The sequence below is a fragment of the Streptomyces sp. CA189 genome, from assembly GCF_056428985.1.
Window position 1 is genome coordinate 396,641 of the sequence record NZ_JBWJVM010000001.1, and the last position, 55,939, is coordinate 452,579.

Consider the following 55,939-nt stretch of genomic DNA (forward strand, 5'->3'; position numbering starts at 1 on the left):
GAGCTGTACGCCCTGTACGCACGCCCCGACGTCATCGGCACCGGGGTCGGCCGCACCCTGCTGACCGAGGTGCTGCGCCGGGCGCCCTACCCCGCGGTGCGGCTGTGGGTGCTCGAGGGCAATGCCCGGGCACGCCGTTTCTACGAGCGCGCCGGCTTCCGCCCCGACGGCGGTGTCCACGTCGACGAGGCGGACGGCTTCCCGGTGCCCGAGCTCCGCTACCGGCGGACCGCCGCCTCGCACTGAGCGGCCGCGGGGGCCGCCGCGCCGTCCGAGGGCCGCCGTACCGCCCCGGAGGCCGCCGCGCCGTCCCGGGGGTCACGGCAGCCGTTCCGCCAGCGCCCGGGCCATCGCGACGGTCGGGACCGCCTCCCGCGTCCGCCGGTACGGGGTCAGGTCGCGCAGCAGCCGGCCGAGGGCCTCGCGTACCGCGCGCGACTGCACCGCCGGGGCCGCCGTGAGGAACGCCCGCCAGTGCTCGCACGCCCGGGTGAGGTGGCCCAAGCGCAGCAGGGTCTCGGCGAGGGCGGCGTGCGTGAGCGCGGTGGCCCGGTGCTGGCCGGCCGCGCGGCCGCGCAGGGACCGCTCCAACGCGTCGGCCGCGGCCGGGAACTCGCCGAGTGCGAGGTGGGTTCGAGCCCGGGCGAAGTCGAGATCGGCCCGGGCGTACGAATCGAAGGGCCCGTCGGGCGGCTTCACCGCGTGCCGCCCGTGCAACCGGTCGGCGGCGGCCAGATCCGCGGCGGCGGCCGCCCGTTGACCGGCATGGGCGTGCGCGGCCGCGCGCTGGACCAGGAGGAACGCCAGCGTGCCGGGCTCCCCGTCGGCGGGCGCGGTCTCCACCGCCGTCCTGGCGAGCCGTACCGCGTGCGCGGGCTGCCCGAGCCGGCCGGCGTGCGCGCTCATCGCGCGCAGGGTGATGGCGTACATCCGCCGGTCCCCGGCCTGCCGGGCCAGCCCGAGGGCGATGCCGTGGTACTCCTGCGCGAGCCCGTGGTAGCCGGCGTCGGCCGTCATCTCCGCAAGCAGGTGCGCTAGTTGGGCGTACCCGCGCCATACGTCCGCCGCCCCGCACCCCGGCCCCGACACCGCCAGTCCGGGGACCCCCCGTCCGGCAGCCCGAGCCCGGCCGCGGACGGCCGGCCCCGGGCGGTCCGGGTGGCGGGCCGCGAAGGCGCCCGCGTCCTGGGCCAGCCAGGCCGCCAGGGCCGCGCGGGTGTGGACACCGCCGTGGGTGAGGTAGAGGCCCGAGAAACTCGCCGCGAGGGCCCTCAACTGCTCGGCGTGCGCAGCGAGGTGCCGCCGCGCGGCGAGCTCCGCGATGCCGGCACCCGCAGCCGTACGCGTACCCGTAGCCGTACGCGCACCCGCACCCGTAGCCGCACCCACCCCCGCACCCGTGCCCCCGGCGGCCTCGCCCGGGCTGCCCTCCGCCGGATCCGGGTCCCACACCGGGGCCGGCACCGGCACCGGCTGGTACGGGCTGCGCAGCAGCGGCGCCCTGCTGTGCGGGTCCACGTCCGCCCTGGCCTGCAGCGCCAGCCGGAGCAGCCCCTCTCCCCCGTCTTCGGCCGCCGCCGCCCCCGGACCGGGCCCGCCCCGTACGCCCGGCCCCTCCGCGCCCCCGCCGATCCCCGCCTCCGCGACCGTGACCAGCCGCCCGCACCGCTCCGTCAGCGCCGCCGCTATCAGCTCGGGCACGGGCCGGCGCGGCCTGGTGCCCGACAGCCAGTGCGCGACGGCGGTCCGGTCGTAGCGCAGGGCCAGCCCGTGCAGGGTCCCGAGCGCGTTGACCGCCCGCGCCAGTTCCGCCCCGCTCCACCCGGCCTCGGCCAGCAGGTCCCCCAGCCGGGCGTTGGCCACCCGCCGCCCGCTCACGCGGCCCGCCCCGGGCGGGATCCCGTATTCAACGCTTTCACCACTGCACCCCCCGCATTGCCTTCTCCCCGTCCGCTCCCTGGTGTTCGCTGGAGCCGTCCCCATCGGATTCCACGGACCGGAGAAGCATGTCTGCCTCGGAAACGGCCAATCCCCCCGCACCCGCCGCGTACGCGTACCCGTTCCCCTATCGGATTTCCGGCGTCGGCGCCCAGATCGGCGAGGTCATCTCCGTCGAGGAATGGGCCCGGCTCGCGCACATCCCGCACCGCAAGCGGGCCGGCGAGGAAATCAGCGGTTCCGATATCGAGCGCATACTCGGGGTCACCTCCAAGAGCTGGGACCGGGAGCGCTTCGCCTCGCTCGACACCGTCGTCGACGTCGCCCGCGCCGCCCTGCGCTCCGCCCTTGCCGAACCCGAGGACATCGACGCCGTCTTCGTCGCCACGTGCACCCCGTACGAGATCATGCTCGACCAGGACGCCTTCAACCTGCTGCGCCGCCTGCGCATCCCGGACAGCGTGCCGCCCTTCCAGCTCGGCGCCGGCTGCGGCGGGCTCTCCCGCGTCGCCGCGCACCTGGCCCGGTCGGGGGCCCGCCGCGCACTGGTGATCTCGTACAACGCCGCGAGCCCCATCGGAATCGACGAGAACGGCATCATTTCCCAGTACAGCGGCGCCGACGGAGAGCATCCCTTCGCGCACACCCTGTGGTGTTCCGGGGCGTTGTTCTCCGATGCCGCAACCGCGCTCGTATTCGAGCGGGACGAAAGCTTCGAGGGCGGCCTCGGCTTCTATTCGCGCGATTCCCACGATTTCGGGGGCGAGCCAGGATTCAGCGATCCGCTCATCCATTACCCCGGCGGCGGCGCCGCCCACCCGCCGGGCTTTCCCGGATCCGCGGAGCTCTCCGCATTCGGACTCAACGGACCGGAACTGGCCCGCTATTACTCGCGCGGCATGATGCTGAACCAGGAGACCATGGACGCCCACCGCCCCGGCTTCGTGGACGAGGTCCGGCGGATCTACACGCACCAGGCCGGCCCGGCGCTGGTCGAGAACTACCACCAGCTCGCCGGCCTGGACACCCGCAAGGCCCCCGCGCACGCCCGCGAACTCGGCAACCTGGTCACCTCCGCGACCCCGGTGCTCTTCTACACCGACGTGGTGAACAGCCTGGTCGGCGCGGGCGACACCGTCTGCTTCTCCGTCATCGGCGCAGGTCCCGAGCGCGGGGCCTTCCTCGCGCGGGTGGCGATCCCGGGCGAGGTCACCGTCACCACACCGCTGCCGCCCGTCCCGGCCGCCGCCGAGACCGCCGGGGCCACCGATCTCGCCGGGGCCACCCAGTCCGCCCGGGCCGTCCAGGCCGTCCAGCCCACCGAGCCCGCCCGAGCCGCCCGGGCCGCCCGAGCCGCCCAAGCCGCCCGAGCCGCCCAAGCCGCCCGGGCCGTCCAGGCCGTCCAGGCCGCCCCGGCACCCGGAGCCCCCGGAAGCACCGCCACCGCGTAGACGCACGCCCCACCTCCTTCGAAACGAGTCCGCCGTGCACATCGCCCTCGCCGGGGCGGCCAGCCCCACCGGCATCCGGCTCGCCGCCGAACTGCTCGGCCGCGGCCACCACCTGACCCTGCTCACCGCCACCGACGTACGGCAGAGCAGGCTCCTGCTGGCCCGTCAGCTCGCGCTGATCGGGCTGTATCCCGAGTACGTGGACCTCCTCGCGGCCCGCCTCGACGCGCGCCGGGGCGCCGAGGTCCTGGCCGGGGCGGCGCCCGCCCCGGCCGGCGCGCCCACCGGCCGCTTCGACGCCGTCTGGTGCGTGGAGCAGCCCGCCGCCACCGCGGCGGCGCTGCTGCCGCTCGCCTCCGGGGGGGAGGGGCGTACGGCATTCCACCTGGTCACCGTCGGAGATTCGGGTCCGGCCGGGCGTACGGTCGCTGCCGCGGCCGTACGGGACGGGTTCCCGGCCGGGGTGCACTGCCTGGCCCCGACCGTCAGCGACCTGGCCGACCACGCGGAGCTGCCCCGGCCGGCCTTCACCCGGCTCGCGGTGGCCGAGTCGGTCCGGCCGGTTCCGGCGGGGGCCGCGGAGCCGGGGGCCCCGGCTCCGGTCAGCCTGCTGCCCCTGGCCCCCGCCGCCCGCGCCCTGGCGGAGGCCGCCGAGGAAACGGGCTGGTCGGGGCTGCGCCGCGTCGGCTGGGTGCACGCCCACCCCACCGAGCCCTCGGAGCTGACCCGGGCGGTCGGCCCGGAGCTGGCCCCGGGCCTGCTGCGGCGCCTGTCGGGGCTCCAGCCCGCGGCCGCCACCACCGAAGTGGACGCCCCGCCGCTCGGCACCGGGTACCTCACCCGGGCTGCGGCACCCGTCCTGCCTCCCGTCCGGAGGCCCTCCCGGCAGCCGGCCCGGACACCGGAGCGGGTGTGAGCGCGGCCGGGCGCCCCTGGCGGGAGCGGCGCGTGGTGGACGGCCTGGCGGACGCCCTGCGGGAGGCGGCCTCGGAACGCTTCCTGGGCAGCGGGCGGACGCCGGCGAAGGCTGCGTCGGCATCGGCGGCGGCAGTGCCCGGGGCATCCGAGGCGGACCGGGTCGCAACGTCCGGAAGGTCCGGAAGGCTCGGGAAGTAATGGGGCGCCATGGCCAGGGCATATGCGTATGGATCATTCATGGTTCCAGGACAAGCTGCCCGGCCCACCCCCGCAACTCAAGCCGACGACGCGTCACATCGCCCCGCTTGACAGGTTTTCGCATGTGGCAGAACGTGCCGCCGATCCGACACGCCCAAGGCCCGCCCTTGACGTTCTCACCCGTTCGGGCGCACACCCCCCACGGCCGGTCCGCACCCGCGCCCACCGGCCTCCATCTGCGAAGACACGCCCGGGAGAGGACGACACGGCAGTGACTTGCCGTCAGTTCACCGTGTGAGGCGCCCCTCCGGGGAGCGTGGCGGGGTCCACTGCTCTCGGGACCGGCCGCCCGAGCCGGACCAGGAGGGATTCCCCATGCCCCGCGCCAAGTGGGTGGCCGGTGTACTGACGGTGGCTCTGCTGTGCACCGGCCTAGGGGTGTTGCACACCACCGAAGGCGGCCGGCCGGCCGCCCCGACCGCGGGCGACGCCCTTACCTCGCGGGTCCTGGGGCTGTCCGGCCCGCGCCGGCTGGCCCGGCAGTTGGAGCACTCCGGCGGACACACCACCGGCAAGGGCTCCCGGCGGCCCGGGCGGTCGGCGGCCGCGGCCCTTCCGGCCTCGCGGCCGCTGCGCCTGGTCATCCCGGGCCTCGGAACGGACGTACCGCTGACAGGCGGTACCCCGCCGGGCGGGGCGGAGGGGCGACAGGGCGCGGCGGACTCGGAGCCCGGGGCCGCCGATGCCGAACCGCCCGTCCCGGACAGTGCCGTCTGGGACTCCTCGGGCCCGGCACCGGGCTCGGCCGGCACCGCCGCGGTCTCCGCCGACCTCCCCCGGATCGGCGAACTCCGGCGCGGGCAGACGATCGAGGTACCGCGCGTCGACCGGCGTACGGCCGTGTTCACCGTGTACCGGGTCTCCCCCACCGGGATCTCCGAGCGCGGCACATCCTCCGGCCGGGCCCAACTCCGGCTGACCAGCGGCGAAACGGCCGTCCTGGCCCGCCTCACCGGCCACCATCGCACCCCCCGCTGACCGGCGGCGGCACCCGAAAGACGGACACCCCCTGCGGCCACCTGACGGCCGTGGGGGGTGTCTTCGTCCCCCGGTCGGGGGACGCTGCGGCCCCGTTGGAGAGTCCGCCCGCGTGTCGGGGCACACCCTCCGCATGAGCGGTAACCGGCGTGCGCAGACGGCATCGGACAGGGCCCTGATGACGGCCCTGACCGTGCTCTGCGCCGTGCTGCTGTGCCTGTTCGGCTTCGGCGGATCCGGTCCGTCCGGCGCGACGGCCGAAGGTGCCCGCTCCGCCCCCAGCGCCCCGGCCGAGCCCACCGAGTCACCGGCCGATCCGGCCGGCGATCCCGAAGTACGGGTGGCGGTACGGGGTCCCGCGCGCGGGGTCCCCGGCGTCCGGGGACTGCAGCGGCCCGTGTTTCACGTGAAACCTCCCCGGTCCGGCCCCACGGCGCCGGACCCGCGCCCGGCGGGGACCGGCGCACCGCCGGCATCCCTGCGGGCGGTACGGAGCGTGGTGCTGCGCTGCTGACCGGACGGAGAGGCCGAGCAGCAGCACCGCGCGCCCCGCACAGCCGGCTCACCCGGCACACCCCCGTGCCCTTGGCGCGCGTCCCCCCACACCCCCGAAACACCGTGAGGTTCCGCCATGCCCTTCGACCCGTACCTCGCCCTGAACGCCATGCTCCGCGCCGAGGCCGCCCGCTTCTCCCCGCCGGCCCCGCCCGTACGCAAGCAGGAACCCGAGTCCGCCAAGACCGCCCAGACCACCGCGGAGACCCCGGCCGGAGACGACACGGCCGCGTAGGGCGTCGCGCAGCGGCATCACGACATGAGGAGGCACCGGTTCCCGCGCCCTCGGCAACGGAGAGTGGTCACGTGAGGTTCGACCACGGAGCGCGGGAACCGGCGCCTCATTCAGTCTCATCCATCCGACACCCACGAACCTCCGCCTTATGTTCCGATATGCCCGGCCGAAAGTACTGCTCAGCCGAGTTGTCCCCCGTGACAAAACCTGCCCTGACCAGCGATCATGAGCCGCATCTCGGGGTTCCGTATGCGCTCGGCCGTTGCAGGGGGGAACGGCGGGGCAACCGCCGCTCGGCGCCGCGCTTCCCGCTCGATCCCCACCGCTCTTCGCCGAAGGATTTCGCTGGTGCGTCCTGCCCGCGCGACCGCCCTGCTCACCGCAGGCCTCGTCGCCCTTCTCGGCATACCGGCCTCCGCGGCCGCCGCCGAGCCCCCGCCCTACCTGTATGTGGACAAGCAGGACAGGTACTGCCGGGACCACCTGTCCGGCTCGAAGGACACCCCCTTCTGCACGATCGGCGCAGCGATCAAGGTGGTCCGGCCCGGGCAGACCGTGCGGATCAACGCGCACGACCAGTACGTGAGCAGCCTCACGATCGAGCGCTCCGGAGAGCCGGGCAAGCCGATCACATTCGCCTTCGTCGACGATGGCGTCGGCTGGACCGACAACGTCGGGACCCTGGCCATCAGCGGGGCCTCCCACATCGTGTTCCGAGGGGGGCGGGTCAGCGACGGCATCCACATCAGCCGTTCCCACAACGTGGTGCTGGACAGGGTCTCCCACTATCCGGAGGGACCCTCGCTCTCGGTCAGCGGGGCAAGCACGGACGTGCGGGTCAGCCGGAGCAGCATCGGCGGCACCCGGATCGAAGGCGGGTCCCAGCGCACCGTCCTCAGCCGCAATTACGTGAGGAGCGCCTCACCGCCTCTCTCTGTGGTGGACGCTCCGGGCACCGTCATCACCAACAACAGCATCTTCAGTGCGAGTCACCCCGCGAGCGGCAAGGGCAACTGCCCGACGACCCTCTCCATCAGCGGCACCTCGACAGGCTCCTCGCTGTTCAACAACCTGCTCCGCACCGACTCGGACCACGTGGACTGCACGCTCACCCAGCTCTCCGTGTCGAAGAGCGCCGCAGCCGGAACCCGCGCGGACTACAACCTGATCGCGGGCGCGGAGGGCGTGTCGACCGTCCCCTACCGCTGGGCCGGTACCGCGTACCCGAGCGCGGCGGCGTTCCTGGCCGCCACCGGGCAGGGCACCCACGACATCCTGCTCCCCACCCACGTGGGCATGACCGCCAGCTCGATCCTCGTCGACTCCGCCGACGCGACGGCACCCGGTGTACTGCCCGTCGACTTCACCGAAGAGCCGATGGCGGACGACCCCCGCGTGCCCAACACCGGCAAGAACGGGGGCTACCTGGACCGCGGGGCCCGCGAGGCCCAGGACGGCCTGAGCTCGGCATGGATGAAGATCGACCAGCCCTGGGCCACGGTGGGCACACCGGTGACGGTACGGGGCGGCTCGGACAGCATCTGGCCCACGGAGATGACGTACAAGGTGGACTTCGGTGACGGGACGGCCCCCGCCGTCGTCCGCCCCGGCGGCACGGCCGAGTTCACCGCCACCCACGCGTACAGCTCCCCGTGCCTCTGCACGGTCAAGATGACGGCGTACAACCGCGCCGGTACCAAGGTCTCCGAGGAGCAGCAGATCCGGGCGACCGTCCCCGGCCCTCTGACCACCGTCGTCACCGCCACACCGAGCCTGCCGGACCCGGATCACCCGGATCTGTATGTCCACCCGCTGGGTGTCAGGGTCGATACGACCATGACCTCCTCACAAGGTCCGATCAAGCGGGTGGACGTGCAGTTCGGTGACGGCACCGGCGATTACCGCTCGGATCTCGGCGCCTTCGGCCACTCCTACAAGCTGCCCGGCACGTACGAAGTGACGGCCACCGTAGAGGACCTGAAGGGTGTGAAGTCCACGGCCAAGTGCAGGGTGACGGTGGGCTACGCGCCGTCCGGCTACACGGCCGAAGAACCGCTCCGCGTGCTCGACACCCGTATCACCAAGCAGCCCGTCCAGGGTGGGGTCCCCAGGCTCGTGGAGTTCGGCACCGAAGAAGGGCCGAGCATCCCTCCGTGGTTCAGCATGTCGGCGGCGGTCGTGAACGTCACCGTCACGGACGCCACCGAGGACACCCACCTCACCGTCTGGCCCTCCGGCCAGCCCCGCCCCGAGACCTCGAACGTCAACGTCGTCAGAGGCAGCACCTCCTCCAACACCGTCACCGTCCCGGTCAGCTGGGGCGGCACCGTCCAGGCCCAGCTCAATTCCGGCAAGGCTTCGCTGATCGTGGACTTCGTCGGCTATTACCAGCCGAACTCCGGGCGGCGCTTCTCCCCGCTCACCCCGAGCCGGGTCATGGACACCCGTACGTCGGGTGGTGCGCTGGGCGGCGGCAAGACCCGCACGGTCAAGGTGGCCGGCGTCAACGGCGTCCCCGCCGATGCCACCGCCGTGACTCTGAACCTGACGAGCACCGGCGCCACCGAGCAGGCCCACGTGATCGCCTACCCGGACCCGGCGAAACGTCCGAAGACCTCGAACCTGAACGTGGAGCCGGGCAAGGACAAGTCCAACCAGGCGATCGTCCCGGTCGGCCCCGACGGCACGATCACCCTCTTCACCAACTCGGGCTCCACCCACCTGGTCCTCGACACCGTCGGCTACTACGGCATGAGCGGGAAGACCCTCTTCACTCCCGCCATCCCGAAGCGCCTGGCCGACACCCGCACCACCGGCAAGGTCGCCCCGGGCGCCACCACCACCGTCCCCGGCCTCCCGGCGAACGCCGTGGGCGCGGCCCTGAACGTCACCGCGACCGACTCCACCGGACCCGGCTTCCTCACCGCGTACGCCTTCGGCGCCACCCGGCCCGGCGCCAGCAGCCTCAACACGCTGCCTGGCGTCACGGTCCCGAACCACGTCATGACCCCCGTCGGAACCGGCGGCAAGGTCAGCATCTTCAACAGCTACGGCGGCTCCAACCACGTGATCACCGACCTCCTCGGCTACTTCACCACCGGCTGACCCCACCCCGAGCACGTACGCCGGAGCCCCGGCCCCCGCACGCGGCGGGTGGCCGGGGCTCCGGCGTACGCGGGCCGGGTGGACGGCCTACGAGGCGTTGCGCGTGTGATAGCGGTAGTAGGCCGCCGCGCCGACGCCCGCGCCGACGAGCAGGCCCAGGCCGGAGCTCTTCAGGATGGACTCGCCGGCCAGGCTGTACAGGTAGCCGAAGGAGATCCCCGCGAAGATCGCGTACGCCGCCGCGTGCGGCTCCTGCGCCAGCCGCGGGCCGATCCGGGCCAGGGCCACCAGGCAGGCGGCGAAGATCGCGCCGCACAGGATCCCGTAGAAGACGTTGCCCGCGTCGACGGGCCCCATCTGACGCTTCATGAAGGCGGCGTAGACGCCGTAGACCAGTCCCATGAGCAGGGGTCGCGCCAGGGCGGACCTGCTCGTGTGGGCCGCCGTACCGGACGCCGGCTGCCGGTGCCCCCGGGGGGCGGTGGGTGCCGCATGTGCCATGACGGGCTCCTCTCTCCCATCCTCCAGGGCACACCCGCAACCCGGGACCGGCAACCGGAGCAGTCGGCGACCTACGCCCGCACCGCCACCGCGTCGATCTCGAAGAGCATGTCCGGCAGGGCGAGCGCGGCCACGCCGATCAGCGTCTGGGCGGGCAGTTCGGTGCCCCAGGCGGCGTTCAGGTGCTTGAGCAGCACCTCCAGCTTCCGCTGGTCGTGCCCGACGACGTACGTCCCGATGCGGACCACGTCGCCGAGGCCCAGACCCACGGCCTCCAGGGCGGTGCGGAGGTTCGCGAAGGCCTGCCCGACCTGGTCGTCGAACACGTCGGAGACCACGTGACCGGCCGGGTCGGAGCCGTACTGGCCGGCTATGAACACCTGCTGTCCGGGCGCGGAGACGATGTGGCTGTAGCCGTAGCCGGTGGGGTCGTGGAGTTCTGCCGGGTTGGTGATGCTGCGCGTCATTCCAAGCTCCTGGGTCAGTTGTCCGAAGGGTGGCTAGCGGGCGGCGGCCAGCCAGGCGCGGAGCCGCTCGGGGGCCTCCGGGGCCTGCCGTTCGGCCTGCTGCCGGATCTCGTCGAGGGTCTGGGCGGCCAGCGCCCGGCGCCAGGCCAGCTCGGCCCGGCCCATCGCGTGGGCGATGGCGCAGTCGGCCGCGGGCGGCTCCTCGCCGCCGCCGGGGCCGCCGGGGCCCTGCTGCCGGATCTCCGCACACCGGAAGGCCTCGTCCGGCCCTTCGACGGCGGCGACCACGTCCATGAGCGAGATGGAGTCGAGCGGGCGCGCGAGGCGGAAGCCGCCCCGCGGGCCCGGGGTGGAGGTGACGATGCCCGCCCGGGCCAGGGCCTGGAGCTGCTTGTTGAGGTAGGCGGCGGGCAGCTCGTGCCACGCCGCCAGGCGGGCCGCCGAGACCGCCCGGCCTTCACCGCTCCAGGCCAGGTTGAGGCAGCTGTGCAGGGCCCATTCGACGCCCTCGCTCATCTTCATAATCTGGATATTAGATGTCCAGATTAAGGGAGGCAAGGCAGACACGCCCGGCCCGCACCACCCGGGCGCAGCAACCCGGCTCGCGCCGCGCGCCCCGCCCCCTTTCCCTGGTGACGTGCGGACCTTCCTCTCGGCGGTACTCATCGCGCTCGTGGCCCTGCTGGTGCCCGCGAGCGCCGTCGCGTACTGGGCCGATCACGAACTCGGCAGCGCCGACCGCTACACCGCGGCCATGTCCCCGCTCGCCTCGGATCCCGCCGTGCAGAACCTCGTCGTCACCCAGGCTGGCCGGGCCCTCTCCGGGCAGATCGACGCCGGCCCCTTCCAGGGCGGGGTCGACGCCCTGCTCGGCGAGGCCCTGCACTCCTTCGTCGGCACCCCGGCCTACCAAACCGCCTGGGACGCCGCGAACCGCGCCGCCCACGGCGCCTTCCTCCAGGCACTGACCACCGGCGACGGCAACGCCGTGACCATCGACCTCGCGCCCGTGATCGCCCGGGTCAAGGGCGATCTCGTTGACAACGGGGTGCCGTTCGCCGACCGCATCCCCGAGACCCACCTCTCGGTGAAGGTCATGGAGTACGACAACCTCGGTGCGCTCCGGAAGGGCTTCCGCATGCTCCAGATCGCCGGCGTCTGGCTTCCCGTGCTCACCGTGGTGCTGGCCGCGGCGGCCATCGCCGTCGCCGTCCGGCGCCGCCGGGCCGTCCTGGCCACCGGGCTGGGGCTGGCCGCCGGAGCCGTCCTGCTGTGGGCGGCGGTGGTCCTGTGCCGCCGCCTCACCCTGGACGACCTGCCGGCCGACATCGACCGGGCGGCCGCCGAAGCGGTGTACGACGCGCTCACCGCGTTCCTGCGGACCACCACCTGGGTGGTGCTGGCCGTCGGACTGACCGTCGCCCTGGCCGCCTGGCTGACGGGCCGACTGCGCCGCACCCCATAAGCTCGGAACGGCGGATTGGCACGCAAATCCGTAGAACATCCCGTAGAACAGCACAGAAGAACCGATTCACGAGCGGCGGCACGGAAGCGGGAATGAGCACCGAACGCACCGAAGACATACCGCCCGGGCGGGCCGGGCAGGCGGCCGGACGGTTCAGTCCGCTGGCCCCGCCCGCCTGGCTGCTGAAGGGGCTGCGGCCGAGTTCCGCGCCGATCCCCTGGGCCGCCACGCTGCGCGCGGCCGTCGCCCTGGCCCTGCCGCTGGCCGTCGGCTTCGCCGTCGACGAGCCCGAGTACGGCGCGCTCGTCTCGATGGGCGCCCTGTCCGGGGTCATCGGCGACACCGCAGACGCCTACCGGATGCGGATCCTGAACATCGCCGTGCCCCAGTTCTTCGGGGCCGTGGGCGTCGCCCTGGGCACCCTGGTCTTCGGGCACGGCTGGGTCGCCGTCGGCGTCCTCACCCTGATCGCCCTGGTCTCCGGGATGATCTCCTCCATCGGCACGGTGGCCTCCGTCTCCGGGCTGCTGCTCCTGCTGAACGCCGTCGTCGGCGCCGGCCTGCCGATGCCCAGTCCCTGGTGGACGGCCCCCCTGCTGCTGAGCGCCGGCGGACTGCTCGTCCTGCTGCTGACCCTGCTGGGCTGGCCGCTGCGCGGCCGGCAGCCGGAGCGGGCCGCGGTGGCCGCCGCGTACCGGGCCCTGGCCGACACCCTGGAGGCGGCGGGCGGACCGGGACCCGCGTACGAGGAGCGCCGCCAGCAGGTCACCCAGGCCCTGAACCACGCCTACGACCTGGTGCTGGGCCGCCGGGCCCGGGTGCACGGCCACAGTCCCTCGCTCGTGCGGATGCTGGCCCAGCTGAACGTGCTGATCCCGCTCGTCGAGGCCGCGCCCGCCGCGCACCTGCGCCGCAGGCCCCTCTCCCCCGCGATCCCGGCAGCCGTGCGGGACCTGGCGGCGGCCGTCGAGGAGGGCCGCACGGACACCCCCGTACTGGACCTGCCCGCGCCGGACGGCCAGTCCGAGCGGGCCATCGACGCGGCCCTGCGGCACGCCGCGACGATCGTGCCGCTGGCCGAGCCGGACATGCACAACGTCGACGACCGGCTCGGCCGCCCCGCCGCGCTCCGGGTCCGGGCCCGCCGGGCGGTGCGCGACATGATGTTCTCCGAGGCCTCCTGGCGGTACGGGCTGCGGCTCGCGCTGTGCATCGGGCTGGCGCAGTCCCTCGTATCGGTGGTGGAGATCGAGCGCTCCTACTGGGTCGCGCTGACCGTCACCTTCGTCCTCAAGCCCGACTTCGGCTCGGTGTTCTCCCGGGCCGTGCTGCGCGCGCTCGGCACCGCGGGCGGGCTCGTCGTCGCGGCCGCCGTGCTCTCGGAGGTGCCGCGGGGGTGGTGGGACGTGCCGGTGATGGTGGTCCTGGCGGCCCTCATCCCCGTCTTCTCCGTGAAGGGGTACGCCTTCCAGACCGCGGCGATCACCCCGGTCATCCTGCTCCTGTCCGACCTGCTCAACCACCAGGGCTTCGACCTGGTCCGGCCCCGGCTGCTCGACAGCCTGATCGGCTGCGCCATCACCCTGATCGCGGGGTACCTGCTCTGGCCCGAGAGCTGGCACACCCGGATCGGCGACCGGCTCGCCGACGCGGTGGACGACGCCGCCCGGTACGTGGAGCACGCCTTCGGCTCCGCCCCCGACACGGATGCCGGCCAGCGGGCGGCCCGTACCGCCCGGCTCCAGGCCCGCCGCCGCATCTACCGGGAGCTGTCGGGCGTGCGCAGCGAGTTCCAGCGGGCGCTGACCGAGCCGCCGCCGACCGGGGAACGGGCCGCCGCGTGGTGGCCGCTGGTGGTCGCCGTCGAGCGGATCGTCGATGCGACGACGGCCGCCCGCGTCCGCGTCAACCACGGCGCACACCCCCCGGGCCCGCACGAGGTCGAGGCGATCGCCGAAGACCTCCGCGCCCTGGCCCACGGCGTCCGCCGAGTCGACACCCCCACCCTGCTCCGCCCCACCCCACCCCCCGAGGTCGACGAAACCTCCGTCCTCTCCCCGGTCCGCCAGGAACTGGCAGCAGCCAGAGCCATCGCGAACCCGACCCGCGACTGAACCCAGCCCAAATCCAGCCCCGCCGGCGTTTGAGGCGCGGAGGTCCGGGGGCTGGCCCCGGCACGGCGCCGCGCGCACCCACCGGGCCGGGCCCAAATCCAGCCCCGCCGGCGTTTGAGGCGCGGAGGTCCGGGGGCTGGCCCCCGGCACGGCGCCGCACACACCCACCGGGCCGTGCCCAAATCCAGCCCCGCCGGCGTTTGAGGCGCGGGGGCCCGGGGGCGGAGCCCCAGGCAGCGGCGCCGAGCCGTCCCCCCAATGGCCCCGCCCCCGGGCCACCCCGCCCAAGGCGGGAGAGCATCAGCACATGAGGCCCTTCCTCCGGCGCAGCCGGGCCCTCCTCCTGGCGGCCGCCCTGTCGGCAGCCGCGGGCTGCGCCGACGTGGAGGGCCTCCAGAGCGACGGCGACCTCGGCACCGCCCGCGCCCCCCGCACCCTGTGGAAGGACATCCGCCCCGACCCCCCGGCCCCCGGCCAGCAGCCCGGCACGGCCACCGCCGTCCCGGGCCTCGCCAAGGTGCCCGAGCTGTCCATGCGGGGCGTGAACGCCGTGGACGTCGTACGGGCCGACGTCACCGCCGCCACCACCGCGGACGCCGGCACCGGCCGGCTCGTCGACCCCCGCGCGATCCAGCGCGTCGCGCTCTGCACACAGGCTGTGGACGGCGGCCCCGACTGCCCCGTCCGGCCCGCGGTGCTCGCCGATGTGACGGGGAACGGCAGGGCGGAGCTGATCACCGCCCTGGACATCGACGGCCGGGTCAGCGAACTGCGCGTCTACACCGTCCGGGACGACGGGACGATCGCCCGCATCCTGTCCCGGCGCGGGGTCCTGGAGGGCGTGGAGGTCGCCGCCGAGCACCTGGCGGTCCGTGAGCCGACCTCGAACCCGAAGAAGGTCTCCATCTCCGACTACGTGTGGGACCCGGAGGCCGAGATCATGAACCTCGACCAGCTCACCCTCGACGAGTGCCCGAACCAGGGCGACGCCTCCCCCTGCCCGGCCCCGGGCACGGGTGCCGGCACGGGCTGAGGGGGGCCGGGACCACGATGGGCCGGACGAGTAGCCTGCGCTGGAAGATCGCCATGACCACCACCGCGGTGTGCTGCGCCGTCGCGGCCGTGCTCGGCATCCTCGTGCACAACGTGGTCGCCCGCCAGCTCGTCGGCGAGGTCCGCAAGGACGTGGACCGCGAGCTGGACTACGCCCTGAGCCAGTACGAGTACGGCACCGCGCACGGCGACGGGAACAGCGCCCTCGACCCGCCCGGCCTCCCGGCCCCGCTGCGCGAGCTGGTCGCGCGCGGGATGACCGGCAGCATGACCGGCACCCAGGACGGCAAACCCGTCATGTGGGCGGCCGGGCCGGCCGACGGCAAGGCCCTCGCCGTCTGGGTCCCTTACGAGAGCACCCGCACCCGGCTCCGGGAGACCGACGCCGCCATCCTGGTCTCCGCCGTCCTCGCCGCCGGGCTGGTGGCCCTCGCCGGTCTCTTCCTCGCCAACCGCATCAGCCGCAGGCTCGCCACCACGGCCGCCGTGGCCCGCCGGATCAGCGCCGGGGACCTCGACGCGAGGGTCGGATTCCCGGCCGGCGCGGAGGGGACCCGACCGCGCTCCCGCGACGAGGTACGGGACGTGGCGCAGGCCCTCGACTCGATGGCAGCATCGCTCCAGGCCCGGCTGGAGGCGGAGAAGCGGTTCACGGCGGACGTCGCGCACGAGTTGCGCACCCCGCTCACGGGATCCCTGGCCGCCGCCGCGCTGCTGCCCGAGGGCCGGCCCAAGGAGATGATCAACGACCGGCTCAACGCCCTGCACCTGCTCACCGAGGACCTGCTGGAGATCTCCCGGCTGGACTCCGGCGTCGAACGGGCCGACCTGGCCCGGGTGGAGCTCGGCCGCGCGGTGGAGCGGGCGGCGGCGGGCACCCGGCTGCCCGTCGCGGTGCGGATCGAGCGGGACGCGGTGGTGCTCACCGACCGGCGCCGGCTGGACCGGATCCTGGCCAACCTGCTGGCCAACGCCCACAAGCACGGGCGGCCGCCGATCGAAGTGACCGTCACCGGCCCGCTGGTGACCGTACGGGACCACGGGCCCGGCTATCCGGCCGAGCTGATCGAGCAGGGCCCGCAGCGCTTCCGCACCGGTGATCCGGGACGCGGGCGCGGCCACGGGCTCGGCCTGACCATCGCCTCCGGACACGCGGCGGTGCTGGAGATCGAGCTGAGCTTCTCCAACGCCCCCGACGGGGGCGCGGTGACCACGCTCCTGCTGCCGGTCGGGCGCCTGCCGGAAGGCAGTTGAGGGGCGCCGGTCGATGTTTCACGTGACACATCAACAAACATCGACCGGCGCCCCTCGGGTCAACTCACCTCGGCTCAGACGTCAGACGTCAGACTCCGATGTTCTTGCCGTCCTTGCGCCACACCGAGACGACCGACGGGCGGACGAGCTTGCCGGGGCCGTCAGGCCACGCCGACTGCGGGTTCTCGACGGACGCGCCGTCGAGCTCGCCCGGGTGCTGCACGGCGACCAGGACGCGCTTGTCCTGGATGATCGGGCCACAGGTCTCGGCACCGCGCGGAACGGTCAGGAACTGCTTCAGCTCACCGCGGCGGTCACCGGCGGTCGCGACACCGAAGAGGCCGTCGTGCGAGCCGAGCTGGTTGCCGTCCGTGGAGATCCACAGGTTGCCGTGCGGGTCGAACGCCACGTTGTCCGGGCAGGAGATCGGGCTGACCTTGTCCTTCGGGAAGCCCGCGAAGTAGGTCGCCGGGTCGTTCGGGTCACCCGCGACCAGGAAGAGGCGCCAGGCGAAGCCGTCGCCGGCCGGGTCGTCGAAGTTCTCGGCGAGCTCCAGGATCTGGCCGTGCTTGTTCAGGTTGCGCGGGTTGGCCTCGTCGGCGGGGGCCTTGCCAGCGGCGCCGCGGTCCTTGTTGTTGGTCAGCGCGATGTAGACGCGGCCGGTGCGCGGGGACGGCTCGACGTCCTCGGGGCGGTCCATCTTGGTGGCGCCCACCTTGTCGGCGGCCTGGCGCGTGAAGACGTAGACCTCCTCGGCGGTCATGCCTTCGACATGCGAGACGTTGCCGGTGGCCAGCTTGATCCAGACACCGGAACCGTCGAACTCGCCGTCCGAGGGGAGCTTGCCGGAGCCGTCGATCTCGGCGGCCGGGGAGTCGCCGGTGAGCTTGGCGACGTAGAGGGTGCCCTCGTCGAGCAGCGTGAGGTTGTGCTCCTTCGCCGCGCGCGAGTCGCCCTTCTTCATCTGCTTCGACGAGACGAACTTGTAGAAGTAGTCGAAGCGCTCGTCGTCGCCCATGTAGACGACCGGGCGGCCGTCCTCGGTCAGGCGGGGCTGCGCGGCCTCGTGCTTGAAGCGGCCGAGCGCGGTGCGCTTGCGCGGGACGGAGTTCACGTCGTACGGGTCCAGCTCGACGACCCAGCCGTGGCGGTGGGACTCGTTGGGCTCCTGGGCGACGTCGAAGCGCTTGTCGAACCGCTCCCACTTGCGCTCGGTGGCGCCGGAGGTCACGCCGTAGCGCTTCAGGCGGGCGGCCTGGGTCGGGTCGGTGACCAGGCCGGCGTTGGCGAAGTACTGGTTGAAGTTCTCCTCGCCGTGGAGGGTGGTGCCCCACGGGGTGGTACCGCCGGCGCAGTTGTTGAGGGTGCCGAGCACCTTGGTGCCGGTGGCGTCGACCGAGGTCTTCACCAGGTCGGAGCCGGCGGCCGGACCGGTCAGCTTGAACTCGCTGGTGGTGGTCAGGCGGCGGTTGAGGCGGTGGCGGTTGACGGCGGTCAGCTTGCCGCTGCGGTGGTCCTCCTGGACCACGACCACGGACAGGCCGTGCGCGGCCCAGGCGATCTCGACCTGCTCGCGGGTCGGGTTGGCCGCGTCGTACGCCTTGAACATGAGCTGCTCGTCGGTGTACTCGTGGTTGGCCACGAGCAGCTGCTGGCGCTCGTAGGCGCCGCCGAGCGGGAGCAGGCTCAGGAAGTCGTTGTTGTAGCCGAACTGACCGGCCTGGGCGGCGGCGGTCTGGTTGTCCGGGTTGAAGCCCGGCGCGCCCTTGATGATCGGGTCGCCCCAGCGGATGACCACGTTCTGCTCGTGACCCTCGGGAACGGTGACCTGGTCGGCGGTGTTCGGCGCGACCGGCTTGAAGCGCAGGCCGCGGGCACCCTCGGCGTTGACCCCGCCGGCGCCGGCGCGCTGGACCTCGACCGTGGGGTCCGCGGAGGCGGAGGAACCGTTGCCGCTCAGCGTGATGGCCGTGCCGGCGGCCGAGGCGACCGTGACGACGGCGGCCGAGCGGAGCATCGCGCGGCGGGAGTAGGCGCGGGCTATGACATCGCCGGCGTACTCGTTGTCGCTGGTGTTCGGCACCTCGTGGAAGCAGGCGTCGCCGCAGCGGTAGCGGCAGGTGAGAGCGGAACGGCCGCCCCCGTGAGAAGTGCCGATGAGCGGCAGGAGCTTGCGCACGAGTGTCCTCCGTAGATGCACGGTCCCCGACAACGTGTCGGAACAATCCGTCGGTGACGCTATGGGCGGGTTGCGCCGAAGCGGCGGCCGCTGGGTGAACGCCCGGTGAATCCGGCACGTCGGGGCGGCAGTTCGGGGGCGGAACAGGTGTGTTTGACCAGCGGGCGCCACGAAAGGTGCCCCTCCCGAAGTTCCAGCCAAGGGGCCGATAACCTTACGTGTCCACTCTGGGCAGGGATCTACCGCGCAGCACGGACAAATGATGCACGCACTCATGCGAAAGGCCTGGCCCATGGGTATTCGGAGCTTGTTGCGCAAGGTGTTCGGACGGACCTCTGAATCGGTTCCGGAGACGACCGGCACCACTTCGGCGGCCCTCCCGAGCCAGACCGAACGCACCCCCCTGGACGCGGCGGCCGAGCTGGTCGCCGCCTCCTTCGACAACCCCACCGTTCCGCCGCAGTCCACCCCCCGGGACCTCGAACCGGGTACGGTCCTCACCGCCCCGGCCCCGGCCCCCAACCCGGACCCCACGGTCCCGGAGGCCCGCCGGTCCCCCACCGGGGGTTCCCCGGCGACCCCCGCGGCTCCGGCCACCACGACGGCCCCGGCCGCCGCCGAAGCGGAGCCCGTCACCGCCGAAGCGGAACCGGCCGCCGAGGCCGAGACCGTGGCCGAGGCGGCAGCCGAGGCCGAACAGACCGCCGAGGCAACGCCGGAGCCCGCCACCACCGAGCCGGAGCCCCTCGCGGCCGAGCCCGAGGCCGCAGCCGAGGCGCCGGAAGCCGAGCCTGTCGCCACCCCGGCGGCCGCAGCCGAGGCCGAACCGGTCGCCGCCGAGGCCGAGGCCGAGCCGGTTGCAGCTGAGGCAGGGGCCGAACCGGCCCTGGCCGCCGCCCCCGAGGAGGAGCCCGCCGCCGAGGCGGACGCCGAGCCGCAGGCCGGCGTAGCCGCCCCGGAAGCGGACACCGAGCCCGAGGCGGAGCCCGCCGCGGCCGAGGCCGAGGCCGTCACCGAGCCCGAGCCCGAGCCGGCGACCGCCGAGCCCGTGGCGGCCGCGCCCGAGCCCGTGGCCGCCGAGCCGCAGGCGCAGGCGCAGGACGCGGAGACTGCCGAGGCGGAGCCCGTCCCGGCCGAGGCCATCACCGAGGCGGAGCCCGTGGCGGCCTCGGCCGACGCGGAGCCCGCCCCGGCCGAGGCCGACGCCAACGCCGAGCTCCTCACCGCCGACGCCGCCGCAGACGGCGGCCCCGCGCACACCCTCGCCGCCCTCAAGCGGCAGGCGCCCGCGCTCGCGGCCGCGTACAAGGCCGCCGGACAGGCCCTGCGCACCAAGGGCAAGGCCGGCGCCCGCGCCACCGTGTTCCTCGTGCTCGACCGGTCGGGCTCGATGCGCCCGTTCTACAAGGACGGCAGCGTCCAGCACCTCGCCGACCACGCCCTCGCCCTCGCCGCGCACCTCGACGAGAGCGCCACCGTCCACACGGTCTTCTTCTCCACGGACGTGGACGGCACCGCCGACCTCACCCTCGACGGCCACGACGAGGCCTGGGTCGAGGCCCGCCACGCCGAGCTCGGCCGCATGGGCCGCACGAGCTACCACGTGGCCGTCGAGGCCGTCGTGGAGCGCTACCAGAAGGACGGCGGCGAGGGCCCGGCCCTGGTCGTGTTCCAGACGGACGGCGCGCCCGACAACGTCCGCCCCGCCCGCCAGGCGATCACCGACGCCGCCACCGCGGCCCCCGGCATCCACTGGCAGTTCGTCGCCTTCGGCGAGCACGACGCCAAGGCCTTCGACTTCCTGCGCAAGCTGGACGCCGACAACGCCGGCTTCTTCCACGCCGGCCCCGCCCCGGCCGAACTGACCTCGGCGGCCCTCCTCAAGGGCCTGCTGGAGAAGTTCTAGGAGCAACGGAAGAAGGGCCCGGGATCCGTACGGATCCCGGGCCCTTCTTCCGTACTCAGGCCTACTGGTGCGGCTTGACGGCCTTGTCGACCGGCTCGCTCGTCTTCGTCTCCACCGGCTTGCGCAGCGCGATGTTCAGCTCGCGCAGGCGGGACTCCTCCAGGATGGTGGGCGCGCCCATCATCAGGTCCTGCGCGTTGCCGTTGAGCGGGAAGGCGATGGTCTCGCGGATGTTCGGCTCGTCGGCGAGCAGCATGACGATGCGGTCCACGCCCGGGGCGATGCCACCGTGCGGCGGGGCGCCGAGGCGGAAGGCGCGCAGCATGCCCGCGAACTCGCGCTCGACGGTCTCGGCCTCGTAACCGGCGATCTCGAAGGCCTTCAGCATGACCTCGGGCTCGTGGTTGCGGATGGCGCCGGAGGACAGCTCGATGCCGTTGCAGACGATGTCGTACTGCCACGCCAGGATGTCGAGCGGGTCCTTCTCCTCCAGGTCCTTCATGCCGCCCTGCGGCATGGAGAACGGGTTGTGGGAGAAGTCGATCTTGCCGGTCTCCTCGTCCGCCTCGAACATCGGGAAGTCGACGATCCAGCAGAAGCGGAAGACGTTCTCCTCGAACTGCCCGGCCCGCTTGGAGGCCTCGACGCGGACGCCCGCCATGATCTTGGAGACCTCGTCGAACTCGCCCGCGCCGAAGAACACGGCGTGACCGGCGGCCAGACCGAGGCGCTCGGTGAGGACCTTGACGTTCTCCTCGGTGAGGAACTTGGCGATCGGGCCGGTCAGCGCGCCGTCCTCGCCCACGCGGACCCAGGCCAGGCCCTTGGCGCCCAGCGAGATCGCGTACTCGCCGAGGCCGTCGAAGAACTTGCGCGGCTGGGCGGCGGTGTCCGGGACGGCCAGGGCGCGCACGTGCTTGCCGGCGAACGCCTTGAACTCCGAGCCCTCGAACACGTCGGTGATGTCGACGAGCTCCAGCTTGGAGCGCAGGTCGGGCTTGTCGTTGCCGTACTTCAGCATCGACTCGCGGAACGGGATCCGCGGGAACGGGGAGGTGACCTCGCGGCCCTTGCCGAACTCGGTGAAGATCTCCGTCATCAGCCGCTCGATCGGCTGGAAGACGTCCTCCTGCTCGACGAAGGACATCTCGACGTCGAGCTGGTAGAACTCGCCCGGCGAGCGGTCGGCGCGGGCGTCCTCGTCGCGGAAGCAGGGCGCGATCTGGAAGTACCGGTCGAAGCCGGAGATCATCAGCAGCTGCTTGAACTGCTGCGGCGCCTGCGGGAGCGCGTAGAACTTGCCCGGGTTCAGGCGGGACGGGACGACGAAGTCACGGGCGCCCTCGGGGGAGGTCGCGGTGAGGATCGGGGTCGCCATCTCGTTGAAGCCGAGGGCCACCATCTTGGAGCGGATGGAGGCGATGACGGCCGAGCGCAGCATGATGTTGCGGTGCATGCGCTCGCGGCGCAGGTCGAGGAAGCGGTACTCCAGACGGCGCTCCTCGTTCACCCCGTCGTCGGTGTTGATGGTGAAGGGCAGCGGGGCCGAGGCGCCGAGCACCTCGACCGCGGTGACCTCGACCTCGATGTCGCCGGTGGCGAGCTCGGGGTTGACGTTGTCCGCGCCGCGGGAGACGACCTTGCCGTCGATGCGGACGACGGTCTCCTTGGTGACGCTGCTGAGCGCCTCGTTCGCGGCCGTGCCGGGACGGGCGACGAGCTGCGTGATGCCGTAGTGGTCACGCAGATCGATGAAGAGGATGCCGCCCAGGTCTCGACGATTGTGCAGCCAGCCGCTCAGCCGGACGTCGGAGGCGACGTCGGAGGCACGAAGCTCGCCGCACGTGTGGGACCTGTACCGATGCATCAGTCATCCAGTTCTACGTGATACCAGGGTGGATTCAACCGTCCCAAGGTTACCGTCCGGGACGGAAGCCCGTGCGGGCCCGCCCGCCCGGGGTGGTGAACAGGCACGTCAGGTGGATGACCTGTAAAGATGACCGGGTGCGCACAGAGGACGTCCTGGCCGCCATCGCGACCGGTTTGTGGCGATGGGACAACGCGTCCGGGACGGTCACCCTCGACAGCGAGGCCGCCCGGCTGCTCGGGCTGCCCGCCGAGCCCGTCGCGCTGCCCGAGGTCGCCGTGCGCTCGCGCTTCCACCCGGTGGACTGGAACGAGATCAACGGCATCGTGAACCTCGCGGTCGCCGAGGGCACCCTCGCCGAGGCCCGGCTGCGGATCATGGACGAGGACGGGCGCGTGCTGCGCACCGTACGCAGCCGCTCGAAGCCGCTGGAGAACCGCGCCCCGGACGGCCGCCTCGACTACGAACTGATCGGCACCATCCAGGAGATAGCCGAGGCCCAGCCCGGCACCACGGCCGTGCACACCCCCATCACCGGCGACTGGCGCCGCTCGCGCGAGGCGTTCCTGCTCGACGCCGGGCGGGCGCTGGCCGAGGCCCGCTCCACCGCCGAGGTGCTGCGGGTGGCGGCCTCACTGTCCATGCCCGGGTTCATCCCCGACGGGCTGGCCGTCTTCGGCGTGTCCGGCGACCGGCTGTCGATCATCGGGCACCACGGGCACGATCCCGGGGACGAGGGCCCCTTCGCGGACATGCCGCTGCTGACCGACTACCCGGCCGCGGAGGTCGTCCGCACCGGGCGGGCGATCTACCTCCCGAGCCCCGATGACTACAAGCGGCGCTTTCCGGCCACCTGGCCGCTCGCCCAGCGCTTCGGCCGGATCTCCTGGGCCTTCCTGCCGCTGATCGTCGCGGGACGGACCATGGGCGCCTGGATGGCCGCGTTCAAGCACCCGGTGTCCTTCTCCCCCGACGAGCGCTCCGTCCTGACGACGGTGGCCCGGATGCTCGCACAGGCGCTCCAGCGCGCCGGGGTGGCCGAATCCGAGCGGGAGCTCACCACCGGCCTCCAGCGCTCGATGATGCCCCAGCTCGGCCCCGAGATCCCCGGGATGACCCTCGCCGCGCGGTACGTGCCGACCGGCGGCGGGCTCCAGGTCGGCGGCGACTGGTACGACATGATCCCGCTGCCGTCGGGACGGTTCGCGCTGGTCATCGGCGACGTCCAGGGCCACGACGTCCGGGCGGCCGGGCTCATGGGCCAGCTCCGGATCGCGGTGCGCGCGTACGCCTCCGAGGGCCACCGGCCCGACGCGGTGCTCTCGCGCGCCTCCCGCTTCCTGGCGGGCCTGTGCTCGGAGCAGGACACGGGGTCGGCCACGGGGCCGGACACGGGCCCGGGCACCGGCAGGGGCGGCGCGGACTCCGACTTCCAGAGCCCGCGCTTCGCGACCTGCCTCTACGTGGAGTGCGATCCGCAGACCGGCCTGCTGGAGGTGGCCCGCGCCGGGCACCCCGACCCGGCGGTGCGGATGGCCGACGGCACGGTCCTGATGCGGCCCACGGCGGGCGGGCTGCCGCTCGGCATCGTGCCGGACACCGACTACCCGACGACCCGGTTCACCCTGGAACCCGGCGAGACGATGATGCTCTGCACCGACGGGCTCATCGAGACGGGCGGGCACGACCTCGACACGGGCTGGGCCCGGCTGCGGGCCATCCTGGAATCGCAGACCCCCGACCCCGAGACGCACGGTTCTCAGGACATGGAGCCCCGGCACCTGGAACGGCTGGCCGACCTGCTGGTCCAGGCGGTGCACGGCCCGTCCTCGCACCACACCACCGGCCCGCTGGCCGACCGGCGCGAGGACGACATCGCCGTCGTCCTGCTCTGCCGCGAGGGCGAGGGCTGCGGCTGCGAGACCCCGCTGCTGCACCCGTCACGGCCGGCCCGGCGCACCATGACGACCGTCGCCCAGGCGGAGCCGGAGCGGGTCGCGGGGGTCCGCCAGCAGATCCGGGAGCTGCTGCACGACTGGGCGGACCCGGAGCAGGTCGACGCGGCGGTGCTGATGGTCTCCGAGATGCTGACGAACGTACTGGTCCACACGGACGGGGACGCGCTGCTGATCGCCGAGGCGGTGGGCGAGCTCGGCTCGCGCCGGTTGCGGGTGGAGGTGGCGGACGCCTCCGACGAGCTGCCGCACAAGCGGCATCCGGGAGAGATGGCGTCGAGCGGGCGGGGCGTCCTGCTGCTGGAGATGCTGGCGGACGACTGGGGCGTCGACCCGCGCGGCGAGGGCAAGTCCACGTGGTTCGTACTGAACGAACGTTCCAAACCCGAACCCGACCCGCTGGACTGACCTTTGGGCGGCGGGCCCCGCCCGTGTTTGGATGAGCCGTGCCGACAACTCCCCTGCTGCCCGAGCCCGTACGCCGCCTCGCCGCCTGGTGCGTCGTCGTCCTCCTCGCCACCGCCGTCCTCGCCCTCGTCGTGTGGCTGTGCACCGTCTTCCGGACGGTGGTCACGCCCGTTCTGCTCGCCGTGCTCGGCACGGCCCTGCTCGGGCCGATGCACGGGCGGCTGGTCCGCATGAAGGTCAACCGCTCGCTCGCCGCGGCCCTCACCTGCCTGACCGTGGCCGCCGTGGTCGGCGGGGCCGGCTACGTCGTCGTCCTCGCGCTCATCGAGACCGGCGACCAGATCATCGACTCGCTGCGGAAGGCCGGCACGGACCTCGCGAAGCATTTCGGGGCGCTCGGCACCTCGCTGGAGGACGTGGCCAAGAACTCCAAGGACCTGCTCACCAAGTTCGGCGGAACGGCCGCCTCGGGCGTGGTCACCGGGCTCAGCGTGGTCGCGGCGATGATGGCGACGGCCCTGCTCGCCATGGTCCTGATCTTCTTCTTCCTCCGCGACTCCGACCGGGCCGTGGGCACCCTGCGCTCGATGGTGCCGACCCGCTCGGGCGACCTGATGGAGGCGATGGGGCGGCGCGCGTACGGGGCCGTCGAGGGCTTCATGCGCGGGACCACCTTCGTGGCCCTGGTCGACGCCATCCTCATCGGCGTGGGCCTGCTGATCCTCCAGGTCCCCGGCGCCGTGGGGCTGGCCGCCCTGGTGTTCGTGACCGCCTACATCCCCTACCTCGGCGCCTTCCTCTCCGGCGCGGTGGCGGTCCTCGTCGCCCTCGCCGACCGCGGCTGGGTGATCGGCCTGTGGGCCCTGGGCGTGGTGCTGGCGGTCCAGATGATCGAGGGCTACATCCTCCAGCCCATGGTGCAGAGCCGCACCGTGCAGATGCACCCGGCGGTGGTCATGCTGGCGATCACGGCCGGAGCGAGCGTCGCCGGCATCCTCGGAATGCTGCTGGCCGTACCGCTGACCGCGGCCTTCTTCGGGGTGGTCTCGGAGCTGCGGTCCCGGTACACGGCGGAGGCCGCCTGATCAGGCCGCCTGATCAGTACGCGGTCCCCATCGCGGCGCGGACCTCGGCCAGGGTGGTCTCGGCGACCGCGCCCGCGCGCTCGTTGCCGCGCCGCAGCACGTCCCGTACGTGGCCGCGGTCGGCCGCCAGCTCCGTACGGCGCGCCCGCATCGGTGCCAGGTACTCGTTGACGGCCTCGGTGACGACCTTCTTCAGCTGGGCCGCGCCGCCGTCGCCGATCTCCTCCGCGACCGACTCCGGGTCCCGGCCCTGGCACAGCGCGGCGAGCAGCACGAGGCTGGAGACCTCGGGGCGGGCGGCCGGGTCGTAGTCGATGCGGCGGACCGCGTCGGTCTTGGCGCCCTTCAGGAGGCGGGCCGTCTCGTCGGCGGTGGCCGACAGGGTGATCGCGTTGCCCCGGGACTTGCTCATCTTGGTGCCGTCCGTGCCGAGCAGCAGCGGCGCGGCGGACAGGAGGGCCTCCGGCTCGGGGAAGACCGGCCCGTCAGCCCCGTAGCGCTCGTTGAAGCGGCGGGCGATGGTGCGGGTGACCTCCAGGTGCGGGAGCTGGTCCTGGCCCACGGGCACCACTCCGGCCTTGCAGAAGAGGATGTCGGCGGCCTGGTGCACCGGATAGGTGAACATCAGCCCGCTCACCGAGGCCTGCCGGGAGTGCGCGATCTCGTCCTTGACGGTCGGGTTGCGGCCCAGTTCCGCCACCGACACCAGGGACAGGAAGGGCAGCAGCAGCTGGTTGAGGGCGGGCAGCGCGCTGTGCGCGAAGACCGTGGAGCGTTCGGGGTCGATCCCGGCGGCCAGGTAGTCGAGGACGAGCTCCTCGACGTGCTCGCCGAGGTGTTCGGCCACGTCCCGGTCGGTGAGCACCTGGTAGTCGGCCACGATCACGAAGGTGTCCACGCCCAGGTCCTGGAGCCGTACCCGGCCCTGCAGGGTCCCGAAGTAGTGCCCCAGGTGCAGCCGCCCGGTCGGCCGGTCCCCGGTGAGCACCCTGAAGCGCCCCGGATCGGCCCCGATCCGCTCCTCCAGCTCGGCACTGCGCCGACGCGCCGCCGACAGGTCGTACGTACTCACGGGGCTGCTCCTGCCCTTCTTCCGGTTACACCAGATACAGACCAGATGATTCAGGTATAGCCGACAAAAGGGGCAGTTGCTTACACAACTACCAGAAGGGGAAATTCGGCGGCCCGATTGGCGACCAAGGACCCGGCGGCGCACAGGGGCGGGGGTCCCGGCCTCAGCTGCCGAGGGTGAGCCGCACCTCGTAGCGGTCGGCCCGGTACGTCTCCCGGCTGTCGGCGCACGGCAGGCCGGCGGCGTCGAGCGACAGCCGCCGCGTGTTCAGTACGGGCGAGGGACCGCTCAGGTCCAGCAGCCGCTTCTGCTCGGCGTCGGCGAGGGCCGCGCGGGCCGTGTACCGGGCGCCCACGGGCACGTGGCCCGCGGCGGCCAGCAGGCCGAAGAGGGACGCGGTGGTGAAGTCCGCCCCGGCGACGGCCGGGGCCACGGCGAGCGGGACGAGGTCGTGCGAGACGCACACCGGCAGGCCGTCCAGGAAGCGCACCCGGCGCAGCTCGAACAGCTCGGCCCGGGTGGCGACCTGGAGCCGCTCGGCCTCCTCGGAGCCGGCCGGGCGGGTACGGGCGGCCAGGACGCGGGCGGTGACCGCCCGCCCCAGGCTCCGGTTCAGGTCCGCGAACCCGACCAGGGCCGTGGCGTCCGGGGAGTGGCTGAAGCCGACCCGCTTCACCCGCCAGCCGCGCCGCTCGGAGGATTCGACCAGCCCCTCCTCGCCGAGCTCCTTGAGGGTGCGGCGCAGGGTGGAGCGGCTGATGCCGAGCTGCTCGCACAGGTACCGCTCGGAGGGCAGCCGCTGCTCCGGGGCGAGGGCGCCGGCCGCGATGGCGTGCGCCAGGGCCTGCTTGGCCAGGACGTACGGGGGCTGCGCCCCATCGGGCGCCACGGGGCGGAACTCGGGCTCTACGGGCATGGCTGACTCCCACTCTGCCGGGCCGGGCGGGACCCGGGGAGGACACCACGCCGGGACCGGGGCCCACCGGCGCGCCGTCGCGGCCCGGCTACGCCCTGGGCCGCCGGAACCAGGCGGCGCTCTCCTTCTTCAGGCAGCAGGACAGCACCACGGCGGTGAAGACGACGCTCGGCCCGGACGTGCCGTCTCCGGAGATCAGCCCGAGCAGGGCATTCGCGCCGATGAGTGCCGCGATCACGATGGCGGCGATACGGACGCCGTTCCCACCCTTGCGGAACTTGAGGCCGATCACCAGACAGGCGACGGCCGTGAGCAGGGTGATCAGACCGACGACCAGGAGGGCCCCGGCGGTGAGCCCCGCCTCGCCGGTCTCGTCCGCGACCGTCCCGGCGAAGGTGAGCACGAGGATGGAGAGCCCGATCACGAAGTTCAGGCCCGCCCCGACGAACAGCGCGATCCGCGCAGTCTTCACCGCCTTCGGCATCGCCGGCGGGGCGTACGCGCCGCCGGCCCCCGAGGGGTACGGGCCGATGTGGTGCGCCGGAGGGTAGGGAAGGGGTTCGGTGTTCAACTCGGGCTCTTTCGGTGGGCTGATCGGCTGTGCGTGTATGCCACAGATAAGCCAACAGCCTCCAGTTCCCGCCGTGGCCCGTCAAAGGTCCCGATGATCAGTCCGATCGTCCCTGCGCGGTTCCGGTGGCGTACGAGGAGACCAGGCGCGACAGGTGGCGGCCCGCCAGGAGGAGGGGGGCGCGGTCCCGGGTGACCTGAGAGGTCATCTCGGCGCCCTCCAGGGTGTTGATCACGGTGACGGCCAGCTCGCACGCCTCCGCCTCCGGGTGGCCGCAGGCCAGGAGCTTCGCCGCGACGAGCTGCTGCCAGTTCGCGAAGGCCTGGGCGCAGGCGGCCTGGAGCTCCGGCAGGCGGCCGACCGATTCCAGCGCCGTGGGCGTCACGGGGCAGCCGTCGCGCCAGTCGGACGCTTCGAGCGCCTCGGCGAGCAGCTCCGCGACGGCCTCCACGGCCCGCGCCGCGTCCGCGTGCGCGGACAGCGCGACGCGGAGCATCTCGGCGAACTCCTCGTCGCCGAAGTGGATCGCGGCGACCGCGAGCTCCTGCTTGCCGCCGGGGAAGAAGTGGTACAGCGAGCCGAGGGTGGCCTCCGCCTCGCGGACGAGCTGCTTGACCGGCGTGTTCTCGTACCCGCCGTGCTGGAGGAGGCGCGAGGCGGTGCGGACGAGCCGCTCCCGCGTCCCGAGTCCGTCCGCCGTCGCCGTCGCCGACGCCTCTGCTGTTTCCGCTGCTGCCATGAAGGGAACCCTACCTCCGGATCTAGATAGAGCGTTCGTTCTAGTGCGTGCTACGTTCGTTCCGAGCGCTGGATAGAGCGTTCGTTCTAGCTCCGCAGCCGCATCGACCCGAGGAGAGCTCTGCCATGAACCAGGTCACGCACCAGGCCCCGCACCAGGTCACCGTCATCGGGCTCGGCCCCATGGGCCGGGCCATGGCCGCCGCCTACCTGGACGCCGGGTACGAGGTCACCATCTGGAACCGCAGCCCCGGCAAGGACACCGAGCTCGTGGCGCGCGGAGCGCGGCGGGCCGGCAGCGCCGCCGACGCCGTCGCGGCGAGCGGGCTGACCGTGCTCAGCCTCATCGACGTGGACGCCATGTACACGGCCCTCGGCGACGCCGACCTCGGCGGCCGGGTCCTGGCCAACCTGTCCTCCGACGTGCCCGAAAAGGCCCGGGCGGCCGCCCGCTGGGCGCAGGAGCGCGGAGCCTCGTACCTCACGGGCGGGGTCAACGTGCCGCCCTCCGGCATCGGCCAGGAGGGCTCGTCCGTCTTCGTCAGCGGACCCGAGGACGTCTACGCCGCCCACCGCGCGGCACTCGACGTGCTCGCCGCCACCGACTACCGGGGCGCCGACGCCGGGCACGCGCAGCTCTACTACCAGCTCAACATGATCATGTTCTGGACCGCGTACACCGGCTGGTACCAGGCCGTCGCCGTGGCGCGGGCCAACGGCCTGACGGCCGCGGACATCGTGCCGTACGCCGGCTACACGGCCGACAGCATGCGCGGCTTCTACGAGGGGGGCGCCCCGCTGATCGACGCGGACGCGCACGAGGGCACGTACGAACGCCTCGCGATGTGCGCGGCGAGCGTGGAGCACATCCTCCACACCGCCGCCGACTCCGGGGTGGACACCGGCATCCTGGCCGCGCACGCCGACCTGTACCGCCGCGGAGTCGCCGCGGGCTTCGGCGCCGACAGCAGCTCGCGGCTGATCGGCCTGCTGGGCGCGGACGCCTGAGCCCATGGTCCCGCCCGGCGCTCGCGCGCATGACATTCGACATTCCCCTGACAGCAGGTGTCAGGGGAATACCCCTAGCCTGCGGCCCATGAACATCGTCGAACTCCGGCAGTACACCCTGCACCCCGGAGCCCGGGAAACACTGATCGAGCTGTTCGAGCGCGAGTTCGTGATCGGCCAGGAGTCGGTCGGCATCACCGTCGGGGGCCGATTCCGCGACCTGGACGACCCGGACCGATTCGTCTGGCTGCGCGCGTTCCCCGACATGACGCACCGTCGGCGCGCGCTGGAGGCCTTCTACACCGGCCCGGTCTGGCGGGAGCACCGCGACGCGGCCAACGCCACCCTGATCGACAGCGACGACGTACTGCTGCTGCGCGGACCGGGCTTCACTCCGGAGCCGGGCACCCGCGAAGTGGTCGCGACCGCCTGCGGTCCGTCCGACGCGGCCGCCTTCGATGCGTACGCCACCCGGCACCTGGGCCCGGGCCATGCACTGCACCGTACCGAGCACGCCGAGAACGACTACCCCCGCCTGCCCGTCCGCACAGGGGAGGACGTCCGGCTCTGGTTCGGCCCCGCGGAGCCGCCACCCTGGCCGACCCGGCGGCTGCGGCTCGAACCCGTGACGATCTAACGTCGCGGGCCGACGTCCCCATCGGTGGCACCAACACCCCGGCCGGTCCGGGCTCGCGCCCGGCCGGCCGGTGACGTACTTGAGGTACTGACGTGCTGACGTGCTGACGTACTCACGCCGAGGTCGGACCCCGGCCTCCTACTCGGTGTCGGCCTCGCCCGTGCCGCGGTGGCCGAGGCCGGTGCGGGCGGTGGTGGGGATGCGGCCCAGCCGGCCCGCCTGGAAGTCGTCGAACGCCTGCTGCAGCTCGTGCTTGCTGTTCATCACGAACGGCCCGTAGTGCGCCATCGGCTCCCGGATCGGCTGCCCGCCGAGCAGGACTATCTCCAGCGCGGGGGCGCTGGAGTCCTGACCCTCGTCCGCCCGCAGGGTCAGCGAGCCGCCCTCGCCGAAGACCGCGGTCTGCCCGGTCTGGATCGGCCGCCGGTCCTCGCCGACCGAGCCGCGCCCGGCCAGTACGTACGCCAGGGCGTTGAAGTCCTCGCGCCACGGGAGGGTGATCTGCGCGCCGGGTGCGACCGTCGCGTGGATCATCGTGATCGGGGTGTGGGTGATGCCGGGCCCCTCGTGGCCGTCCAGCTCGCCGGCGATCACGCGGAGCAGGGCGCCGCCGTCCGGGGTGGACAGCAGCTGAACCTGGCCGCCGCCGATGTCCTGGTAGCGCGGGGGCATCATCTTGTCGGAGGCGGGGAGGTTCACCCACAGCTGGAGGCCGTGGAAGAGCCCGCCGGACAGCACGAGCGACTCCGGCGGCGCCTCGATGTGCAGCAGGCCGCTGCCCGCGGTCATCCACTGGGTGTCGCCGCCGTTGATGACTCCGCCGCCGCCGTTGCTGTCCTGGTGGACGAAGGTTCCGTCGATCAGATACGTGACGGTCTCGAAGCCGCGGTGCGGGTGCCAGGGGGTGCCCTTGGGCTCGCCCGGCGCGTACTCCACCTCGCCCATCTGGTCCATCATGATGAACGGGTCGAGGTACTGGTAGTTGATCCCGGCGAACGCACGGCGCACCGGGAATCCCTCACCCTCGAAGCCACCCGGGGCGGTCGTGACGGCCAGCACCTTGCGGGCGGTCGTCTCCTGGGCCGGCTCCCCGACGCGCGGGAGCGTCAACGGGTTCTCCACAGTCACTGCAGGCATGGTCGGAACCTCCTTCTGGCGTCGAGTTTAGTTGAAACCCGAACTTTCTGCCACCCGACAGAACAGAGAAGACCCCGGGGGAATTCCCCCGGGGTCTCAGGATCCGACCGGGCACCAGCGCCCGCCACCGACACCGTCCCTGCCGCGTGACGATCCGCGCGGCTGGACGGACGTACCCGCACCAGTCCTAGTACATGACCGCGATCGTGTTCGGCGCCAGGACGTCCGCCCAGCCGTGGGGCAGGATCTCCACGCACCCGCTGGGAGTACCGGTGGCCAGGCCGCACACCCGCACGAGGCCGGTGTCACGGTTGTTGAGCACCCGGAGGGACCCGGCATAGGAGTGGAAGAAGTAGGCGGAGCCGGGTTGCAGCACGAGCGACGGCCGGCCCCCCGACCAGCCCCCGCCCTCCGCGTAGAGGCAGGCAGTGCCCGGCGGGCACCCCTGCACCGGCACGGCCGCCTCGGCCCCCGCCACGCCGACCGTGACCACCGCGCCCAGGGCGAGCGCGAGCGCCGCCCCCGCCCTGGCGATCCCGCGTCGCACGGCTACCAGGTCGCGATCACGATGGAGTTGATGGGCGACAGGTTCTCGGGCCAGCCGTCGCCCGGGCGCATCTTGGGCAGGCAGTCGGTGCCGTTGCTGTTGCGGCACAGCTTCACCGTCCAGCCGCCCGTCTGGTTGTTGTAGACGATGTGCTGCCCCTCCTGGTTGTAGAGCTGGTGCACGCCCGCGCTCGTGTACCTCTGGTTCCACGGCACCGGCTCGTACCAGTTCGTGCCCTTGTAGATGCAGACCGCGCCGGACGGGCAGCCGAAGGAGTCGGCCGCCTGCGCCGGGCCCGCCGCCAGGACCCCCGTACCCAGCGCCAGCACCCCCGCGAGCGCAGACATGGTCACCTTCGTGCGGATGGATGTACGCGTACGAGCCATCAATGCCTCCTAGTGGATGAGGCGGGGGCCCCCGTGCTTCCAGCTCCCCGCTGCGCCCACTCTCGGCCCGCGGCCACCACCGCCGCGATCCTTTCGGGTACCGCCGAAACCTGCGCTCAGCCGCCGCTGTGGAGCAGGTCCACGCCCAGCGCCGTCGCGGAGTGCAGGACCGCCTTGCCGTCCCGCGCCGTGGTGATCAGGCCGGCCGCGCGCAGGGTGCGGGTGTGCTCCGAGACCGACGGGAGGCTGATGTCGAGGTCCCGGGCCAGCTCGGACGTGGTCCGCTGCTCGATCAGCAGCTGCAGCACGGCCGCCCGGGTCCGCCCCAGCAGCGCGTCCAGCGCGCCGTCCGCCCGGTCCGGGGACACCAGCGGCAGGGGGGTCAGCGCCGGGTAGAGGAGTACGTACGTCCCGTCCGGGGTGTCGTCCAGCAGCGGGCGGCCCGTCCAGAACGGCGAGGGCATCAGCACCAGCCCGCGCCCGCCGAGCCGGACCTCGTAGTCCGGCGGCCGGCCCACCTCGAAGACCAGGCCCGACCAGTCGGCCGCCGGGTGGGTGCTGGCCAGGCAGGCCTTGATCCCGTGCGCGGCCAGCAGCCGGGTCCGCCAGGCCACGTCCGCCTGGAAGGACTGCCGGATCCGCGGCCAGTGCGGGGCGATGAGCACGTCGTACGCGGACCGGATCGCGGAGTCGAGCTGCTCCCAGGCCTCCCGGTCCTGGCCCCACAGGGCGCGCAGCCAGGACGGGGACCCGGGCGCACGGGTGGCCGCGCGGGCCAGCCCCTCCGGGGTGAGGAAGGGGACCCGGTCCCGGATGACGCTGAGGCCCTCCTCCAGGCTCCGCGCGTACGGCTCCACGAAGTGCGGGTTGTCCCCGTCGGGCCGCAGCAGGTCGAACAGCGGCCGCACCCGCCCCGGCAGGTCCCGCGCGGCGAGGCTCCGCCAACGGCCGAAAACCGCCTGCTGGTCCGTACGCTGCGCCGCGACGAGCGCGAGGGCCAGCTCCACCAGGGGCAGGGGCTCGCTCGCGAAGGTGACGTTGAGCAGGTCCTCGGCCTCGAAGTGCACGCGCAGCATGTCCGCCCCCGGGCCCTGTGTACCTAGCCGTACATGCGGCGCATGGCGAAGTCGACCATCTGCTCGACCGCCTTCGCGTCGAAGACCATCCGGTGGTCGCCCTCCATGTCGAGGACGAAGCCGTAGCCGGTGGGCAGCAGGTCGATCACCTCGGCGCCGGTGATCACGAAGTACTTGGACTCCTTGCCGGCGTACCGGCGCAGCTCCTTGAGCGTGGTGAACATCGGGATGACCGGCTGCTGCGTGTTGTGCAGCGCGAGGAATCCCGGGGTGTCGCCGCGCGGGCAGTAGACCTTCGAGGAGGCGAAGATCTGCTGGAAGTCCTCGGCGGACAGCGACCCGGTCGTGAAGGCGCGTACCGCGTCCGCGAGGGAGGGCGGCGAGGGCTCGGGGTACAGCGGCTGCTGAGGCTGCTGCTGCGCGTAGCCCTGCTGGGGCTGGGCGTAGCCGCCCTGCTGCCCCGCGCTCACGTTCTGGTCGTAGCCGTACATGGCCCGAAGCCTACCGAGGCGGTGGCCCGCCGGGACGACGAGTTCCGGTCAGTGGGACTTCAGCCCCGTAACGAAGCCCGCCCAGGCGGTGGCCCCGATCATGAGGACGGGCCCGCCCTGCACCTTGGAATCCCGGACGGGGACGGTCCCGGCGAGCCCGTCGGCGACCTCGACGCAGTCGCCACCGCTCGCGTTGCTGTAGCTGCTCTTGCGCCAGCAGGCGGACGTCAAGTCAATCTCGGTGCTTGCCATTTCGGAAGTCCTCTGCAGCTGCGTCGATCCTCGCCAGGGACGCCCCAGGTGACAGCGCGGCAGCCCTGAGCAGATCGTACGACCTGCGGTAGTCCTTCACGAGCGCCGGATAGTCGATGAGTTGCCCGCTGTGCAGCCCCTCCGTGTACACGAGCGGTGGCGCATCCGGGAAGGCCATGACCTTGATCATGCCCATCATGAGCGGGTGGGCTGAAGCCGTTTCCGGAAGGACTTGCAGAATGCTCTGCGTGGAACGCACCACGCGCGCGATGTGGTCCAGCTGCTCCGCCATCGCCTCCGGCCCCAAGAGCGGCCTGCGGATCAGCGACTCGTCAAGGATCACCCAGAACGCCGGGCGCACCTCCCGCTCCCAGAGCACCGCTCGTTGGATGCGTGCGGCGATCTGCTTGCTGACGGTTTCCGGCGGCAGCCAGGGCATCCCGGCCCGGATCACGGCCGACGCGTACGCCTCCGTCTGCAACAGCCCCGGCACGAGCATCGGAGCCCATTCCTCAATCGTCTCGGCAAACGGCTCCATCTCCGCGACGTCCGCGAAGTACTCCGCATGCCCGGACTGCTTCGCCTTGCGCGCATCTTCACAGCGGCGCTCGAAAAACCCGTCCGTCCCCAGCTTCCCGTCCACGTGCCGGGCAAGGTCCGGCGGCATCCGGCGCTCGCCGTGCTCGATCTGGCTCAGGAACGGCACCCCCCTGAAGCTGCCCTCCGCCAACTGTTCCAGCGTGAGGCCTGCGGATTCCCGTTTGTAGCGCAGCTCGGCGCCATAGAAGGACGGCACATTCGCCGATGCGTCCGGGTCCTTACGAGCGGGCACAACCCACCACCGCCATTTGCCACTTGTCCAGCGGAACTCGAAACCCTTCCAACGGTACGCCGGGCAGCGCCACGCTGTGAGCGGTTCGTCACTCCCCGCTGCGAAAGGCCGACCCCACCATGAGCGACCACCCCCACGACCACGAGGCGACCCAGGCCCTGGACAACCTCCGCGCCGCACTCGCCACACACGGCATCACCCTCCCCTCCCTCGACCTCCACCTCCTCTCCTACGCCGGGCGGTACGCGAATCCGCCCCTCATCGCCCTCGGCAACTGCAACCCCGCCACCGCGCAGCGCCTGGCCGACGCCCTGGCCATGCCATGAACAGCGACCTCACGCTCCGCCTCCTGGTCACCCCCGGTGCCATCCCCCTGGCCCGCCACGCGGTACGGGAACACCTGGGCAGCCCCGACGTAGAGCTCTGCGTCAGCGAGCTGCTGACCAACGCCCTCACCCACCTGGGCACCGGCACGCCCGTCACGCTGCGGATCACCGGAAGGGCAGCCCGTACGCGGGTAGAGCTCACCGACTCCGACCCGCACGCACGGCCCGTACTGCGGCAGGCGGCCGACGACGAGGAATCCGGCCGCGGCCTAGCTCTGCTCGACGCGCTCGCGCCGCGATGGGGGGTCATCCAGGGCCCGGGGAGCAAGACCGTCTGGTGCGAGCTCGAACTTGACCCTGGTCACAGTCACCACGGAAGGGTTGCCGTTATTACCCGCGGGTAGCATCATTACGTTACCGATTGGTATGCACGAGGAACCACTCTCACCGAGCCTTAACGGAGCCGTCGCCATGGGGCACTACAAGTCGAATCTCCGCGACATCGAGTTCAACCTCTTCGAGGTACTCGGCCGCGACAACGTGTACGGCACTGGCCCGTTCGGTGAGATGGACACCGAGACCGCCAAGACGATCCTCAGCGAGATCGCCAAGCTCTCCGAGAACGAGCTGGCCGCCTCCTTCGAGGACGCCGACCGCAACCCGCCGGTCTTCGACCCGGCGACGAACACCGCGCCCGTCCCGGCGTCCTTCAAGAAGAGCTACAAGGCCTTCATGGACTCCGAGTACTGGCGCCTGGGCCTGCCCGAGGAGATCGGCGGCACCACCTCGCCCCGCTCGCTGATCTGGGCCTTCGCCGAGACGATCCTGGGCGCGAACCCGGCCGTGTGGATGTACTCCTCCGGTCCGGCGTTCGCCGGCGTCCTCTTCGAAGAGGGCAACGAGGTACAGAAGAAGATCGCCGCGCTCGCGGTGGAGAAGCGCTGGGGCTCCACCATGGTCCTCACCGAGCCGGACGCCGGCTCGGACGTCGGCGCCGGCCGCACCAAGGCGGTCGAGCAGGCCGACGGCTCCTGGCACATCGAGGGCGTGAAGCGCTTCATCACGTCCGGCGAGCACGACATGGAGGAGAACATCCTCCACTACGTCCTCGCGCGCCCCGAGGGCCACGGCCCGGGCACGAAGGGGCTGTCCCTCTTCCTCGTCCCGAAGTTCCACTTCGACTGGGAGACCGGCGAGCTGGGCGAGCGCAACGGCGTCTACGCGACGAACGTCGAGCACAAGATGGGCCTCAAGGCCTCCAACACGTGCGAGATGACCTTCGGCGACCAGCACCCCGCCAAGGGCTGGCTGATCGGTGACAAGCACGACGGCATCCGCCAGATGTTCATGATCATCGAGTTCGCCCGCATGATGGTCGGCACGAAGGCCATCGCGACCCTGTCGACCGGCTACCTGAACGCGCTGGAGTACGCCAAGGAGCGCGTGCAGGGTCCGGACCTGGCCGAATTCATGGACAAGGCGGCCCCCAAGGTCACCATCACGCACCACCCCGACGTGCGCCGCTCGCTCATGACGCAGAAGGCGTACGCCGAGGGCATGCGCGCCCTGGTCCTGTACACCGCCTCAATCCAGGACGAGATCCAGGTCAAGCAGGCCGCCGGCGAGGACACCGCGTCCCTGGTCGGGCTGAACGACCTGCTCCTGCCGATCGTGAAGGGCTACGGCTCGGAGAAGTCCTACGAGCAGCTCGCGCAGTCGCTCCAGACCTTCGGCGGCTCGGGCTACCTGCAGGAATACCCGATCGAGCAGTACATCCGCGACGCCAAGATCGACACCCTCTACGAGGGCACCACGGCCATCCAGGGCCAGGACTTCTTCTTCCGGAAGATCGTCCGCGACCAGGGCGCCGCCCTGAACGTCCTCTCCGAGACGTTCAAGAAGTTCCTGGCCGAGGGCCCCGGCGGCGAGGACCTCGCCCCGGCCCGCGACGCGCTCGCCAAGGCGGCCGTCGACCTGGAGGCCATCGTCGGCCAGATGATCGTCGACCTCACCGCCACCGGCGAGGACGTCAAGAACATCTACAAGGTCGGCCAGAACACCACCCGGCTGCTGATGGCCTCCGGTGACGTGGTCGTCGGCTACCTGCTCCTCAAGGGCGCGGCCGTGGCCGCCGAGAAGCTGCCGACCGCCTCCGCCAAGGACGTGCCGTTCTACACCGGCAAGATCGCGGCGGCGAAGTTCTTCGCCTCCCAGATCCTGCCGGGCGTCTCGGTGGCCCGCGCGCTCGCCGAGGCCGTCGACAACACCCTGATGGAGCTCGACGAGGCCGCCTTCTAAGTCCTCGGCACCCATCCCCCAGCTGTACGCGGTGTACGTACGCGCAGACGGCCGGGTCCTCCGCACGGGGGCCCGGCCGTCGGCGTGCGCGCGGCGCCAGCTCCCCCGCGCAGCCCCGTACCGCCTGTGGGCTGCGGGGTTCCCGGGATGTCGGTGGTTCGTGGGACGCTCGTGGGTATGAGTCCACAGGAGCAGCAGCGCGGCAGCAGGGGGTATTCGGTCCCGACCGGGCGCCCCTATGCCCTCAAGGAGCTGCAGTCCGCCGTGGGCAGCCTCGGAGACCACCTCAAGGAGCTCTACGAGGGCGCCCACCCCACCGAGTACGAATCGGTGGCCGACGCCCTCTACACCGCCTTCCAGACCGCCGCCGGGCTCGCCCCCGCCAAGAGCTACACCGGCTGCCCGGAGCACCCCAACGGCGCGCTGGACCCCGAGGCGCCCGACGGCTGGGGGCGCTGCCTGATCTGCAACGACCGGCGCCGCCTCGGACTGCGCGCGCAGGGCGCCCGGGCCGCGTCCGCCGCCACCCCGCCCGCCGGGGAGCAGCGCCGGCTCGGGTACCCGGTGCCCGAGCCCCCGTACACGCTCCAGGCGCTGCAGACCCGCCTGCGCACGGTCGAGGAGCGGCGCTTCCACCTGAGCCTGTCCTCGCCCCCCGACGACTTCGTCGCGATGGCCGACGACCTGCACCGCGCCTTCATCGTGGCCCGCGAACTGTCCCGGCCGCGCAACGCCTCGGGCTGCTCCGAGCACCCCGGCGCACCCATCGATCCCGACGCCCCGCCCGGTGAGGCCTGTATCTTCTGCGCCGGACGCAAGAGGCGCGCGCAGCGCTCCGCGCAGACCCCGGAGATGCTCCCGCGCATCCGCCGGGGCGAGCGCAGACAGTTGCAGCGCCGCTTCGACCGTCCGCCGGGCTGACCAGGCTCCGGGCGCCCGGGCCACCCGCCCGCGGCCCCATCCTCCGGCTATCCGCCGCAGTCCGGCCATGACGAACACGACCGTCGTTAAGGTGAACTACATGAGCTCTCCCGCCGCCCGCTTCGACCGCGGCCACACCGACGACCTGATGACCTTCCTGGCGGCGAGTCCGTCGCAGTACCACGCCGTGGCCAACGCGGCCGAGCGGCTGGAGAAGGCCGGATTCAGGCAGTTGGCCGAGACCGACGCGTGGGACGCGAGCACGGGAGGCAAGTTCGTACTCCGCGGGGGCGCGATCATCGCCTGGTACGTGCCCGAAGGCGCGGCCGCGCACACCCCGTTCCGGATCATCGGCGCGCACACCGACTCCCCCAACCTCCGGGTCAAGCCGCTGCCCGACACCGGCACCCAGGGCTGGCGGCAGATCGCCGTGGAGATCTACGGCGGCACCCTGCTCAACACCTGGCTCGACCGCGACCTGGGCCTGGCCGGACGGCTGACCCTGCTCGACGGCACCGAACGGCTCGTCAACATCGACCGTGCGCTGATGCGCGTGCCCCAACTCGCCGTGCACCTGGACCGGTCGGTGAACACCGACGGGCTCAAGCTCGACAAGCAGCGGCACATGCAGCCGATCTGGGGCCTCGGCGACGTCCACGAGGGCGACCTGATCGCCTTCCTGGAGGACGAAGAGGGCCTGGACCGCGGCTCGGTGGCCGGCTGGGACCTGATGGTCCATTCGATCGAGCCCCCGGCCTACCTGGGCCGCGACCGCGAACTCCTCGCGGGCCCGCGCATGGACAACCTGCTGTCGGTCCACGCGGGCGTCGCGGCCCTGGCCGCCGCTTCCACCGCCGCCAACCTCGACCACATCCCGGTCCTGGCCGCCTTCGACCACGAGGAGAACGGCTCGCAGTCGGACACCGGCGCGGACGGGCCCCTGCTGGGCAACGTGCTGGAACGTTCAGTCTTCTCGCGCGGCGGCACCTACGAGGACCGCGCGCGGGCCTTCGCCGGCGCGATCTGCCTCTCCTCGGACACCGGCCACGCCGTGCACCCCAACTACGCGGAGCGGCACGACCCGTCGCACCACCCGCGCGCCAACGGCGGCCCGATCCTGAAGGTCAACGTCAACCAGCGCTACGCGACCGACGGCAGCGGCCGGGCGGTGTTCGTGAACGCCTGCGAGCGCGCCGGCGTCCCGTGGCAGACCTTCGTCTCCAACAACTCGATGCCGTGCGGCACGACGATCGGCCCGATCACCGCCGCCCGCCATGGCATCCAGACGGTCGACATCGGCGTGGCGATCCTCTCCATGCACAGCGCCCGCGAACTGTGCGGGGCGGACGACCCGTACCTGCTGGCCAACGTGATGCTGGCGTTCCTGGAGAACTGAACCCGCGTCACCACACCGTCATGACCGTGCCCGCCGGGGGATCTCCCCCGGCGGGCACGGTCGTTGTCGCGGCGCGGCGACTCAGTCGCAGTGCAGTGGCGTCGCTCAGTCGTCCATCCCCGCCAGCACCAGCGGCAGTCGGGTCGCGCCGCCGGCGGTGATGCTCAGCGGCACACCCCAGTCCTGCTGGTGGACGTGGCAGGCGGGGTACTCGTTCTCGGGGTCGTCGTCGCAGGAGGCCGCCATCGCGGAGACGTGCAGGACGCCCTCGGTCAGCTCCGGGTTCAGCGCGAGCTCCCGGAACAGGTCGGTCCCGGCCCCCTCGCCCGCCGTCAGCAGCTCGGGCGGCGTCGAGGAGACCAGGAGCCGGGTGGAGGGCCCGTAGCGGGTGTCGAGCTTCTGGCCGCTCGGCGCCTGGAAGACGATGTCGAGCCGGAGCGTGCCGGGGCCCACCTCGGTGGCGGCCCGCCGCGTGCGGTGGGCGACCGCGTCCACCCGTACGGCCTCCTCGGGAAGCCGCAGCCGGGTCAGCCGGTGCCGGGCCGACTCCACGACCACGATGTCGTCCCCGACGAGCACGGCGTCGCTGGGCTCGCGCAGGTCGGTGGCGAGGGTGGTGACCTGCCCGGTGGCGGGGTCGTACCGCCTCAGGGCGTGGTTGTACGTGTCGCACACCGCGACCGACCCGTCGGGCAGCGCGGTGACGCCGAGCGGGTGCTGGAGCAGCGCCTGGGCGGCGTCGCCGTCCCGGTGCCCGAAGTCGAAGAGGCCGGACCCGACGGCGGTACGGATGTCATAGCCGCCGTCGCCCACCTCCGCGTACCTCAGTGAGCTCGTCTCGGAGTCCGCGATCCACAGCCGGTCCTCCGTGGCCGCGAGCCCGGACGGCTGGGCGAACCAGGCCTCGGCGGCCGGACCGTCGTGCAGCCCCTCGTTGGTCGTCCCCGCGGCGACGGCCACGGTGTCGCTCTCCGGGTCCCAGGTCCACAGCTGGTGGACGCCCGCCATGGCGATCCACACCTTGCCCTGCCACCAGGCCACGTCCCACGGCGAGGACAGGTCGACGTCGAGGGCCGGCCCTGAGGTCGGCGACCCCTGCCACCACTGCCGCCCGGTCCCGGCGACGGTCTCCACGGCCCCGGTCGCGGGGTCGAACCGCCGCAGCGCGTGATTGACGGTGTCGGCGACGACCACGGACCCGTCGGGCAGCAGCGCCAGCCCCTGGGGCTCGCTGAAGGCCTCCGGCCCGAACCCCCGCTCCCCGCCGCCAACGCGCCGTACGACGCTCTCCCCGTCGGGGGCCAGCTCCACCAGCTGGTGCCGGGTCGTATCGGAGACGAGCAGGTTCCCGGAGGGCAGTACGAGCGCCTTCCCGGGGAACCGCAGGTCCCCCGCCACCGGCTCGGGCGCCACGTACGGCCCGTCCCCGCGGCGCAGCGTCCCCTTGGCCTCGTGCTCGGCCTCCAGCTCCTCCACGAGCTTCGCGAGGGCGTGCGCGTGCCCCTCGCCGGCGTGCTGCGCGACGATGTACCCCTCCGGGTCGATCACCACGAGCGTGGGCCAGGCGCGGACGGCGTACTGCTTCCAGGTCGCGAGCTCGGGATCGTCGAGCACGGGGTGGTGCACCCCGTACCGCTCGACGGCGTCCACGACGGCGGAGTGCTCGGCCTCGTGCACGAACTTCGGCGAGTGCACCCCGACGATCACGACGGTGTCGCGGTGCTTCTCCTCCAGCTCGCGCAACTCGTCGAGCACGTGGAGGCAGTTCACACAGCAAAAGGTCCAAAAATCCAAGATCAATGCGCGACCTCGAAAGTCGGCGAGCTTCAGGTCCTTCCCGCCAGTGTTGATCCATCCGCCCTTGCCGATCAGCTCGGGGGCACGGACACGGGCACGGCGGGGCGCGGGCGCAGAGGTGGGCGCCGGGGCAGCATCGTTCATACTTCAAGCTTGCCATTGGCCATGAACACCAGATCACGGCTGTACGGTGCCGTCGGCCCAGACGATCCGGCAACGCTCGTCACCGTCGAACCTCACCCCCACCCTCCCTCGTCGGACTTCCACTCGATCGATGGCGAGGCCAAGGCGTTCACGTCTTCCGGCCGCATCGTCGGCGTCCCAAGCTTCCCGTAGCAGGCCGGCGTCCATGAGCGGAGAGATGTCCACGGAAGGGGTGGGCATCCGCAGCAGGTCTGCGCAGAGCCCCTCGATCCGGGTACGAAGTCGTCCGGCGAGCCGGTTGTACCGGTCGACCGCGTCAGCGTCGGCGAACTCGCCGCGGACGTACCTGGCCTCCTCCAAGTCCGCCAGACGAACCTTCTCGTCCGCGATCTCCGCCTCGATCGCGTCCCGCTTCGCGAACGTCTCCGGATCCTCCCTCTGCACCCAGCGATCGTTGATCACAGCGAGCAGCGGGTCCTGAGGCTCCAGGGACGGCAAGTGCGAGAGGAACGCCCGGGTCACGTAGTCGTCGATGCTCCCCACCCGAGCCGAGACACCGGAGCATCCTCGCCCCATCCGGTAGTTGGAGCACTGGTACGACGTGCCTGCCTTGCTCATCCGGGCCCCACAGAGGCCACATCGCGCCATCCCGGTGAGCAGTGACTTGCCCTGCTTGTGACCGTGTCGCTTCCCCGCCAGAGGAAACGTGCGCGCTTCGAGCTGGCGGAGGATGAGCTCACGCTCCCCGACCGTGATGATCCCCTCACCGATGCTCACGGTTTCGAGCGTCTCCGGATCCCGGTAGGGAGAGACCCGGTTCATGTATGTGCGTGTCCCGTCCGGCTGCTCCTCGCACTCGGTCTGCGGCATGAGACCGGCGAAGGTCGGTGACCGAAGGAGCTGCATGACGCTGGACGAGTTCCACTCGCCTCCACGGGCCGACTCCACCCCGTGCTCGTTCAGCAGCCGGGCGATGTGGACGAGCGCCTTCCCGGACAGTGCTTCGTCGGCTATCAGCCGGGCGTAGACGGCAGTCTCGGGGTCGTGGACGAGCTTCTTCGTCTCCCGGTCCACCAGGAGCCCATAGGGCGGCTGCCCGCCGATCCATTGCCCCCGTTGCCGCAGATATCGCTTTGCGCTGCCGACACGCATTCCGAGATTGCGCGACTCGTTGCGCGCGAGTTCCGCCAGCATCGCGAGGGCGACGCGGGCGCTGTCGTTCTGCGTGTCGAGCCCGTCCATGACGGAGACCAGCCGTCCGCCGACCCGGCCTATGTCGTCCAGCGCCTTGCCGACCTCTCCGATGCCCTTGCGGGACAGCCGGTCGAGCTTCCAGACGACCAGAACGGCCACGACTCCGGCCGTGACGGCTGTCATCGCCGCGTCGAACCCCTTGCGGCTGACGTTCTTGTAGCCGGAGCGTCCACGGTCGATGTGGACCTTGCGGACGGTCAGTCCGTTGCGCTCCGCCCACGCCCGGCAGTCGGCTTCCTGGCGGTCGATCGCAGTCTTGCCCTCCCGGTCAAGGGACAGACGCAAGTACAGGTCAGCAGTGGTGTTGGTGCACGTCCCCACGCTAGCGAGGAGTGCACACATTGGTTCAGGAAATCCGAAAATCGAGGATAGTGATCTGCCCTCGCAGTCGGCGAAGGGCACTCCTCGGAGTGACGACGCCGGGCGGGAGCCCGTGGGACGCTGGGCGGGCAGGCAGCGAAGGAGGCGTCCCGCATGACCACCGCGCACGACTACAGCGAGGGCATCGACCCCGAGCACGCGCTGGGGTACGCCGTGCAGCGGTTCCGCGGGGAGCGGGCCGAGGTACTCGAAGGGGTCGTCGACTACGTGCCGGCCGACTGGGGTCACGAGCGTGCCCGGAGCGTCCTGCGGGACCGGCTGTCGGATGCGGTCGAGGCCTTGGGGTGCATGGCCGGCTCCGGCGACCTCGACCTGCCGGGCTCGCTGAACTGGTACGTCCCGGACCTCGCCGTGGTCCCCAGCGCACTGGCGCGGGGAGCCGGGGCCTTGCTCCCCGACCAGACCCTCCTGGTCGTCGAAGTCACCTCGGCCGCGAGCGACGAGACCGACCGCGTCGTCAAGCGCAAGCGGTACGCGGAGTACGGGGCACCGCTCTACCTCCTCGTCGACCGGACGGCGCAGACCGTCACCCTCTTCTCCGGGCCCGGGCGGCTCGGGTACACCGAGGTCGACGGGCCCCATCCCTTCGGGACCCCGGTGCGCCTCCCGGAGCCGTTCGGGATCGACCTCGACACCAGCGGGCTCTGAGGCGATACGTCCTGCGGTGTCCCCCGTGCCCGGCCCCGCACGGCTCTGACCAGGTACGCAGGGCGGTACAGGATGAGTAGGCGTACTCAGGTGGCGGGACCCGGCAGCTTCGAGACTGGCAACAGAACGAACGAAGCGGAACACAGAACGGGAAATGGGGAACGTCATGGTGCGGCGCTGGTCGAAGGCTGAGATGTGGGTGCCCGGTGCGTACCTGGCGCTGGTGGTCGCGATGCTGGTCTACGTCGCGGTCGGCAGCCGGACCGGGGACATCGGGATGTTCCCGGCCTTGCCGATCCTGGCCACGGCCCCGGTCAGCCTCATCCTGATGATGTCCTTCGGACCCGCGGCGGACGCCCTGGACGAGTCGGCCCCGGTCGAGGGGCCCGTCTACGAGGGCTCGCAGCCGCCGCCCGAGCCGCCGCCCACGGCGTTCGCACCGGAGTCCGCCCCGCCCTCGGACTGGGTGGCACCGGACACGTCCTACGACGGCAAGCTCGACATGGGGGCCGAGTTCGGCTTCTACGGCGCGGTCCTGTTCAGCGCCCTGGTCAACGCCGCGGCGATCTGGGCCATGCTCCGCTACGTGGCGCGGCTGCGCACCGCCGCCAGGGGCGCGCAGGGCTAGGCGAAGAGGGCGACCAGGCTCGGGAGGCGGGTTGCGAGCTCCTCGCGGTCGTCGAAGTCGAAGTCCCAGGACGGGTCCAGGGGCGGGTACGTGATCGTGAAGGAGCCCGACGGGAGAGCGTGGCCCGTGGCGGTCTCGTAGGCGGTCCAGGCTATGGACAGGGCCCTCTCGTCTTCCAGGTACTCGCCCCCGGCCGCCGCCGCGCGGACCCCGGGGTGGTCCGCCAGGGAGTCCGGGTCCGCCAGGGCGGCGGCGAAGGTCGCTTCGCCCTGGGTGAGGAGCCAGCCCCGGAAGTAGTCGAAGCCGTCGTCCGAGCAGCCGCCGTTGATCAGGTAGGCCGCGGCCCAGAGCGGGGCCCGGTAGGACTCCGCCAGGAGGTCCCACAGCACCTGCTGGGCCGCCGCCACTTCCGCCGCGGGGTGCTCGGCGAGCAGCGCGGCCGCGCGCCGGGCCACCTGGTCCGGCTCCGCCTGCGCGCGGGCCGTCTCGATCAGCTTCCAGAACGTCTGCGTGTCCATGCCCCGAGGCTCGCAGCCGGGTCTGACATCAGGCTTCGAAGCTGTGCAGGGAGCGGACGAGGGCGGTGACGAAGGCGTCCTGGACCTCGGCGGGGAGCAGGTCCAGGGAGAGGTACGGGTTGAGGTCCTCCAGTTCGACCAGGAGGAGGTCGCCCGAGGGGGCCCGGCAGGCGTCCACGCGCTGGATGCCGTGGGTGAGGGTGTTCCAGTCGATGAAGGCGCGGGCGAAGGAGAGGTCCGCGGGGGTGGGGTCGTACGGGATCAGCTCCCAGCGGCGGGCCGGGTCGGGGGCGTACAGGGCGTACTGGAAGGTGTCGTCCACGAAGTAGAAGGAGACTTCGTAGGAGAAGTCGATGCGGGGCTGGATCAGGAACTCCCCCGGGGCGCAGTCCGGGTGCGGGGTGAAGGTCAGGCCTATGGAGTCCGCTCCCTGCTTCGGCTTCACCGCGTACGAGGGGGAGGACGGGAGCACCGAGAGGTGCGCCGGGTCGTCGATCGTCGGGATGACCGGGTGGCCCGAGGCGGTCAGGTCGACGAGGTACTGCTTGCCCGCCATGTCGCCGCGGCCCGTCAGGGGGTTGTAGACGCGGGTGCCGGCGGCGAGGGCGGCCGCGCGGAAGGAGTCGTAGGCCTCCTGGTGGTGGATGACCGGGCCGCTGTTGCGGACGACGACCGTGTCGAAGGCCGGGAGGAGGGCCTCCGCGTCCAGGGGGTGGCAGAGGGCCAGCGGGAAGTGCTCGCGCAGGCGTGCGGTGAGGAAGACGTCCTCGTCGCCGTAGCGGCGGCCGCGCGCCGGGTACGCCAGGTCGGTCACGTAGAGGAGTGGCATGACCGGAACCTATCGCGGGCAGCGATGAGGGCGTGAAATACCTGGTACGGGACAAAATGTTGGCCGTCGGCGACGACTACTGGATCGAGGACGAGGACGGCCGGCACGCCTTCCTCGTCGACGGGAAGGCCCTGCGGTTCCGGGACACCCTGGAGTTGAAGGATCCCGACGGGCGGATCCTCATCACGCTGCGGGAGAAGCTCTTCGCCCTGCGCGACGCGATGACGCTGGAGCGCGACGAGCGGCGGCTCGCGGTGATCCGGAAGAAGCGGCTCTCGCTGCTGCGCAACCACTACCTGGTCACGCTCAACGAGGGCACCGAGCTCGATGTCAGCGGGCGGATCCTCGACCGGGAGTTCAAGGTCGAGTACGAGGGGGAGCTGCTCGCCCTGATCTCCCGCCAGTGGTACCGGATCCGCGAGACGTACGCCGTCGACGTGGTCCGCGAGGACGCCGACGCCTCGCTGCTCATCGCCGTCGCGGTGTGCGTCATCCGGATGGCGGAGAAGGAGCGGGAGGGCCCGGGCGAGCCGTAGCCCCGCTCAGTCGCGCTGTCCGCTCAGTCGCACTGTCCGCTCAGTCGCACTGGCCGCGGCCGCAGTCCTTGAGCGGGCCCGCGCCGGGGATGGCCGTGAGGGCCTCGCGCAGGGCGGCGCGCAGGGCGGCGCGCTCGGGTCCGGTGAGGCTCTCGTCGTACGTCACCTCCACGCGGGTCACGGGATCGACGAACGACTGATGGACACTTTTCACTCCGTGCAGCCGGAGGTCCACCCTGGGGACGCCTTCGTCGCTGTACAGGGAGCTGGGAATGTCCACGAAGTAGGCGTGCGAGGGCCGCAGCCAGGTCTCGTACGCCAGCCAGCCGACGACGATCACCACCGTCGCGGTCACCAGCGCGGCGGCGAACGCGCACACGGCGGCGATGTCCGGGCGGCGGCGCGGATCGGCCGAGCGGGCCAGCAGCAGCACGATCGCCGGCGGGATCAGCGGGAACATGCCGAAGATGCCCAGCACGATGCCCATGAGGATCCCGCCCACACCGAAGCCGAGGCACAGGAGACGGAAGTCCGCGAGGTCCCGGACGAAGAAGGTCCAGGTGCCGGCGATGAGGGAGAAGATCATGACCACACCGAGCGGGGACCCCATCGCCCAGGCCGCCGGGGCGGCGGCCAGGAGGATGGCGAGGCCGGCCGTCGAGCGCTGGAGCCAGTGGACGCGTTCCGCCGGGACTGCTTCCGCCGGTTCCGCACGCGCCGAAAGCGTCGCCACCGATCCCGCCACCGGTCTCGGTTCCCATCCCGCCACCGGTCCCGCCACCGGTCTCGCTTCCGGGTCCGTCGTTCCGTCCGTCATGCGCCGTACCCCGTCCGTGTCCTCGTCCCCGGAGGGCTCCCGCCGAGTAAAGCACCGCCGTCGGCACGCACGTGCGGCGGGCCCTTTGGCGGGCTCAGAGGCCCAGGCGGCGGTCCTTCAGGGCCGGGAACTGCTCGCGGGTCTCGGCGACCTTCTTCGGGTCGAGGTCCACCGTCAGGATCTCCTCCCCCGGGCCCGCCTCCGCCAGGACCTCGCCCCACGGGTCCACGACCAGGCTGTGGCCGGCCTGTTCCACGCCCCCGTTGGTGCCGGCCGTCCCGCACGCGAGGACGTACGACTGGTCCTCGACGGCACGGGCCCGGTTCAGCAGCGTCCAGTGGCCCCGGCGGCGGGCCGGCCAGCCCGCGGAGACGACCAGCGTCGTCGCCCCGGCGTCGACCAGGCCGCGGAACAGCTCCGGGAAGCGCAGGTCGTAGCAGGTGGCCAGGCCGAGGGTCTGCTCCGGCAGGGCGACCGTGGTCAGGGACTCGCCCGCGGACATCAGGACGGCCTCGCCCTGGTCGAAGCCGAAGCGGTGGATCTTGCGGTACGTGGCGGCGAGCTCGCCCGTCGGGGAGAGGACGAGCGCGGTGTTGTAGAGCGAGCCGTCGCCCGCGCGCTCCACGAAGGAGCCGGCGTGCAGCCAGACGCCGGCGTCGCGGGCGGCCGCGGCCATGGCCCCGTAGGTCGGTCCGTCCAGCGGCTCGGCCTCCGTCTCGAACTGCTCGTAGGCGAAGGCGCCCACGGTCCACAGCTCGGGCAGGACGACGAGGTCCGAGCCGGACTGTTCGCGCACGAGGTCAGCGGCACGGGAGCGGCGGGAAACCACCGACTCCCCATCATTCACCGCGATTTGGATCAGGGAAGCGCGCACAGTACCACCGTCCTGGCTTTCAAGCCGTCAACTCGGGCCTACGATCGTCACACGAAAGCACTGCCGGGGTGCTCACCGGCAGCGTAGTTTTGAAGCCATTGCACACGCTTCCAGAACGCGCCAATGAGCCAACGCGCCAACAGGCCAATGATCAGCACGCTAGGGGTCCCGTTGACCGTCCATCCGCATCCCAGCCTTCAGCCCTATGCCGACGCGTGGACCCACTCCGTCGAGGCGATATCCGAGCTGGTCCTTCCGTTGACGGAAGGCGAGTGGAACCGGGCGACGCCCTGCCCGAACTGGTCCGTGCGCGATGTCGTCTCCCACGTCATCGGCATCGACTGCGAGCAGTTGGGCGACCCGCGGCCGATCCACACCCTGCCGCGGGACCTGCGGCACGTGGTCGACGAGTTCTCCCGGTACATGGAAGTGCAGGTCGACGTGCGGCGGCACCACACCGCGCCCGAGATGACCTCCGAGCTGGAGTACACGATCATCCGCCGCTCCCGGCAGCTGCGGAACGAGAAGCGGGATCCGGACACGATGGTCCGCGGCCCGCTGGGCGAGCCGGCCACCCTGGAGCACTCGCTGCGGCTGCGCGCGTTCGACGTGTGGATCCACGAGCAGGACCTGCGGGCGGCCCTGGGGGCACCGGGGAACTGGGACTCGCCGGGGGCCTACGTGGCCAGGGACGTCCTGCTCTCCGGGCTCCCGAAGGTGGTCGCGAAGAAGGCGGGCGCGCCCGCGAACTCGGCCGTCGTCATCGACGTGCACGGGGCGCTGGAGTTCATGCGGACCGTACGGGTCGACGCGGAGGGCCGCGGCACCATCGACAAGGCCCCCTCGCTGGGGCCCGCGGTGACGCTGACCCTGGACTGGGAGACGTACGTACGCCTCGCGGCCGGCCGGGTGCGCGCGCACACGGTGGCCGACCGGGTGAAGGTGGAGGGCGACCCGGCGCTGGCCGAGGCCATCCTGGCCCACTTCTCCGTGACTCCGTGACTCCGTGACTCCGTAGGCCGGAGAAACCTTGGTGTGGTCCGTGGTGTCGTCCGCTGCCGTACCGGCAGCGGACCGGTTCGATTGGTTTTCCGACGTGGTGGCGCAGCAGTTGGTGTCGACGTCCATCAGGAGCGAGCACGCGGGGGACTTCCGGGCGGAGGCCGCCGTGCTGGACCTGGGCTCCGTGCAGGTGTCGAAGTTCGGCTACGCCCCGCTGCGCGCCCGGCGCACGGCGGCGCACGTCCGCAGCAGCGACCCCGAGCAGTACCAGTTGGGGCTGGTGACCAGCGGGTCCATGTGGATCGCGCAGAACCGGCACGAATCGGGGCCGTTCTCGGGGGACCTGGTGCTGTGGGACACCTCGCACCCCTTCGAGTCGGCCGTCCCTGGCACGGAGCCGGTCCGGGCCGTGATCCTCTCGCTCCCCCGCACCGCGCTCCCGCTGCGGTCGGACCGGGTGGACCGGGTGCTCGCCGAGCGGATCCCCGCCGACCGGGGAATGGGGGCGATCCTCGCGCAGTACATGCGCTCCCTGGCCGCGCACGGGGAGGAGTGCGCGCCCGCCGAGCTGGAACAGCTGGGCTCCGTCGCCCTCGACCTGGCCGGCGCCTGCCTCGCCGCGCAGATCGGGGCCGAGGACGAGCTGTCCGAGGAGAGCCGGACCCGGGCGCTGCTGGCCCGGATCGACACCTTCATCGGGCACAACCTCGGCGATCCCGAGCTGAACCCGTCCGAGGTCGCCGCCCGGCACAGCCTTTCGCTGCGCCGGCTCCAGCTCCTGTTCCGGGAGCGCGGGGAGAGCGTCGCGGCCGCGATCCGGCGGCGCCGGCTGGAGCGCTGCCGCGAGGACCTCGCCGACCCGGGGCAGCTCACCGTCCCCGTCCACACCGTGGCCGTGCGCTGGGGATTCACCACCGCCTCGGTGTTCAGCCGCCTGTTCCGCGATACGTACGGGGCCAGTCCCAGCGAGTTCCGCCGCGCGGCGGTGGAGGAGGCCGCGGCCGGGAGCACAGTCGGGCCCCCGATCTAGCCCGCTGCGCGGATTGTCAACGGTCCCTGCGCGCAGTGCACACGCCGCCGCGCGGAGCCCTCATAGGCTCGGCACGCGTTGGCCGGAACCCGACTCCGCGGAGCGGACGGACGGATGGGTGGGAAAGGACGGGGGTCTGTCCCGCCCGGTCCCGTCCTCCGCGGTACGGGGGCCTACGCGCATGCCGGGCCGGCACCGGACGTCACCGGGCCGGCCGCGGGTCGGCAGGGGTGCCGACGGGGGCGCCGGCCCCGGAGGCGGCCACGGCGGTGGCGGCCGGGACCGGGGCCGGTGGGGTGACCGACCCGGACTGCGGGGGTATGTGGAGGGCCGGGGGCGCCGCACCCGTCCCCGCACGCTCGCGTTCGCGGGCCAGGGCGCGGCCGCGCAGGCGCAGGATCTGGGCGAGGCCCAGGAGTTCCAGGACGAAGACCGACGAGAACGCGATGCGGTAGTTGTCCCCGGTGGCGTCGAGCAGCAGGCCCACCACCAGGAGGGTCGTCATCGAGGCGATGAAACCGCCCATGTTGGTGATTCCGGAGGCGGTGCCCTGACGTTCCGCCGGGTTGGCGGGCCGGGCGAAGTCGAAGCCGATCATCGACGCCGGCCCGCACGTGCCCAGCACCAGGCAGAGCACGACCAGCAGCCACATCGGCGCGTGGTCCCCGGGGTAGGCCAGGACGGAGCCCCAGAGGAGGGCGGTGAGGCCGACCGTGCCCAGGGCGAGCGGGATCCGGGAGGACTGCCTGCGGCCGACGATCTGGCCGTAGACCAGGCCGAGCGCCATGTTCGAGGCGACCACCAGCGTGAGCAGCCCGCCCGCGGTGGTCCGCGAGAGCCCCTGGGCCTCGACGAGGAACGGCATGCCCCACAGCAGCAGGAACACCATCGCCGGGAACTGCGTCGTGAAGTGCACCCACAGGCCGAGCTTGGTGCCCGGCTCCCGCCAGGAGTCGGCGATCTGGCGCCGTACGTATCCCCCCGCGCCGGAGCCCCCCGCCCCGCCGGCCGCCCGCGGCGCGGGCTCGTGTCCCTCCGGGTGGTCGCGCAGGAACAGCACGAGCGGGACCATGACGACCAGTCCCGCCACCGCGCTGCCCGCGAACGCGGGCACCCAGCCGACCCCGTGCAGCACGGGGGCCAGGACCAGCGTGGAGATCAGGTTGCCGGCCATCCCGACCAGGCCGGCCAACTGCGCCATCAGCGGGCCCCGGCGGGCCGGGAACCAGCGGGTGCCGAGCCGCAGCACGGAGATGAAGGTCATGGCGTCCCCGCAGCCCAGCAGCGCGCGGGCCGCCAGGGCCATCCCGTAGGAGGGGGAGAGCGCGAAGCCGATCTGGCCGGCGGTGAAGAGCACGGCGCCGAGGGTGAGCACCTTCTTGGTGCCGAGGCGGTCCACCATCAGGCCGACGGGTATCTGCATGCCCGCGTAGACCAGCAGTTGGAGCAGGGAGAAGGCGGACAGCGCCGAGGCGTTCACGTGGAAGCGGTCGGCGGCCTCCAGCCCGGCGACGCCGAGGCTGGTGCGGAAGATGACCGCCACGAAGTAGACGGCGACGCCGATCGACCAGACGAGCACCGCCTTGCGGCCGCCCTGGGGGTCCCCCCGGACGAAGTCTGGGGGAGGGTCCTTGAAGACCGTCGTCCCGGGGGAAGCGGCGGGGGCGGAGCTCATCGGGCGGACCCCCGCACCAGTTCCCCGACCCGGCTCACGTGGGCCCGTACGGCCGCGGCGGCCGTGTCGGCGTCGCCCGCGCGCAGGGCGTCGAGGATCTCCTGGTGCTCGGCCAGCGTCCGCTCCACCCGCTCGGGGTGCGCGTGCAGCAGGGCCACGCCCATGCGGAGCTGGCGGTCGCGCAGTTGGTCGTAGAGGCGGCAGAGGATCTGGTTGCCGGCGCTGCGCACGATCTCCGCGTGGAAGGCCCGGTCGGCGGCGATCATCGCGCCGAGCTCGCCCGCGGCGGCGAGCCGGCGCTGCTCCTCGACCAGTTCCGCGAGCCGCTCCAGCAGCCCGGCCGGGGCGGGCACCGCCCGGCGGACGGTGAACTCCTCCACCAGCAGCCGGGTTTCGACCACGTCGGCGATCTCCTGGGCGGAGACGGCGAGGACGAGGGCGCCCTTCTTCGGGTACAGCTTCAGCAGCCCCTCGGTCTCCAGCCGCAGCAGCGCCTCGCGGACCGGTGTGCGCGAGACCCCGACGGCGACCGCGAGCTCGCCCTCGGTCAGCAGCACCCCGCCCTCGTAGCGGCGGTCGAGCACGGCCTGCTTGACGTGTCGGTAGACGCGTTCGGCAGCGGTCACGGTGGTGGCGGCGGTACTGGCGGGCGGCATGCGCACAGCATAGATACAACAGAGGTGCAACCCGGGGGCCGTCCACCATGTGGACCCTCGCCCGACCTCACCGCACCGTGACGTCCAGCACGAACTCGTCGTACGCGGCCTCGTCCGGATACGGCGGACGGACCTGCGCGAAGCGGATCCTGGCCCGGCCCGCCACCCGCCCCCGTACGAGGTACACCCGCTCCACCGTCGCCCCGGGGGGCGGCTCCGGCGGCTCCGGCGCGGCGGCGGCCTGCGGCCCCTCTGCCACCGATACGGCGTCCGTGTCGCCCGTCACCCGCCAGGTCCAGACGTAGCCGCGCGCACCGCGCCCGGTGAGCCGCAGCTCGTACGGCTCACCGGGCGCGAGCACCACCTCGCGCACCTCCACGCGGACTCCTCTCCTGTGGAGACGGCCCCGGCGGAGAATCAGGCCGGGCCGACCACCGCCCCCTCGTGCCAGCCGGCGCCGTCGCGCCAGTAGTGCTGGAGCAGGCGGTCGGTGCGCAGGACGATCACCTCCAGGTTGAACCCGAAGCTGCCCTGGAGCATCCCGGTGACCGCCAGCACGTCGTGGCCGAAGACCGCGGAGCGCTGCCAGGCGGCGCCGCCCGCGTTGCCGCGCCACCAGTGCTCGACGCGGCCGCCCGCGCCCGTCACGCACAGCTCGTAGTTCCCGGCGGTGTCCTCGTCGGCCGCCCCGTACTGCGCCTCGATCAGGCAGGGCGCCGAGGTGATGCCGGAGGCGAAGACCTCGCCGGGGCGCCAGACGAACCCGTTCGGGTCGTCGCGCCACCACAGCTGCATCCGGCCGTCGGTGCGGGTGGCGACCAGGTCGAGGCGGCGGGCGCGGGTCTGGACCAGAGCCGGGCCGAAGTGCGCGATGCCGGAGGCGAAGCGGCCGCCGTCGTTCCAGGTCCAGGGGGCGCCGTTGATCCGCCACCAGTGGCCCAGGCGGCCGTCGGCGGTGCGGACGACCACCTCGAAGTTGCCGGGCGCCCCGTAGTCGCTCTGGATGAAGGCCGGGGTCGAGCCGACCGCCGCGTCGCCGGGGCCGAAGGCGCCGCCGTCGCGCCAGGCGCCGCCGAAGTGCTCGTAGTACCAGTGGCGCAGCCGGCCGCCGGTGGTGACGTGCAGCGACTCCATGTTCCGGTTGTACGTGGTCCCCGTGAAGGCGGGCTGGCCCGAGGCATCGGAGGCGAAGCTCTGGGCGGGGGTCCAGGCGAAGGGGGCGTCGCCCTCGCGCCACCAGTGGCGGAGGGAGCCGCCTGCTCCGCTGAGGGCCGCCAGCTCGAAGTTGCGGTGGGCGCGGCCGTTGCCGCTCTCGTAGACGTTGCCAGTGTGCAGCCGGCGCTTGCTCCACGGGTCGATGTTGGTGTCCTGGAGCCCGCACTTCGCCCAGTCGTCGATCCGCGCCTCGCCGTACGCGATCCGGCCGTAGCCGCCCACGTGGTGGCCGGTGCCCCAGGAGTTCTTGAACAACCAGCAGCCGGCCGCGTCGTCGTAGCCGGTGATCAGGACGCAGTGGCCGCCCGCCAGGCGGTCGCTGGTGCGGTGGTAGACCCCGGAGCCGAGGCCGAAGAAGTCCTCGTACACGTCGAAGCAGGCGGTCAGCGGGCCCACCGTGTCCAGCCACACCTTCTGCTGCTCCACGTCGCCGAGCCGGACGTGCCCCCCGGTGATGCGGACGGTCCGCCCGGAGCGGTCCCAGCTCGGGGTGTACTCGGCCCGCCAGGCCTCCCGGCGGTCGACCGGGGTGCCGGGCGGCGGCGGCGAGTACGGCCAGCAGCCCGGGTCCGCGAGTCCGCCGTTGGTCCGGATCCAGTCGAGGGCGGCCTCGGGGCTGCCCGTCTGCCCGCAGGTGGCCTTCATCCCGTCGTGCAGGTCCCCCTCGGACCGCTCGGCCCATACGTGGTGCTCGATGCGGGCCATCGACTCCACCAGCCCGGCCGCCCCGAACGCCCAGGAGGCGCTGCACGGGCCCTGGTCCTTCACCCGGGTGAGCCAGGGCCGGCCCCACCGGCTGCGCCAGTCCACGGCGGAGGGGCGGGCGGCGGGGGCCCCGGTTCCCGTGGCCGTGGCCTTGCCGGTGCTGGTGCCCATGCCTGCACCGGTGCCCGTGCCTGCACCGGCGCCCGTGCCGGGGAACAGCCCGTGCGCCGTCCTGCGCCGGGTGAGGTGCGGATTGCCGCTGACCCGGCCCACGAGGCTCCGCAGATCCACCGGCGGCGCGGCCCCGGCCGGGGTCAGCTCGACGGCCGCCGCCGTGCTCGCCCCCAGTCCCAGGGCGGGCCGCGGCACGGGATCCCCGTCGGCGAGGTGCTCGCTCACGGACCACCGCGCCCCGCACGCCGCGAGCAGCGCCCGCAGCTCCCCCGCCGTCTGGACGCGCCCCTCCGACTGCTCCGGCATTCCGGCCCCCCAACGCACCGTACGGATCCGAGCCCCGGGAGCGTCCACCTGCCCGGAGGGCGCGTCAAGGGGGTCCGTACGGTCGCTCGGCGGCACGGCGGTCGCACGGCGTGGTGGCGGTTGGTTCAGTGCCGCGCCATCGGCTTGGTCCGGCGCTGGTAGGACAGCGCGCACACGCCGAGGGACAGTCCCATGGAAAAGAAGTTGACGAACCCGATGACGAAGACCCACGGGGACATGCCGGCCAGGTTGGCCGTGGAGAGCCCACCGGTCGCCATCACCGCCAGGCCGAGGCCTCCGTAGGGGGTGAGGGCCACCGCCGAGGCCCATCCGGGTGCGAGGAGAAGCCATCGGGGGACCCGCCCTCCGCGCAGCCCGGGTACCCAGCGCGGGAAGATCCGGCCCCATGGCCGGGTGAGGGCTCCGAGGAGCGTGATGCCCAGAAGGATGCCCA

General features: G+C 72.4%; 54 protein-coding genes (2 of these 54 cut by a window edge). 26 read left to right on the forward strand and 28 right to left on the reverse strand.

Annotation, left to right across the window (positions count from 1 at the left end; all coding sequences use genetic code 11):
- Positions 1-246, forward strand: partial view of an N-acetyltransferase family protein gene (locus AC061S_RS01900; protein WP_478684007.1) — the 3' end only. 336 nt of this gene lie to the left of the window's left edge; 246 of the gene's 582 nt are visible here — the last part of the coding sequence; its start codon lies beyond the left edge, outside the window; the stop codon is at positions 244-246.
- A gap of 72 nt (positions 247-318) precedes the next feature.
- Here the strand turns inward: AC061S_RS01900 and AC061S_RS01905 are convergent, their stop codons facing one another.
- The gene (locus tag AC061S_RS01905) at positions 319-1,878 is read right to left on the reverse strand and encodes a hypothetical protein (protein WP_478684008.1); all 1,560 of its coding nucleotides are present in this window, start codon (positions 1,876-1,878) and stop codon (positions 319-321) included.
- Between the two features lie 128 nt (positions 1,879-2,006).
- Here AC061S_RS01905 and AC061S_RS01910 point away from each other — a divergent pair, with 128 nt between their 5' ends.
- From AC061S_RS01910 to AC061S_RS01935, 6 genes are all read left to right on the forward strand, one after another.
- On the forward strand, positions 2,007-3,389 hold the full coding sequence (locus AC061S_RS01910) for a 3-oxoacyl-[acyl-carrier-protein] synthase III C-terminal domain-containing protein (protein ID WP_478684009.1): 1,383 nt from the start codon (positions 2,007-2,009) through the stop codon (positions 3,387-3,389).
- Between the two features lie 34 nt (positions 3,390-3,423).
- Positions 3,424-4,305, forward strand: coding sequence for a hypothetical protein (locus AC061S_RS01915; RefSeq protein WP_478684010.1), 882 nt, complete (start codon positions 3,424-3,426; stop codon positions 4,303-4,305).
- Positions 4,306-4,880: 575 nt separating this feature from the next.
- On the forward strand, positions 4,881-5,543 hold the full coding sequence (locus AC061S_RS01920) for a sortase family protein (RefSeq protein WP_478684011.1): 663 nt from the start codon (positions 4,881-4,883) through the stop codon (positions 5,541-5,543).
- Positions 5,544-5,676: 133 nt separating this feature from the next.
- Complete coding sequence (locus AC061S_RS01925) at positions 5,677-6,057, forward strand: hypothetical protein (RefSeq protein ID WP_478684012.1); 381 nt, start codon at positions 5,677-5,679, stop codon at positions 6,055-6,057.
- Positions 6,058-6,174: 117 nt separating this feature from the next.
- Positions 6,175-6,333 carry a hypothetical protein gene (locus AC061S_RS01930; protein ID WP_478684013.1) on the forward strand — a complete coding sequence of 53 codons (159 nt, stop codon included), beginning with the start codon at positions 6,175-6,177 and terminating at the stop codon, positions 6,331-6,333.
- A gap of 348 nt (positions 6,334-6,681) precedes the next feature.
- On the forward strand, positions 6,682-9,438 hold the full coding sequence (locus AC061S_RS01935; protein ID WP_478684014.1) for a right-handed parallel beta-helix repeat-containing protein: 2,757 nt from the start codon (positions 6,682-6,684) through the stop codon (positions 9,436-9,438).
- Between the two features lie 87 nt (positions 9,439-9,525).
- On the opposite strand, the gene AC061S_RS01940 is transcribed toward AC061S_RS01935, so the two are convergent.
- The 3 genes from AC061S_RS01940 to AC061S_RS01950 form a co-directional block, all read right to left on the reverse strand.
- Positions 9,526-9,939, reverse strand: a complete 414-nt coding sequence (locus AC061S_RS01940; RefSeq protein WP_478684015.1) for a hypothetical protein — start codon at positions 9,937-9,939, stop codon at positions 9,526-9,528.
- Positions 9,940-10,010: 71 nt separating this feature from the next.
- Positions 10,011-10,406, reverse strand: coding sequence for a RidA family protein (locus AC061S_RS01945; RefSeq protein WP_478684016.1), 396 nt, complete (start codon positions 10,404-10,406; stop codon positions 10,011-10,013).
- A gap of 33 nt (positions 10,407-10,439) precedes the next feature.
- Complete coding sequence (locus AC061S_RS01950; protein ID WP_478684091.1) at positions 10,440-10,922, reverse strand: RrF2 family transcriptional regulator; 483 nt, start codon at positions 10,920-10,922, stop codon at positions 10,440-10,442.
- A 121-nt stretch (positions 10,923-11,043) separates the two neighbouring features.
- On the opposite strand from AC061S_RS01950, the gene AC061S_RS01955 reads away from it, so the two are divergent.
- The 4 genes from AC061S_RS01955 (at position 11,044) to AC061S_RS01970 (ending at position 16,292) form a co-directional block, all read left to right on the forward strand.
- Entirely contained in the window at positions 11,044-11,871 is an 828-nt protein-coding gene (locus tag AC061S_RS01955; RefSeq protein WP_478684017.1) for a hypothetical protein, read from the forward strand.
- Between the two features lie 92 nt (positions 11,872-11,963).
- A complete protein-coding gene (locus tag AC061S_RS01960) occupies positions 11,964-13,985 on the forward strand; it encodes an FUSC family protein (protein ID WP_478684018.1) in 2,022 nt (673 codons plus the stop codon).
- A 307-nt stretch (positions 13,986-14,292) separates the two neighbouring features.
- A complete protein-coding gene (locus AC061S_RS01965; protein ID WP_478684019.1) occupies positions 14,293-15,018 on the forward strand; it encodes a hypothetical protein in 726 nt (241 codons plus the stop codon).
- A gap of 53 nt (positions 15,019-15,071) precedes the next feature.
- On the forward strand, positions 15,072-16,292 hold the full coding sequence (locus AC061S_RS01970) for a sensor histidine kinase (protein WP_478684020.1): 1,221 nt from the start codon (positions 15,072-15,074) through the stop codon (positions 16,290-16,292).
- A gap of 88 nt (positions 16,293-16,380) precedes the next feature.
- Here the strand turns inward: AC061S_RS01970 and AC061S_RS01975 are convergent, their stop codons facing one another.
- Positions 16,381-18,471: a PhoX family protein gene (locus tag AC061S_RS01975; RefSeq protein WP_478684021.1), complete on the reverse strand. Its 2,091-nt coding sequence runs from the start codon at positions 18,469-18,471 to the stop codon at positions 16,381-16,383.
- Between the two features lie 292 nt (positions 18,472-18,763).
- On the opposite strand from AC061S_RS01975, the gene AC061S_RS01980 reads away from it, so the two are divergent.
- Positions 18,764-20,377, forward strand: a complete 1,614-nt coding sequence (locus AC061S_RS01980) for a VWA domain-containing protein (protein ID WP_478684022.1) — start codon at positions 18,764-18,766, stop codon at positions 20,375-20,377.
- Positions 20,378-20,438: 61 nt separating this feature from the next.
- Here the strand turns inward: AC061S_RS01980 and aspS are convergent, their stop codons facing one another.
- Entirely contained in the window at positions 20,439-22,244 is a 1,806-nt protein-coding gene (aspS, locus tag AC061S_RS01985) for an aspartate--tRNA ligase (protein WP_478684023.1), read from the reverse strand.
- A 137-nt stretch (positions 22,245-22,381) separates the two neighbouring features.
- Here aspS and AC061S_RS01990 point away from each other — a divergent pair, with 137 nt between their 5' ends.
- Both AC061S_RS01990 and AC061S_RS01995 read left to right on the forward strand, forming a co-directional pair.
- Positions 22,382-24,607, forward strand: coding sequence for a SpoIIE family protein phosphatase (locus tag AC061S_RS01990; protein ID WP_478684024.1), 2,226 nt, complete (start codon positions 22,382-22,384; stop codon positions 24,605-24,607).
- A gap of 38 nt (positions 24,608-24,645) precedes the next feature.
- The gene (locus tag AC061S_RS01995; RefSeq protein ID WP_478684025.1) at positions 24,646-25,692 is read left to right on the forward strand and encodes an AI-2E family transporter; all 1,047 of its coding nucleotides are present in this window, start codon (positions 24,646-24,648) and stop codon (positions 25,690-25,692) included.
- 13 nt (positions 25,693-25,705) lie between these two features.
- Here the strand turns inward: AC061S_RS01995 and trpS are convergent, their stop codons facing one another.
- The 4 genes from trpS to AC061S_RS02015 form a co-directional block, all read right to left on the reverse strand.
- The gene (trpS, locus tag AC061S_RS02000; RefSeq protein ID WP_478684026.1) at positions 25,706-26,764 is read right to left on the reverse strand and encodes a tryptophan--tRNA ligase; all 1,059 of its coding nucleotides are present in this window, start codon (positions 26,762-26,764) and stop codon (positions 25,706-25,708) included.
- 163 nt (positions 26,765-26,927) lie between these two features.
- Positions 26,928-27,680, reverse strand: coding sequence for a GntR family transcriptional regulator (locus tag AC061S_RS02005; RefSeq protein WP_478684027.1), 753 nt, complete (start codon positions 27,678-27,680; stop codon positions 26,928-26,930).
- Between the two features lie 88 nt (positions 27,681-27,768).
- Positions 27,769-28,251 (reverse strand): hypothetical protein, encoded by a 483-nt coding sequence (locus tag AC061S_RS02010; RefSeq protein ID WP_478684028.1) that lies wholly within the window; start codon positions 28,249-28,251, stop codon positions 27,769-27,771.
- A gap of 97 nt (positions 28,252-28,348) precedes the next feature.
- Positions 28,349-28,990, reverse strand: a complete 642-nt coding sequence (locus AC061S_RS02015; protein ID WP_478684029.1) for a TetR/AcrR family transcriptional regulator — start codon at positions 28,988-28,990, stop codon at positions 28,349-28,351.
- Between the two features lie 125 nt (positions 28,991-29,115).
- On the opposite strand from AC061S_RS02015, the gene AC061S_RS02020 reads away from it, so the two are divergent.
- A complete protein-coding gene (locus tag AC061S_RS02020; protein ID WP_478684030.1) occupies positions 29,116-29,997 on the forward strand; it encodes an NAD(P)-dependent oxidoreductase in 882 nt (293 codons plus the stop codon).
- Between the two features lie 88 nt (positions 29,998-30,085).
- On the forward strand, positions 30,086-30,634 hold the full coding sequence (locus AC061S_RS02025) for an NIPSNAP family protein (RefSeq protein ID WP_478684031.1): 549 nt from the start codon (positions 30,086-30,088) through the stop codon (positions 30,632-30,634).
- A gap of 138 nt (positions 30,635-30,772) precedes the next feature.
- Here AC061S_RS02025 and AC061S_RS02030 read toward each other — a convergent pair whose 3' ends face one another.
- The 7 genes from AC061S_RS02030 to AC061S_RS02060 form a co-directional block, all read right to left on the reverse strand.
- Positions 30,773-31,771 (reverse strand): pirin family protein, encoded by a 999-nt coding sequence (locus tag AC061S_RS02030; protein ID WP_478684032.1) that lies wholly within the window; start codon positions 31,769-31,771, stop codon positions 30,773-30,775.
- Between the two features lie 187 nt (positions 31,772-31,958).
- The gene (locus AC061S_RS02035) at positions 31,959-32,318 is read right to left on the reverse strand and encodes a hypothetical protein (protein WP_478684033.1); all 360 of its coding nucleotides are present in this window, start codon (positions 32,316-32,318) and stop codon (positions 31,959-31,961) included.
- A gap of 2 nt (positions 32,319-32,320) precedes the next feature.
- Complete coding sequence (locus AC061S_RS02040; RefSeq protein WP_478684034.1) at positions 32,321-32,704, reverse strand: hypothetical protein; 384 nt, start codon at positions 32,702-32,704, stop codon at positions 32,321-32,323.
- Positions 32,705-32,820: 116 nt separating this feature from the next.
- Complete coding sequence (locus AC061S_RS02045) at positions 32,821-33,780, reverse strand: ArsR/SmtB family transcription factor (protein ID WP_478684035.1); 960 nt, start codon at positions 33,778-33,780, stop codon at positions 32,821-32,823.
- Positions 33,781-33,803: 23 nt separating this feature from the next.
- Positions 33,804-34,271: an SseB family protein gene (locus tag AC061S_RS02050; protein ID WP_243330916.1), complete on the reverse strand. Its 468-nt coding sequence runs from the start codon at positions 34,269-34,271 to the stop codon at positions 33,804-33,806.
- Between the two features lie 48 nt (positions 34,272-34,319).
- The gene (locus AC061S_RS02055; RefSeq protein ID WP_478684036.1) at positions 34,320-34,523 is read right to left on the reverse strand and encodes a DUF397 domain-containing protein; all 204 of its coding nucleotides are present in this window, start codon (positions 34,521-34,523) and stop codon (positions 34,320-34,322) included.
- Positions 34,504-35,355 (reverse strand): helix-turn-helix domain-containing protein, encoded by an 852-nt coding sequence (locus tag AC061S_RS02060; protein ID WP_478684037.1) that lies wholly within the window; start codon positions 35,353-35,355, stop codon positions 34,504-34,506. Before AC061S_RS02060 ends, AC061S_RS02055 begins: the two co-directional genes overlap by 20 nt.
- Before the next feature lie 119 nt (positions 35,356-35,474).
- On the opposite strand from AC061S_RS02060, the gene AC061S_RS02065 reads away from it, so the two are divergent.
- The 5 genes from AC061S_RS02065 (at position 35,475) to AC061S_RS02085 (ending at position 40,296) form a co-directional block, all read left to right on the forward strand.
- Entirely contained in the window at positions 35,475-35,681 is a 207-nt protein-coding gene (locus AC061S_RS02065; RefSeq protein WP_478684038.1) for a hypothetical protein, read from the forward strand.
- The gene (locus AC061S_RS02070; RefSeq protein WP_478684039.1) at positions 35,678-36,085 is read left to right on the forward strand and encodes an ATP-binding protein; all 408 of its coding nucleotides are present in this window, start codon (positions 35,678-35,680) and stop codon (positions 36,083-36,085) included. Before AC061S_RS02065 ends, AC061S_RS02070 begins: the two co-directional genes overlap by 4 nt.
- A gap of 67 nt (positions 36,086-36,152) precedes the next feature.
- The gene (locus AC061S_RS02075; protein WP_478684040.1) at positions 36,153-37,979 is read left to right on the forward strand and encodes an acyl-CoA dehydrogenase; all 1,827 of its coding nucleotides are present in this window, start codon (positions 36,153-36,155) and stop codon (positions 37,977-37,979) included.
- 177 nt (positions 37,980-38,156) lie between these two features.
- Entirely contained in the window at positions 38,157-38,900 is a 744-nt protein-coding gene (locus AC061S_RS02080) for a hypothetical protein (RefSeq protein WP_478684041.1), read from the forward strand.
- A gap of 100 nt (positions 38,901-39,000) precedes the next feature.
- Entirely contained in the window at positions 39,001-40,296 is a 1,296-nt protein-coding gene (locus AC061S_RS02085; RefSeq protein ID WP_478684042.1) for a M18 family aminopeptidase, read from the forward strand.
- Positions 40,297-40,401: 105 nt separating this feature from the next.
- On the opposite strand, the gene AC061S_RS02090 is transcribed toward AC061S_RS02085, so the two are convergent.
- Together AC061S_RS02090 and AC061S_RS02095 are read right to left on the reverse strand one after the other, a co-directional pair.
- Complete coding sequence (locus AC061S_RS02090; RefSeq protein ID WP_478684043.1) at positions 40,402-42,237, reverse strand: NHL domain-containing thioredoxin family protein; 1,836 nt, start codon at positions 42,235-42,237, stop codon at positions 40,402-40,404.
- Positions 42,238-42,270: 33 nt separating this feature from the next.
- Positions 42,271-43,893, reverse strand: coding sequence for a recombinase family protein (locus AC061S_RS02095; protein WP_478684044.1), 1,623 nt, complete (start codon positions 43,891-43,893; stop codon positions 42,271-42,273).
- A gap of 72 nt (positions 43,894-43,965) precedes the next feature.
- Between AC061S_RS02095 and AC061S_RS02100 the strand changes: the two genes are divergently transcribed.
- On the forward strand, positions 43,966-44,520 hold the full coding sequence (locus AC061S_RS02100) for a Uma2 family endonuclease (protein ID WP_478684045.1): 555 nt from the start codon (positions 43,966-43,968) through the stop codon (positions 44,518-44,520).
- A 154-nt stretch (positions 44,521-44,674) separates the two neighbouring features.
- A complete protein-coding gene (locus AC061S_RS02105; RefSeq protein WP_478684046.1) occupies positions 44,675-45,148 on the forward strand; it encodes an SCO4225 family membrane protein in 474 nt (157 codons plus the stop codon).
- Here AC061S_RS02105 and AC061S_RS02110 read toward each other — a convergent pair.
- On the reverse strand, positions 45,145-45,666 hold the full coding sequence (locus AC061S_RS02110) for a DUF4240 domain-containing protein (RefSeq protein WP_478684047.1): 522 nt from the start codon (positions 45,664-45,666) through the stop codon (positions 45,145-45,147). The two genes, AC061S_RS02105 and AC061S_RS02110, sit on opposite strands and share 4 nt — an antisense overlap.
- Positions 45,667-45,694: 28 nt before the next feature.
- A complete protein-coding gene (locus AC061S_RS02115) occupies positions 45,695-46,495 on the reverse strand; it encodes a hypothetical protein (protein ID WP_478684048.1) in 801 nt (266 codons plus the stop codon).
- 32 nt (positions 46,496-46,527) lie between these two features.
- Here AC061S_RS02115 and AC061S_RS02120 point away from each other — a divergent pair, with 32 nt between their 5' ends.
- Positions 46,528-47,031 carry an LURP-one-related/scramblase family protein gene (locus AC061S_RS02120; protein WP_478684049.1) on the forward strand — a complete coding sequence of 168 codons (504 nt, stop codon included), beginning with the start codon at positions 46,528-46,530 and terminating at the stop codon, positions 47,029-47,031.
- A 40-nt stretch (positions 47,032-47,071) separates the two neighbouring features.
- Here AC061S_RS02120 and AC061S_RS02125 read toward each other — a convergent pair whose 3' ends face one another.
- Both AC061S_RS02125 and AC061S_RS02130 read right to left on the reverse strand, forming a co-directional pair.
- Positions 47,072-47,764, reverse strand: coding sequence for a hypothetical protein (locus AC061S_RS02125; protein ID WP_478684050.1), 693 nt, complete (start codon positions 47,762-47,764; stop codon positions 47,072-47,074).
- A 178-nt stretch (positions 47,765-47,942) separates the two neighbouring features.
- On the reverse strand, positions 47,943-48,722 hold the full coding sequence (locus AC061S_RS02130; protein ID WP_478684051.1) for a carbon-nitrogen family hydrolase: 780 nt from the start codon (positions 48,720-48,722) through the stop codon (positions 47,943-47,945).
- A 171-nt stretch (positions 48,723-48,893) separates the two neighbouring features.
- Between AC061S_RS02130 and AC061S_RS02135 the strand changes: the two genes are divergently transcribed.
- Together AC061S_RS02135 and AC061S_RS02140 are read left to right on the forward strand one after the other, a co-directional pair.
- Positions 48,894-49,724 carry a maleylpyruvate isomerase family mycothiol-dependent enzyme gene (locus AC061S_RS02135; RefSeq protein ID WP_478684052.1) on the forward strand — a complete coding sequence of 277 codons (831 nt, stop codon included), beginning with the start codon at positions 48,894-48,896 and terminating at the stop codon, positions 49,722-49,724.
- Positions 49,725-49,764: 40 nt separating this feature from the next.
- Positions 49,765-50,754 (forward strand): AraC family transcriptional regulator, encoded by a 990-nt coding sequence (locus AC061S_RS02140; RefSeq protein ID WP_478684053.1) that lies wholly within the window; start codon positions 49,765-49,767, stop codon positions 50,752-50,754.
- Positions 50,755-50,956: 202 nt separating this feature from the next.
- On the opposite strand, the gene AC061S_RS02145 is transcribed toward AC061S_RS02140, so the two are convergent.
- The 5 genes from AC061S_RS02145 to AC061S_RS02165 form a co-directional block, all read right to left on the reverse strand.
- Entirely contained in the window at positions 50,957-52,429 is a 1,473-nt protein-coding gene (locus tag AC061S_RS02145; protein ID WP_478684054.1) for an MFS transporter, read from the reverse strand.
- Positions 52,426-53,085, reverse strand: a complete 660-nt coding sequence (locus AC061S_RS02150; protein ID WP_478684055.1) for a GntR family transcriptional regulator — start codon at positions 53,083-53,085, stop codon at positions 52,426-52,428. The genes AC061S_RS02145 and AC061S_RS02150 overlap by 4 nt, the downstream gene beginning before the upstream one ends.
- A gap of 67 nt (positions 53,086-53,152) precedes the next feature.
- Positions 53,153-53,464 (reverse strand): protease inhibitor I42 family protein, encoded by a 312-nt coding sequence (locus AC061S_RS02155; RefSeq protein ID WP_478684056.1) that lies wholly within the window; start codon positions 53,462-53,464, stop codon positions 53,153-53,155.
- A gap of 38 nt (positions 53,465-53,502) precedes the next feature.
- Positions 53,503-55,485: a C1 family peptidase gene (locus AC061S_RS02160; RefSeq protein ID WP_478684057.1), complete on the reverse strand. Its 1,983-nt coding sequence runs from the start codon at positions 55,483-55,485 to the stop codon at positions 53,503-53,505.
- Between the two features lie 125 nt (positions 55,486-55,610).
- Positions 55,611-55,939, reverse strand: the 3' portion of a protein-coding gene (locus tag AC061S_RS02165; RefSeq protein WP_478684058.1) for a hypothetical protein. The gene runs 235 nt beyond the window's last position; the window shows 329 of its 564 coding nt (coding positions 236-564); its start codon lies off the right edge, out of view; it ends in the stop codon at positions 55,611-55,613.

What these genes read in the sequence shown, in the direction of transcription:
- AC061S_RS01910 (WP_478684009.1), top strand. Translation starts at nt 2,007, where the DNA reads ATGTCTGCCTCGGAAACGGCCAATCCCCCCGCACCCGCCGCGTACGCG.
- AC061S_RS01920 (WP_478684011.1), top strand. Translation starts at nt 4,881, where the DNA reads ATGCCCCGCGCCAAGTGGGTGGCCGGTGTACTGACGGTGGCTCTGCTG.
- AC061S_RS01925 (WP_478684012.1), top strand. Translation starts at nt 5,677, where the DNA reads ATGAGCGGTAACCGGCGTGCGCAGACGGCATCGGACAGGGCCCTGATG.
- AC061S_RS01930 (WP_478684013.1), top strand. Translation starts at nt 6,175, where the DNA reads ATGCCCTTCGACCCGTACCTCGCCCTGAACGCCATGCTCCGCGCCGAG.
- AC061S_RS01940 (WP_478684015.1), bottom strand. Translation starts at nt 9,939, where the DNA reads ATGGCACATGCGGCACCCACCGCCCCCCGGGGGCACCGGCAGCCGGCG.
- AC061S_RS01945 (WP_478684016.1), bottom strand. Translation starts at nt 10,406, where the DNA reads ATGACGCGCAGCATCACCAACCCGGCAGAACTCCACGACCCCACCGGC.
- AC061S_RS01950 (WP_478684091.1), bottom strand. Translation starts at nt 10,922, where the DNA reads ATGAGCGAGGGCGTCGAATGGGCCCTGCACAGCTGCCTCAACCTGGCC.
- AC061S_RS01960 (WP_478684018.1), top strand. Translation starts at nt 11,964, where the DNA reads ATGAGCACCGAACGCACCGAAGACATACCGCCCGGGCGGGCCGGGCAG.
- AC061S_RS01965 (WP_478684019.1), top strand. Translation starts at nt 14,293, where the DNA reads ATGAGGCCCTTCCTCCGGCGCAGCCGGGCCCTCCTCCTGGCGGCCGCC.
- AC061S_RS01970 (WP_478684020.1), top strand. Translation starts at nt 15,072, where the DNA reads ATGACCACCACCGCGGTGTGCTGCGCCGTCGCGGCCGTGCTCGGCATC.
- AC061S_RS01980 (WP_478684022.1), top strand. Translation starts at nt 18,764, where the DNA reads ATGGGTATTCGGAGCTTGTTGCGCAAGGTGTTCGGACGGACCTCTGAA.
- aspS (WP_478684023.1), bottom strand. Translation starts at nt 22,244, where the DNA reads ATGCATCGGTACAGGTCCCACACGTGCGGCGAGCTTCGTGCCTCCGAC.
- AC061S_RS02005 (WP_478684027.1), bottom strand. Translation starts at nt 27,680, where the DNA reads ATGCCCGTAGAGCCCGAGTTCCGCCCCGTGGCGCCCGATGGGGCGCAG.
- AC061S_RS02015 (WP_478684029.1), bottom strand. Translation starts at nt 28,990, where the DNA reads ATGGCAGCAGCGGAAACAGCAGAGGCGTCGGCGACGGCGACGGCGGAC.
- AC061S_RS02020 (WP_478684030.1), top strand. Translation starts at nt 29,116, where the DNA reads ATGAACCAGGTCACGCACCAGGCCCCGCACCAGGTCACCGTCATCGGG.
- AC061S_RS02025 (WP_478684031.1), top strand. Translation starts at nt 30,086, where the DNA reads ATGAACATCGTCGAACTCCGGCAGTACACCCTGCACCCCGGAGCCCGG.
- AC061S_RS02030 (WP_478684032.1), bottom strand. Translation starts at nt 31,771, where the DNA reads ATGCCTGCAGTGACTGTGGAGAACCCGTTGACGCTCCCGCGCGTCGGG.
- AC061S_RS02040 (WP_478684034.1), bottom strand. Translation starts at nt 32,704, where the DNA reads ATGGCTCGTACGCGTACATCCATCCGCACGAAGGTGACCATGTCTGCG.
- AC061S_RS02045 (WP_478684035.1), bottom strand. Translation starts at nt 33,780, where the DNA reads ATGCTGCGCGTGCACTTCGAGGCCGAGGACCTGCTCAACGTCACCTTC.
- AC061S_RS02050 (WP_243330916.1), bottom strand. Translation starts at nt 34,271, where the DNA reads ATGTACGGCTACGACCAGAACGTGAGCGCGGGGCAGCAGGGCGGCTAC.
- AC061S_RS02055 (WP_478684036.1), bottom strand. Translation starts at nt 34,523, where the DNA reads ATGGCAAGCACCGAGATTGACTTGACGTCCGCCTGCTGGCGCAAGAGC.
- AC061S_RS02065 (WP_478684038.1), top strand. Translation starts at nt 35,475, where the DNA reads ATGAGCGACCACCCCCACGACCACGAGGCGACCCAGGCCCTGGACAAC.
- AC061S_RS02070 (WP_478684039.1), top strand. Translation starts at nt 35,678, where the DNA reads ATGAACAGCGACCTCACGCTCCGCCTCCTGGTCACCCCCGGTGCCATC.
- AC061S_RS02075 (WP_478684040.1), top strand. Translation starts at nt 36,153, where the DNA reads ATGGGGCACTACAAGTCGAATCTCCGCGACATCGAGTTCAACCTCTTC.
- AC061S_RS02080 (WP_478684041.1), top strand. Translation starts at nt 38,157, where the DNA reads ATGAGTCCACAGGAGCAGCAGCGCGGCAGCAGGGGGTATTCGGTCCCG.
- AC061S_RS02085 (WP_478684042.1), top strand. Translation starts at nt 39,001, where the DNA reads ATGAGCTCTCCCGCCGCCCGCTTCGACCGCGGCCACACCGACGACCTG.
- AC061S_RS02090 (WP_478684043.1), bottom strand. Translation starts at nt 42,237, where the DNA reads ATGAACGATGCTGCCCCGGCGCCCACCTCTGCGCCCGCGCCCCGCCGT.
- AC061S_RS02100 (WP_478684045.1), top strand. Translation starts at nt 43,966, where the DNA reads ATGACCACCGCGCACGACTACAGCGAGGGCATCGACCCCGAGCACGCG.
- AC061S_RS02105 (WP_478684046.1), top strand. Translation starts at nt 44,675, where the DNA reads ATGGGGAACGTCATGGTGCGGCGCTGGTCGAAGGCTGAGATGTGGGTG.
- AC061S_RS02110 (WP_478684047.1), bottom strand. Translation starts at nt 45,666, where the DNA reads ATGGACACGCAGACGTTCTGGAAGCTGATCGAGACGGCCCGCGCGCAG.
- AC061S_RS02115 (WP_478684048.1), bottom strand. Translation starts at nt 46,495, where the DNA reads ATGCCACTCCTCTACGTGACCGACCTGGCGTACCCGGCGCGCGGCCGC.
- AC061S_RS02145 (WP_478684054.1), bottom strand. Translation starts at nt 52,429, where the DNA reads ATGAGCTCCGCCCCCGCCGCTTCCCCCGGGACGACGGTCTTCAAGGAC.
- AC061S_RS02150 (WP_478684055.1), bottom strand. Translation starts at nt 53,085, where the DNA reads ATGCCGCCCGCCAGTACCGCCGCCACCACCGTGACCGCTGCCGAACGC.
- AC061S_RS02160 (WP_478684057.1), bottom strand. Translation starts at nt 55,485, where the DNA reads ATGCCGGAGCAGTCGGAGGGGCGCGTCCAGACGGCGGGGGAGCTGCGG.